The following is a 43,373-nucleotide window of genomic DNA, read 5'->3' on the forward strand; positions in this document are numbered from 1 at the left end:
TTGATAAAGTATCGCGTCATCGTAGAAGTTCGTTGGTTACAAGCATTAGCGAGCAGCGACGCCATCACCGAAGTACCAGCTTTCAGCGATGAAGCAAATGCACTTCTAGATAGCATTGTTGAAAACTTCAGCGAAGCAGATGCTGCACGTGTCAAAGAGATTGAACGCACCACCAACCACGACGTTAAAGCTGTAGAATACCTTCTTAAAGAAAAAGTAGCGGATAATGCCGAGCTACATGCTGTTAATGAGTTTATTCATTTTGCCTGTACCTCTGAGGACATCAACAACCTGTCACACGGTTTGATGCTTACAGAAGCCCGCGACAACGTGCTACTGCCTTATTGCGATGAGTTACTCGCTGCGATTAAAGAAAAAGCTGTAGAATACAAATCTATCCCAATGATGACTCGTACTCACGGCCAACCGGCTTCGCCATCAACCATGGGCAAAGAGTTTGCAAATGTTTATGTTCGCCTTCAGCGCCAACGCCAGCAGATCGCAAATGTACAGTTACTAGGTAAAATTAATGGTGCAGTTGGCAACTATAATGCGCATTTAAGTGCATACCCAGATTACGACTGGCATGCTCACAGCGAACGGTTTGTCTCAAGTTTAGGCCTGACGTGGAACCCGTTCACTACTCAAATCGAACCGCATGATTACATTGCTGAACTGTTTGATGCTATCGCTCGCTTCAACACCATATTAATCGACTTTGATCGTGACGTTTGGGGTTATATTGCGCTCAATCATTTCAAGCAAAAAACGATTGCAGGCGAAATTGGTTCATCAACAATGCCACACAAAGTTAACCCTATCGACTTTGAAAACTCCGAAGGTAACCTTGGCATTGCTAACGCTATTTTCGCTCACCTAGCACAAAAGCTGCCTGTATCACGCTGGCAACGTGACCTGACGGACTCTACAGTATTACGTAATTTAGGCGTTGGTATGGGTTATGCGCTGATAGCCTACCAAGCAACGCTTAAAGGTGTTAGTAAGTTAGAAGTAAATGCAGAGCGTTTACTGGCAGAGCTTGATGACAACTGGGAGCTTTTAGCTGAGCCTATCCAAACAGTGATGCGTAAGTACGGTATTGAAAAACCATATGAAAAGCTAAAGGATCTTACTCGCGGTAAGCGTGTCAACCAAGAAATCATGGCTGATTTTATTGATAACCTAGCGTTGCCTGATGAAGTAAAATCACAGATGAAAGAAATGACGCCAGCGAACTACATCGGTCGTGCTGAAGCGTTTATTGATGAACTAAACTAAGTGTAAAATCACTCTGTTTTAACACCAGTTCAGCACTATTTAGTCTCAAATGTAGATTTAATCCGCTGTGAATTGGTATAAGATAAGCGAAAGAGTCTGCCTCTTTCGCTTTTTTTATCTCAGGGATCCCCTCATGTATCAACTGCAAATAAATGATCTAACATTCGGCCAATTTCTTGAGCAATATTGGCAAAAAAAACCACTATTGATCAAACAAGGTTTTCAGAATTTTATCGATCCAATTGCCCCGGAAGAACTTGCCGGCCTCGCAACAGAAGACTGTATAGAGTCGCGTATCGTTACTAACCACCAAGACAAATGGGAAGCGTACCACGGTCCATTCGAACAGTTTGAGTTACTAACTGACAGTAACAGTACACTGCTTGTTCAAGCAGTTGATCATTGGCATCCACAAGCCGCGGAATTAGTAGAAGCATTTAGATTTATTCCAAATTGGCGAATAGATGATTTAATGATCAGCTATTCCACACCAGGAGGCGGCGTAGGACCGCATTTAGACCAATATGATGTCTTTATTATTCAAGGACAAGGAAAACGCCATTGGCGAGTTGGCCTTCGTGACGATAGTTTAAAACAGTTCGCTCAAAACAAAAGCCTACTTCAAGTTGAACAGTTCAATGCAGTCATAGATGCGGTACTCGAACCTGGGGATATTTTATACATACCACCAGCTTGTCCCCATGAGGGCTATGCTGTCGAAAACGCCTTAAATTACTCTGTCGGTTTTAGAGCCCCAGATCAAAAAGACTTACTTTCTAGCTTCGCGGATCACATTATTGATATGGAAGCAGGCAAGAAAAGATTCAGTGATCCTGATCTATCCCCCCGAGCATCCATAGGTGAAGTAGCAGCCTCAGACAAACAGCAGATCCACACTATGCTTCACGATTTAATGAAAGACGATAAACTTTATAGTAGTTGGCTTGGAAAAACGCTAAGCGAGCCAAAGCATGAAATGGACTTAGCCCCCCTCGATCCACCACTGGAGTTACAAGATCTTGATGAAATCGCAATAGAAAACCCGATAATTTATCGCGCAGGTGGCGTGCGAGCAATTTATCAAATCTGTGAGACACATGTTTTGCTTAGCGTAAATGGTGAAAACTACACGTTGAGCCATCATTGTTTAGAGGCAATTAAACAATTGACCGATCATACGACGATAGACTTTAAGGCAATAATTCCTGCTTTAGATAGCTTGGAATTTAAACAAACGTTAACTAAACTGTTTAATGATGGGACGTACTTCGTTGAAGACAGTGATCCAGAAGAAACTGACGACGACGATAGCTGGGAGTAACGCCTGTTAGAACAAGATAGTCGCGTTCACAATAACAATAACATACTGCAAGTCTCTGCACTTATAGAGGCTTGTCTGCTCTAACTTGTCATGAACAGGGAATGCAGGTGTAATCTGTATATCGAGGGCAGTATGAGTTATAGAATTAGTCGAGTAAATTGGCAGGCCAAAAAGTTGAGCTCAAAGCAATACGAGAGCGGGTATTTGTTTGCGAGCTTCATATCCCAAAAGACGTAGAGTTTGACCAACAAGATATTACCGCCGAGCATTTAATTATCATTGATGACCACGATGGTGCCGTCGGCACTGGGCGGTTATGTCAGGACGGTTTGCTTAGTCGGATCGCCATATTCAAATCACACCGTAACAGAGAGGCCTACTCTTCCCTTATTAGTGGGCTCGTTGATATCGCAAAAGATAAGGGGCTGGAAAATATTTATATCCAGTGCATTCTAGATGAAGTACCGGAATTCTTACAATCTGGGTTTTCAGAGCACGGGCACGTTTTTATGGAAGCAGGCATTCCAAGACAGCGCTTGAAATGCCCTATCCAAGCTTTAAAAACAGAGCCGTTTACTATGCTTCACTAGCCCAGAGCTCTTCTTTAGCAAATAAGTCGTATAAACCATGCGCTCGGTTAATCAATAAATTTGCAAATTGAGCTTGGGTCTTTTCTACCGGCTTAGTGGCCATAATTTCATCGGCTTTGAGCTGCCAATGAAATGAGAAAGAGCGCAGCGCATCCCTTGGTGTTGCAGCTGCTGAGGACTCAATATGATCAGTGGGTAGGTTTCCGGTAATGACCCAGTACCGTTTTCCATTTTGGCCCTTTATTTTCCAAAGTGCCACTAAAGGTTCTATATAGCGGCATTCTTTTTCTATGATACTTTCAGGCAATATTCCTTTGTCTGCAAGGTGCTTCTGCGCAGCCTGCACACAGCTACGTTGCCATTGAATAGACCTTTCACGCTGTTGCTCCGGCGTCAGCGCTTCTTGTTGTGGTTGATTTTGTTCTTCACTCATTACTTGCCCTTGTTATTCTTATTCGGTAAACCGCAAGGCTACTCTACAGTAGCACCGGTAGATTTAATTCAAACGCGTTGTTCTACGCCTACGAAGTACCCCGATACTAAGCTTTTGCAGACACAACAGCAATGACAACTTATAAAATTAAGGCACAGATGATTATTTTCTATGCTGTAAGTTTCGAGAAAGTTTACTGGCTTACTCTAGCTGCAATGAAAAAACATGAACTTCAAGGAATATCATTATGGCTAGAAAACTACTTAACCTCGTCACCACTATGTCTATTATTTGTAGCACACAAGCATTAGCAGACGCGCCACCAGAATCACTGCAACTAAAATGGGGAATTGGTGCAGCAATTATTTCTCAAGACCAAGGCTACGTTGGCATAGGTAATGAAACTGAGTTTGTCCCAGCTGTTGCCATCCAGTATGGCAACTTTAGCTTACTTGGACCAAGAGCGAATTATAAGGTCTACCAAACTGAGCAGTTTGAGATCAGCCTTTCTGCACACCTCAGGCTAGACGGCTTTGAGGCAAACGATAGTGATTACTTTATCGGTATGGAAGACAGAGACATGAGCTTCGATGCTGGTTTTGAGATGGAGTACGATACCAGTTTTGGTGAGTTTGGCTTTGAATTTATGCACGATGTCAGTAGCACACACAAAGGTTATGAAGCCAGTGTGAGTTATGGCGTGCCATTTAGATTTGAAGATGGTCGCGTCTTCCCCTACATCGCCGCAAACTTTCAAAGTGAGGATCTGGTTGATTATTACTACGGCGTTCAAGCCACTGAAGCACTGACCAATAGAGCCTTTTATCTTGGTGATTCAAGTACTGCTTTTGAAGTCGGCATACAAAGCGACTGGTTTTTGGGCAAGCATCATATGATTAAAGCTGACATAAGTTACACCAGCTATGGCAGCGAGATCAAAGACTCACCGCTTGTAGACGCTTCAGGCAGCGCACAAATTATTCTTGGATATGTCTATGTTTTTTAAATTCATTTTTTTGTTATTCACTACAGCCCTGCTGGGCTGTAGTGTTGAGCCAAAAGAAGAAGTGGCTGAATACATAGTAAAACCAGAGGTCTTCGAAGCTGTAGAGCTGGTTGAGACGGTTCCTACTAAACGCTTTTACAGCACAATTACTGGGAGTGATGTTGTCGACGTCGCCTCACTCAGCACTGCGCGAATAAAGTCATTATCGGCTTTGCCGGCAACGAGTTGTCAAAGGCGAAGTGCTTGCTGCACTGTATTCGCCGACTTTGGAGACACAATTACGTGACAAGCAATCCCAGCTTGCGAGCGCTCAGCAAGCACAAGCACAAGCAGAGCGGGATTTTGAACGACTCAAAAAGCTATTGGCTAAAAAGCTCGTTTCAGACTCTGTTTTAGATATTGCAAGACTTGAACTCAATCAACAAGTTCAACAAGTTCGTTCAGCGAAAGTGCTGCTTGAAGAGGCAAGAAACATGTTAAATGAGCAGCAGATTGTAGCGCCAAGTGATGGCATCATAACGAACAACTATGCACGTGCAGGGGATGTTGTTGATGCTGGTCAGCCCATCTTCCAATTACAAACACTAGCAACATTAAAAGCTGAGTTTCTATTACCTGAGCAAGAATATATTGATTTAGCTATCAATCAAACCGTTACTATCTATGTGCCATCAATCAACAAAACGTTAACGGGCAAAGTAATCGAGAAAAGCCTGCCATCAATGACTGTGGGACGTTTATTTAAATTAACCGTGGATTTAAATCATCAAAGCCCTGAATTAGTTGGGTTACTTAGTCGCCTTGAACTTGCAATTACTCATGATCCCCTATTTCGCGTTCCAGCTTCTGCAATTCATTACGACCTCAACAAGCAAGCTTATGTTTTTGTTGCCCAGCCAGAGCTTGAACGGTTTTCTGTCAATGTACTTGGTAACGAAGGAGATAAAGTATTAGTGACCGCGCCAAGACTTGCAGGTCAAGACGTGCTAGTCACCTCCGCCGCCAAATTGGGGGTGAATTTAGCCATGCTAAGAGGCCAAGATAATGATAAAAAATAGACTGAGTTTATATGCTTCAACACGCTTAGTCCTTGGGCTATCACTACTCCTCGTTATTACAGGGTTATTCGGTTGGTTTAATGCAAAAAGCCAAGAAGATCCTAGCTTTCCTTATCGCAATGGTTTTATTCAGATAACTATCCCGGGTCAAAGTGCTACCCAATTAAATGATAGCATCGTCAAACCACTAGAACGCAGCCTCGCCAAAATTGAGCAAATTAATACAATTCAATCTAGGATCCGTTTCGGTAATGCCACTATTGACATAGAGCTTAACGAGCAAGAATATAACACTGATTTGATATGGCAGCGGATCAAAGAGGAAGTTGCGCCCTTTCGCACAGGGCTAAATGGCGGCTCAATTCAGGTTATGGACAGAGCACAAGATACGCAGGGGATCTTACTTGTCGTTCAGACCGGGAATGGGTTGGCTATGGATCGTAAAATAGCAGTAAAAATACGCGATGAATTACGCCAGCTTGCCGTCGTAAGGGAAGCGACATTAATTGGTGACCCAGGCATTGAACTGGCTATCGGTTATTCTCAGCACCGAATGTTAGCTCTGGGGCTCACACCGACAGCCATCGCACAGCAGCTAAGAGATGCCAATAAACAAAATAATCTTGGTGTGCTTTCTAACAATCTCAGTAACCTTGCATTGCTGTCCATTAACCACCTCAACCAAGACGAGAAAATTGCTGATGTACAGCTAACCACACCTGAAGGTGCGAAGGTGCCACTGGGTAGCATTGCAGATATCCATTACAGAGCGCAACCAACAGCAACTGAACAGTTTTGGAAAAATGGCGAACAGGTTATCGGCATCGCCCTTTCCTTACCGCCAAATCAAGTAAATATTGAAGCCGCTGGGAATACGATTAAACAAGCCGTGACTGACATCAATACACGATATGACAACACACCAGTGTCCATAGAGATTTTTCAGCCAGATTGGTCAGAGAAACGGCGTGACGGTTTAGTTAATTCGCTTATTCAAAGCTGTATTGGTATCGGTGTCATTCTTCTGCTATTTCTGTCGATACAAAGTGCGGTCATTATAAGCCTGACCGTACCTGCTATTGTCTTATCGTCTATTGCATTATTCACCACTTTTGACGGCGTTATCCACCAGATGACCATTGCCGGTCTGGTGCTGTCACTCGGTTTAATGGTCGATAACTGTATTATTATTGCTGAACGACTAAGCCATCATAGTAATAAAGGTGTAACGGTAGCAAAAGCAATAACACGCTCGGTCATTGAGTTAAGAAAACCGCTTGCGGCCGCAACCGCCACCACGATTGCTGCTTTTATCCCAATGTTGCTTGCCAAAGGCAGTGTTGCAGATTTTATCGCAACAATCCCTATATTGGTGATTATTTGTATCTCTTTGAGCTACCTTGCTGCACTAATACTCATACCCATCTTGTTTGCTCATATTCATGTTTCAAATACTAGACTTGAAAAATGGCAGCGCCACTTCGCAGACGCTCTGTCAAAGCTCGGGTATCATTTATCCGCTCTTGTGCTAAAAAAGCCTGTGATAACGCTCACCCTAGCTGCAGTGCTTGTCACCGCACTACTTTCGTTGCCAAGCGCTAATGGTCAATTTTTTCCAAGCGCGAACCGTAATCAAATATATATCGATGTGCAATTACCGCTCTCTAGTCATATCGACACCACAACTCAAACCGCAAATGAGGTGGCTGATTTTGCCAGTCGCAATAAACACGTCACCGATGTCATGGTTTTTAGTGGCTTTTCAGGTCCAAGGTTTTACTATAACCTCGCACAAAAGCCTGGCGAAACTCATATTGCTCGCGTAGTGGTAACACTTACAGAGGACGTAAATCCGGTTGAATTTTCGCAATCACTAAATAGTGTGCTAATACAGCAATTTCCCGAAGTACTGATCAAAGCCCAAGAATTAGGACAAGGGCCACCAATTGAAAGCCCAATTGAGCTAAGGCTCACAGGCAATGATCAAACCGCCCTATTCAATGCCGCAGAAGCCATGTTTTTAGAACTTCGCCAGCATCCAGAAGTCGTTTCTCCATACAGAAATTATAGTTTCGGTGCGCCCGCTATCAACTTAGACATAGACCAACTCGCTTTGTCTGCTTTTGGGTTACGTCACGAAGAAATAGCTGATTATATCGCTTGGAGAAGCTCAGGGCTGCGGGTAACCACGCTTGATTATAATTTTGAACCTGTAGAGCTTGTTCTCTTTGACCCGAGCTCAACCCAAAGCAGTGTTGATATGGTAAATACACAGGTACTATTGCCCCAATATGCCACCACAGCACTTTCTGGACTGGTATCGGCAAATATTGTCAATGCACCTCCTTTTATTGAACGACGCAATGGTGAATTTATCATGTCAATAAAGGCGGATGTACTACCTAGCAGTGATGAAGAAAATATATTACAGACGTTACAGCCAACGCTGGAAGGTATAGCCAAACAACACCTTGTAAAGCTTAGCTTTGGCGGCGAACTAGAAGAGTCAGAAGAAGCCAATGGCGCGTTACTACAAACCCTTCCTTTTGGCATCGCACTCTTGTTTGCCGCATTGATGGTGCAGTTTAATTCTTATCGCCTAACCGCCTTGGTTATGCTGACCATACCGCTTGGTATTATTGGTGCACCGGCGATGCTCGCAATTACCGGGATCCCCTTCGGCTTTATGTCAATCTTAGGCGTACTCGCACTCATGGGAATTGTGGTAAATACTGCTATTTTATTGATCGAAAATGCGCTCAACCACTTACAACAAGGTTGTACACTAGAAGAGGCAATTTGCTTATCGGTACAAAACCGTATTCGTCCTGTTATAGTGACCACATTAACCACAATAATCGGCATGTTGCCGTTAACATCAAGCGCCAGCCCATTATGGCCACCATTGGCTTGGGCTGTGATTGGTGGTTTGTTGACCTCAACTCTATTGAGCATGCTGGTATTACCTGTATTACTCAAGCTGATACTTGCAGGCAAGCGTTTCCAGCAAAGCCAGAACATAACACAAAAAAGGAGCTTACAAACGAATGAGAGTGCTAATTACTGAGGATAACCAGCAGCTTGCTGAATTTATTCAACAAGCTATCGCCCAAGATGGCCATGCTGCTGATATTGCCATAACCGCAGCACAAAATACGCAATTGATGCAAAGTTGGCAGTATGACGCTCTCGTTTTAGACCTTGGTTTGCCCGATAAAGACGGGTTAGAGGTCATTCGCGAGATCCGCAAACAACAAAATACGCTACCCATACTTATTCTCACAGCGCGCGGAAGTGTAGATGACCGCATTAAAGGTCTTGATTTGGGGGCTGATGATTATCTCAACAAGCCCTTTGCCATTGATGAGCTAAAAGCAAGGTTAAGAGCACTACTGCGTCGCCCAAGTAGTTACACCGCAAATCTGCTCACCCATAATAATGTGTCGCTCGATACCAAAGCAAGAAGGGTTACCGTCTGTGGTGAAAACTTAACAATGGGAAAAACTGAAGTGGCCATCTTGGAATATCTGCTCCGAAATGCAGGGTTAACGGTGGGTAAAGATGCCTTATATGATGCAATATACGCCATGGGATTTGAAGTAACAGATAATGCAATTCAAGTCGCGGTTCATCGGATCCGTAAAAAATTAGAGTCATCTAATGCACAAACGACCATTAATACCCTACGTGGCATAGGATATATTTTGACATGAAACCGATTTCTTTGGCCAAAAAAATCTATCTGCATTTCTTTATTATCGGTTCCAGCGTATTTAGTTTAATTGGAATAAGTTTGTACTTATTTTCAACTAATTACGCTAACTTAGCCGTAAAAGAAAGTATGTTTGGGATGAGTGAAGATATTCAAGAGCAGCTATCATTTAACAGCAACCGTGAGCTAGTCTATAAATCTGATAATGTTGCAGAAAAGTGGGGATATGACGCTTTATATAACAATTTGGTTTTCAGGGTAACCCATGGCGAAACGAACGAGACACTGCTTCAATCGACGTCCAACATCACTAGTTCTGCGGCACTTCAAGCTTTAATGGACAACCAAGATATTCCTGTTGGCTACTCTCATTTAAAGGGCATAGACCGTTACCGTATAGAAACAGAAATAGATAACGTACCTGTTAATATCTACCTAGGTAGAAACGATCTGCTTGGTGAGCTTGCAAACGAAGCGGTTATGCCTGCACTTAGCCAAGTGTCTATCTTTATTATCATTGCCGCATTTTTTGTATTTATGCTAGTGGGATACCTTTCGATCCGCTCGATTGTGAAACCAGTAAAAAGTGTTGCGGCACAATTGGCACGAGTAAGACCCGAGCAACTTAACTTCCGCCTGAGCGAGCAAGGTTTACCCGTTGAAATTGTACCTATTGTGCATTCGCTAAACCAAGCAATTGCACGGGTCGAAACTGGGTTTGATGAACAGAAGCGTTTTGTTGCAAATGCCGCCCATGAATTAAAAACGCCGCTTGCTATTTTAAACACGAGAGTGGAGTTGGCAAAACTGGATAAAAACACCCATGCTGGCATTTTAGCTGATGTTAGCTATATGACTCGGGTGGTACAACAACTACTTGACTTATCGCGTGCCCAGAGTCTCGACGCTTATGCAAAGCAACCACTTAGTATCACCCCTCTGGCAAAAGAAGCTTGTATGATGCTGGCTCCTTTATCTGTTACGTTGAACAAACAATTAGAATTAGAGATAGACGAAAATGGTGAGATGTTTGCAGGCGATCAGTCTTCTATTCACATCATGATCAAAAATCTTATCGAGAATGCGTTACGCCATAGCGCAGAAGGTGCACTAATAAAAGTACATGCGTCGGGAAACAGTATTTCGGTGATGGACAGCGGGCCTGGAATTGACATTCAAAACTACGAAAAGATCTTTGAACGTTTTTGGCGCAAAGAGCAATCATCAATGACCGGAAGCGGCCTTGGCCTTGCCATCGTAAAAGAAGTGGTAGATTTACATCATGCCACTTTAGACGTTACCTGCAAGAACACACTTGGTGGTGCAACATTCAGTGTCACCTTCTCAACACTAAACTCGTAACTAACCTGAGGCTTAGATAAAAAACAGCTAACCCATTTTTTAATATCACATTAAATTATACCCTTATCTAGCTAGACAGTTTTGGGAATAACACCGCTTCCGCGTCCTACTCTCGCTACGGTGTCTGCATCCTGTAAGCAAGGTGAATTTACGCAGTTAGCGCTAAAACTGCCTGCTAGAAAGGCATTAATTACGAAGATTAGGTAGTAGTTTTTAACGGGCCATACAAGTATCAACCAATGTCTGACGTAAAAACTGGTTAACTTGCATTTGCACTTTTTTATTGAAACTATAGTGCCCGCCATCCATTGCAATATGTTCAAATGGATAAGAAAATTTGGCTGTTTGTAGACTCGACTCTATATGCTGTGACATTTGATAAGATGGCCAGATCTCGTCATGTTTTGCCGACACCAGTAATATTGGTCCATTGATTTTTTCTACAGGGATCTTTGCCGCTGCAACTGCTTCTGCACTCGCCTCACTCAGTGCTTGATTAAAAGCTGGAGTAAACTCTCCTGTGATATTGCCTTTTTGCATTTTCCATGAGAGTAAGGGCGCATCAATATAATCAAGTGGTGTCCCATTTAGCGACCAACTTGAGCGAGACGAAAGTGTTTTAACTGCATTCCAGCTAACATGGCTGGGCATTACTGAAACAACATGATTAATTTCATTAAAGTGTGCGCCTAACAATAGTGCAAGTTCAGCCCCCTTGGAGAAACCATAAACTGCGACACATTTTTCATCTATCATGGGATCTTTCGTCAGCGTGATTATTCGATCAGCAATTTTATTCAGCGATAATTCTGCCGCACTGCTTGGCGTGTTTTGAGTACCGTAATATCCCATTGCGGCAACAGATACACCAATGTCATTAAAACCATCAAGAAAAGGTCGCCAATGGGGAGCTGAGAGTGTATTTCCCCCTTCACTTCCCCCCAGTACAACGACCAAAGGCCGAGGTTGACCCTCTTGTATAAACTGCTTCCTCACATCGGGCTGCGCGTCATTTGAACAAGCCGCAAGTAACCCTACCAAAGCCAATGGCATAATAAATTTCATCATGTTAATTCCTAACTATTTAATTGATCAGTTTTTGTTTGAGTATTTTTGCGCCGTTTCGGCTCGTGATAACTTGCTGGTTGCTACCACGTAATTTCACCAAATAACCCCCCGTGACCCAACGTTCAAACGAGGCGATGGCTTCTTGATTAATAACGGTGTCGCGGTGGACTCTTAAAAATTGCGCGGGTAATTGAGCTTGTAACTCATCCAATGAACCATCTAACGGAAAGTGTTGATCGGCGCAATAAGCGTAGGCTTGACCAAACTCAAGCTTGATGACATCAATACGGTTAGTGTCAATCAATACGATTTTCCCTGCCACTTTACTCGGTAATTTTATGTCTACAGGTGTGCTCGCGATAGCATCTACTTTGGATAACGCTAATGAAAGTCGCTCGTTATTATATGGTTTGAGTAAATAATCAACTGCACCAAGTGTGAAAGCATCAACAGCAAACTTGCTATGTGCTGTGGTAAAAATTATTGCCCCCATAAAACCCGTGGCCTTAAGTTTTAAGGCCAAAGCCATGCCATTGATACTTGGTAGGTTAATATCAACAAATAGCAAATCGATATTGCCATTGTTGCCGCTATTTAAGAATGCGATTGGATCCCTGTATGTGCCAACGACTTTATGTGTAGATACTAGTGATAGCTGCATAAGCAATTTTTCTATTGCGGGTTGCTCATCTTCAATGATGACGATATTTAACATACTTGCCCGTTCCTTTTTAATCTAAAGCGTACAACGGCACCAGCGGATCTTTCTTCGTTGCTTAGTTCCAACTCTGAACTTGCTTCTAGGCGAAGTCGAGATCGAGTAATTGAGAGCCCTAAGCCGGCTTTCTCTGGCTGTGCCAAGAGTGCGCCACTAAACCCTACACCATTGTCCCTCACCTCATAAAGTACCTCATCGCCTTCAGCTGCAATCAACACTTTGATATTCAGTGGATTTACCTTTGCATGCTTTATGGCATTTTCTAAAATAGGTTGTAGGAGCATTGCCGGCATTTCCTCGTTAATTAAGGACTCATCGACTTCAAATGTAATCGAAAGGTTTTCACCAAACCGGCAAGTTTCAATTTCAACCCATTGATTTAAGTTCACTAATTCATCGGCTATCGTTACCCTTTTTGCATCTTCTTCCGTTACCACAGAATGCTTTAATGAATAACGTAATACAGCAGCCAGGTTATGAATAAGCGTACCAGCAGTCTCGGGATGATGTTTTAAAAACGCAGAAATCGTATTGAGACTATTAAACATAAAATGTGGATTTAATTGGCTGTGTAGTAGTCTGATCTCGGCGAGCTGCCGAAGTTGCTTTTCTTGTTTTAAATGACGTTGAGATAGATAAAACGTAGTCGCAACAAAAATACCCGCAGACCAAGGTAGTGCAATCGCTGCGGCTTCGAACAAGGTAAAAGTTTGAGTATTTATCAAAAGGCTTCTAAGTACACCCCACGACATGCAACCAAGCACCATAAAGCAATAAAAAATCGTATATTGCAGTGGCCAGTTAGAGAGCTTGAAGCGCTGAACACCGAGATAACTTAACACCATTGGCAGCCAGTAAAGACAAATCACGGCGAGAATCGATGATAGTAAAATATTCACCGAAAGGTGCATTCCTCTTTGCACCCAGTCAGTTAAACTAATAGCAAGGCTGATAGCCGCGATGCTCGCGAGCATCACGAACTGCTCTTTTGGCCGTAAAATAAGATCTACCATAATCAATACAAGTTGCTACCTATATTTTTATAGTACTCAACTGAAGTGAAAAAGCATGTAGATTATTGCTAAATGGTCATTTTTTAATGCTGATTGGTTGATTGTTTAATTATTGAACGCGTTTGAATAGGTTGAGCCTCAAAAATAGCGCCTTTTTATCGGTGCGAATACATTTCCACGTAAGCTCGACTAACTCTAAATAAGACTTGAGTTCAAAAAATACTGAAACTAATGACACCCACCGCTTATAATAGTGGGTGTCGGCATTGTTTACGTGTTATGCGCAATTTACTCTATTGTATAAACGACATAAACTGTTGCTGTAGCTCTCATTTTTCCGATTTCGAACACGCTTGACTTTGGCGGTACTCTATATCTTACTTGACCAGAACCATATGATTGCCCGTAGATACTTTGGTTAGGATACAAATTATAGGTTTCCTCTTGTCGAGTTTTAAACTCAGAGACAGAATAAATACCTTTTAGTCTTTTACCCTGAATTTCAGCAATTTCTTGAGCTTTTAATTTTGCATCTTTGACAGCTAACATTAAAACACTTTTCTTAACCGCGCGTTCATCATTCATTTCAACGCTTGAAGTTATTTTTGATGTTATATCAGCAGAAATTAACGCATCATTTAATAATGGGTATTTAGCTAAGCTTTTTAAAACTATATCTATACCTCGACTAACTCTTGTTCCATTATCAACTTTATTACCGTTTTCCGTTTCTATAGCAGGAAAAACTTGGATTGGCGTTGCTGTAATTTCGTTGGCTTCGATACCTAACTTTTTCGTTGCTTCGAAGATTTTCAATGACTTTTCATCTATTTCTAACTTTGCAAGATTCGCATCTAAGTTTGTAGAAACAATAGAGATCGATATTTTAATTTGATCGGGAGTAATCTCTTTTTCTGCATACCCTTCAACATATATATGAGGTTCATTGGGAATTACCGAAGCAAAAGAAGAAACTGAAAATATTGACAGGAGTATAAAGATAGTTTTCATGGATAACCTTTTATCAGATAACTGCGAAGTCTAATTTGCGTATAACGCCTGATTAAGAAGCAAGAAATTGTTGGTTATAATTTGCGACGAAGGAGCACAAGTCAAGTGTTTTACGTACCTTGAGTAAATTGTTAGGTATACATTACTCAGCGTACTCAGATAAATACAGTTTAATGAAACTAGTGACCCCCACCACTAATAACAATGTGTGTCTGCATTGCTTTTTGACAAGTTTGTGTGCGGGGAATAACATACAAGCTTATCATCTGGATTGTAACACCGATCTATTTCGCCATCATTATCACTGTCATGTGGGTGTGTATACTCTGGGTTAGAGTCTGGCGGACACTGATTTACTTGCTCGCTAAATTCAGAGACAGCCCCGTAATTGTGTACGCCTGACACAGGCGGATTAATATGCGCTTTTCTCCATGTCGTCGTATAATTTACGACAAACTTTTTAGTTTTATCACCTGTACCAACAAAGTAGCCACCGGAATTTGTTGTTACAACATATAAATTGGTATAGGCTTTGTCATGCTCTGATAAAAACCAATTTGAACAGATACTTAAGTCTACTTTTGCTGGCGTAGTATTCCCACCGTAAAACTTTCCAAATATAACGCACCAATACGAAAGTACTTCAACCGTTTCTGGTTCAACCCACTGAGCATCATCTGGATAACCTATCGGTTGTTCATTTGCCGAAAGATCAAAAAAAGCGAAGATTAATAGAAAAGAAACAAATAAGCGCATATCAACTTCCTATGTCGAAATAAATTATAAACAGCACCAAATCTAAAAGACATTCAACATATAATCAATACTGACGCTCACTTTGTAAACTAGGCTCGTTCAAACTGTGAAACTAATGACACCCACCGCTTATAATAGTGGGTGTCGGAATTGTTTACGCTTAATCAAATTTGGCAGTTGCATAAGTGCCATACTTGGCCGTGTAACAGCAACTTCATATTTTAAACCTAATTGTGATAACAGCCGCTCGTCCAACTCGTATTTAGACAAAAACGCGTTAGAGCTTAAGGTCTAACACACTCAATATAGACTAGAATAGGTATCTTAAACCCTTAAACCCTGATGATGTGCCACCAACGGTGGTTGACATTTTATGGCTTCTGATTCAATTGCCAATCAATATAATTTTGTGGCGCTAGATCAATTTCGATTACATATTCTGCAACAAAGGTAATCTCTGCGCCAAACCCTAACTATACTCTTTCTTCGTTCAGTTCAATGCAATAAGGTTAAAATCCGAGTATAATTATAAACTTATCGAAAAAACTTCAGATATAATTAAATTAGAAAAAATAATTCAGGGAAGGCCAATAAGAGCTAAATGCAGTGTTAGATCTTGAGGCCATCCGCGACAAACTTACTGCCCAATGATCCCATTATTAAACCTGAACCTTTATTGATTATTAACTGAAACCGCAAATAACGAGTTTGCGCTTTTGAACTTGATAGCACCACAGCAACTCCAAAGTACCACGAAAAATTTAAGACGAACACACCGACAACCAATATTAATGTTGTGTAATCTGGCACTCTAGCAGGAAGCATCGCTGCAAACACACTACTAAAAACTATTGCAGTTTTTGGATTGCTTAACTGTGTTGCTAACCCTAAAGTTACAGCTTTAATATGAGCAGGGTTGCTAGATACTTCAGACTCAACATAACAGGCTTTATTTTTGCCTACTCGCCACATCTGTAATCCTAGATAACAGAGATATAAACCACCAAGAATTTTGAATGCCACGTAAAGCTGAGGCACTGATTGAAAAAGTGTTATGAGCCCGATTGATGCTATTAATGCAAATGTACTAGCGCCCAATGCTAAGCCGCTGGCGATACAAATGGCTTCAATTCGAGACTTTGCCATAGCAGTTTGCGCAACTAAAATAAACGATGGCCCGGGTGTCATTGCTCCAATGAGTAATAGACTAGCTATAGGGAATAGGAATAAATATTGCTCCGACATTAATATACATCTCCTTTTTGAATGATGTAGTGGATCCTAATACCGCCAAAATATAGACGAGGAAATTATTCAGGTACACACCAAAAAATATTTATCTACTTGATAGTAATACTCATTAGATATTGTGGGAAAAGTGAAGGCATCCAACTGATTTCCTGATTCCCCTTAAGCTACTTTAGTGATTATAACTCAGGCTTTTTATAATATCTGCTACTACATCTAGGACACAATCAAATGAACAGCGGTAACTTGCTTTACCATAAGAGTCAGTCTCTCCAACGAAAATCGATATTTTCGATTTATCTAACATGTCAAAGTCGTTGTAGTCGTTACCTATTGCCAAAGTGTTCTCGAACTCGACGCCTAGTTTATCAAGAGCTTTAGCCTTGTTCGTTTTAATGGGTGTTAAGTCAAAAAAGTTGTCATAAGTATGGGTATGAAGGCTACATTCCAGATTATTAGACAAAACAAACTGTTCGATATCTTTTTTTACTTGTGAGCAGAGAATTAAGAGCTTGGTAACACCATTCGTAATGATATCTTCCTCCGACACTCTAAAATCTGATAGTGATTCAATATAACCGTGGAACTCATGCTTCTTTTGTGAAAATGCATACTTCCATTCACCATCAATAATATAGGGAGCCGATTTAGCTTTTAAAAGATCGAGTATCGGTCCAATTGCTTCATAGGGAAATTGGTTTGAAAAAATCATATCCCCGTGTTTCCATGCTTGTCCACCATTACAACCGATAAATGTAGCACCTCTCAACTCTTCTGGTACTAACGGCAGCATATCTCTAATTGGCCTGGCTGATGCAAAAAACAAATTATAACCCGATGTAAGCCTTTCTATATCTTTAGCCTTTTGGCTATCTAATGGCTTACCGTGCTTAACGATGGTTCCGTCCAAGTCGAAAACAATATTTAGATTCTCATTACCCATGCGAGTGACCTTTATAAATTAAAAATATGTACGAGAGTAAAAATTTAGCTATTTATTTTGTTAGCTAGTCCTTAACTTTAACGACTACCCATGGTAATTTTGGTGGTTTAAGCTCACCTTATGGAGGTTTTGGCTCAAATGGCAAATATCAAGTTAACTCGTTTTTCACCAAACCGTTCGATCCGAGTTCATCACTTAAAAAATAGTTCTCCAATGTTTGAACTCCATGCTCATGACAGTTATGAATTAATAATGCTGACTAATTGTAAAGGAAAGCGCTATATCGGTGATTCAGTATCTAGAACAGAGGGAAGTGAGCTACTTCTCATTCCACCATATGTGCGACATACATGGGATTGTGAAAGTAAAGCTCAAGATATCGTAGTAGTGTTATTTGGAAATGAGCTACTCGACACCTCCATCCCAGAGCTTCAACCTACTATGCATTGGCTAAAGACTATTAATCAGGTGGTTGCTTTATCGCTCGATACAAAATGTAAAGAATCTCTATATAAAACACCTATGTTAGAAATGAAGCGATCTAATTCAGTCGAACAAGTAACCAAAGTGATTAGTATTCTGAACTCCCTACGCACCAGTTGTGATAAAACTGAGTCGTATATAACAGCCACTCCACAAACCTGGATACCTAGACTTATAGAGTATATTAGTGCTGATGAAGTTCGTTCTTTTACTGATTGTGCCTCGATACTAAATGTGAGTGAGTCATCTTTGAAGAGATTGTTAAAGAAAGAATTAGATACTAACTTTACCGAATTGTATCGGCATATCAGAATTAAGAAAGCTCAGAGGTTATTGGCGAGAACATCCATTCCGATTTCGATTATTGCGGAGCAAAGTAATTTCAACTCCATTCGCTCATTTAATGAAGCGTTTAAGATATATAGCTCGTTGACACCTAAACAGTTTAGAATTGAGTACCAATGGCGTTTAAACTGGTAGCTACCTATTTTCCATTTATCGCACGACTAAATGATACATTTTCTGTTCTGGCTCACTTGTATAAATAAACCAAATATAAATAAACCAAAGACACCCACCACTAATAACAGTAGGTATCTGTATTGTTTTTTGGCAAGTTTGTGCGTCAATAGCTAGCCTCTTGCAAACAATTTTAGCGCGGTTGTATGTGATAACAGTGACTAAAGAACAAGTTACTATCTTGATCTCAAGTTAATTTAATAGCCAACCTCCATACTCAAGGCCGCCAGTGCATTGTTGTTGCGCCACTAAAGCCAACTAACCACTGAAGATAAGAAAAGTCGTCGTGGTGGGAAGCAACAAACCCCGTTCTTAAATACAGTTGTTTTGCTTTTGGATTGCTATCAATGACATCGAGCCGTAACGTCTTGAAACCATTTTCGCGCGTGTAATTTTGCACTGCATGCAGTAAAGCCGTGCCGATCCCCTTACCTCTCGCTTGCTTGGATACCGCAATTCCATCCATTACCAACTCATGTTGTGCAGGTGCTCTATCAAATAAAGAAAAAATAGCAGCCGCTTTTATTGCGCCGAAAAAACCAAGCTCCTCTTTTAACACAGCAAAGTCTATGTTTGAGGTAAAACCTTTTTTCGCATCTTGAAAGCCTGCGATACCCAGCAAGTTTTCACCTTCAAAAGCCCCAAAAGCGTACTCTGTCACAAAGCTCTTGGCGATGATTGCAACCAGTTTATCCCTGTCTGCAACAGCTGCCTTGAACTTGCGACCAAACGCTTCAATATATAGCTCTGCCGCGGCCTGCACATGTCTACTATGCCACCCTCTCACTATTTTTAATTCCATACTTTTTATTCATGCGTTACAAAGCTTTATATTAAATTTAAAACATTAGGATTAATAAGTTTAAGTTTGTAAAAAATAGTATAACGCAGTTTATGAGCCACCACGTTCAGAGCACAGTTTTACGCCCTAGCATCGTCATTAAATTGTCTGAGCTTAGCAGTGAGTGTACGCCATACTTTCTCTAGTGGGCCTTGGGTAAAGAAACGTCCGTATATCATATTTAGCACAATTTGACACAACACCATCAGGATCCACAGGACTAATAGCTCACTACGACTATAGGTATTATAAAGGTCAAAGCCATAGAATATGATCACCAGTACAATCGATTGCAGAATATAGTTACTCAGCGCAAATCTTCCGACTAAATTTATTGGCGTGAGCCACCGCAACTTGCAGAGGAAACGATTATAAAGCAAAGATAAAACAACAATGTAAGCTAGCGCCTGAAGTTCTCTATTTAACACAACCAACATTTGCTTTGAATAGGATAGTATTGGTATATGAGGGTGTAATAACCAGTGAAAATAGCGTTGCTGAGAGGCATATATTGACACTACCACTAACCCAATAAAGGCAGCTACCACGAGCGGGCTTAGCTTTTTGGCGCTAAAGAATCCACTTTGAAACAACAGCGCTCCTATCAACATCATCATCAATGTTGACCAAAAGATACTGGAATAAAATAGCTTACCTTTATGAACTTGCGGTGTACTGAAATTATCAAGCCAATGTGCTTGCAGTGTTGGCTGGTGTTCAAGTTCACTATGCCTTGGGAGCTTTTGTTTGACTCTATTTTCCCAGCGCGAAATACTTCTATGCTGCTTGCTTGAACGCTGCGCCTTTTCAACGCTTTGTGCTACTACATATGCTTGATACTGTGCGTTAGTTCGCTCTGCTTTGGCATAACCAAAAAGCAATATAAAGCTAATACAAACGACAATACTGAATTTTATCACCGCTGAACCAAGCAAAATTATCATTAACGCCACAATACCAATCACAGCATAGTGATAAAGGATATCTCCACTCCAAATAAAATAAGCATGCGTACAGCCAATAATAAACAATACCAGTAATCGTGAGGCGCTGAGTGTTATTGCAGATTGTAGCGGCTGTTTTTGAATTATCATTGTCAATCCGACACCAAACAAGGCAGCCAATAAACCATAAAATTTACCTTGAGCAACAAAATAAACCCAATACCGCACCTTACTGTCAAGTTCCGTCATAAAGCCATACTGATAGCTGCCCCAAGGGTTTGGATAAGCAAAGCTTTCTATATTTATCAGTAAAATGCACAGAATAGCTATGCCACGAAGAAAGTCTAAACTATTGATCCTTGTCGTCATTTTATTATTCACCGACTTGTACCTGTTCAACATTATCTATTTGACTAGCAATACGAGAGTCCTTGCCATTAAGCGGGTCGGAAACCTGTGCCACATATGCAATAAAGCGCTTGAGCTGTTTACCTTCCAACTTGATATATTTTGGCTGTTTGAGAGTAAGCGGATTAATTGCCTTGCCGTCTTTGTGCACCTCATAATGTAAGTGACGTGCTTGTGAAAGACCGGTATTTCCCAAGTAGCCAATCACCTCACCTTGCTTTACTTTAGCCCCGGCTTTAATCCCTTTGGCAAACCCTTTTAAGTGAGCATAAAGCGTTTGATAACCGTTACCATGTGCCAAAATAATGCGATTGCCAAAGCTGCCTCCCCAGTTGGCCTTGATCACCTCTCCTGATCCAGCTGCCATAATAGGCGTGCCAATCGGCGCACCAAAATCTATGCCTTTGTGCATACGTGTATAGCCAAGCACGGGATGGTGACGTTTACCAAAACTGGAAGATAACCTTGCTCCATTGAGTGGTGTTTTCATCAAAAAGCTCTGTGCGAGTCTGCCGTCTTCATGGTAAAAAGCAGACATTCCTGACTCATCAGAAAATTGATAAAGTCGATACTCTTCTTTTCCTGATAGCAGCGCAACATGCTGCAGCTGCGTGGCTATGTCGCTTTTCTCTGCAAGCCTAGAGGTTAATAGCAACGATTTTTGCTGATAAACAAAGTCAATTTGATCACCTGCATATATTTCTCGCTGGAAATCAACCAGATGTGACAGCGCAATAATACCCTGATTGATAATATCGTTAGGGACTCCTGCTTTGCTTGCATCAACAAAAAAGCTGGATTCAACTATTGTTGAGAGTCGTTTGGTACGCGTAACAGTTTCAAGATTCTCAAGTGATGCCTGCCACCCATCTTTAGCTCTTTTTATCTCTATTAGCTTTGCAAAATCGAGCTCAAAACGAATAAGTTCAACCTGACCCTCGCGCAATGCAACTTCAATTACCTGTCCAGCCTTGAGCTTGGTTAAAGAGGTCCAAGTCGCGACTGACTGTTCAACTAGCCAACTATCTCGGTCACTAAATGCGAATGGCGCAAGCAAAGTAGTTAAGCTCTCACCTGACTTGAGCTTGAGAAGCAACCACTGCTTGTCATTTTTGTTGTCGCTCGTCGCTTCTGATGAGGTAGTGCTTAAATTGGGGGTATGTAATTCACCGACGCTAGTTGTAACGGTAGGAACTGCTACTCTTTTACTAGGCTGCACTGACAGGCTTTCATTTGATGAATTAGGTTGCTTTGAGCAGCCGGATACCGCCAACAGAATGATGGCTAATAAGTATTTTTTTAGCATATTAAATTTCCAACCGCTTTAGGGGATCAATGCGAGTATTCTGATGAAGTATTTCCAAATGTAAGTGCGGTCCGGTTACTCTGCCAGTTTCACCAATAGTGCCTATCATTTCACCTTTTAACACCTTTTCACCTACCGCTACGTCTATACTATCTAAATGCGCATATAAACTTTGATAACCGTTATCATGCTGGATCAATACAACTTTTCCATAATTCTTCGCCAGCGTGGTATTGTCAGCAACCGTTACAATACCGGCTGCAACCGTCATCACTGAGTCGCCAGTACTTCCTGCAAAATCAACACCTTGGTGTGCTTTATTGTGACGAAAGCTAGAAATATGACCAAAGTGTGATGTTATCATTGGATTTTCTACCGGCAATTGCCACATTGTGTTGCTTGATACTGTTACTCTCGCCCATTGCAGGTTGCCATAGGCCAATACAGAACAAGACAAGATAAAGAAAGCGAACAAAGGCCAATTATTAGGCTTGCTCTGAGGTTTTAAAATAATGGTAAAACGCTTTTTATAATCATCAAGCGTGAGTGAATTTGATGCAAAGCTGGCAGCAATATCTACTGGCGTCTGCAACTTCACACGCTTTAGCGAGTTAATCAAAGCCCGGCTGTATACCAGCGGTTCAATCTGATACCGAGCAATCGTCAACTCATCACATCGATATTCCATCGCTCGAATAAAGCTTTGCTCCATCTTGGCAATAAATGGATTAAACCACGCTATCACACAGCACAAGCGCCACACCATAACCGCAATATGATCGCCTTTATTGACGTGTGTTAGCTCATGAAATATCAACGCTTCTTGTTCATCCTTAGGTAAATCTTCAAACTCCATTGGTAAATATATCTTTGGTTTTAACAAGCCAAACACAAACGGTGAGCAGGTGATTGGTAACTGATACAACGCTTGGGAATAAGACTCAACTCTTGATGCGCTGAGACAAAGGTATTTGATACGTTTGTACTGTGTGAGCAGCACCCCTAAATGGAAAATCAGCCCCACACAATAAACAATCGCTAAAGTCGTGAATAATACTTCTAACCAAGGCAGTGTGACTCGTACGTTTCTTGTCATTGCAATTAACGGCTCGGCATATTGTTGTAAATTGTCATGTAGTAGCACTGACGGTATCGCTTCTTGTTGCTCAAGAAATTCAAAAGGCAAAAAAGGTACAAACGTGACGGCAAGCAATCCCCACCATAGCCTTTTGCTCTGGAAGTAATATGCACAAAGAGATACCCCTACCACATAACTCAATCCAGTTAAGGCAACCCACAACAATACAGAAAGTAATATTAATTCCATTTCTGAAGCCTACTCTGGATCGCGCTTGTCATTATTTGCCAATGAATTTAGCATCGCTTCCAATTCGTCGAGCTCATCAGCTTCAATTAGGTTGCTGTCAGAAAACATAGCAACAGGAAGTGGTGCGTCGAGCTCCATCACTTGCTTTGCAAATTCTTGCGCATACAAAGCAAGCGTTGGTACTTTGGCTAAGGTTGCGGTATAAATTTTTTTGTTACCTTGTTTTTGCTCCGCAAGGTAGCCCTTCTCACACATTCTTTCCAGTGTCTTTCTTGTCGATGAATAGCTCCAGTTTAGCTTTGACTCTATTTCAGCATGAATTTCCTTGCCGGTTCTTGGTGCTTGACGCCATAAAATTTTCAAAATTACCAACTCGGTAGCATTTGGTTTCACGCTCCCTCCTATGTAGTGCGACATTTGTCACAGAATACCAAAACAGAAAGTGCGACACAAGTCGCACTTTCTGTTTTGGTATTCTGTATTTATTATTTTTATAAGCAAAAGTAGATGTAACCCATTGATAGAATTTACAAATGAAAAACCCCGAGCTTTGAACTCGGGGTTTAAGTTGGATAATGACTTATCTCTACAAATAGGTGTGGTTATTTCTAGTCACACACTTTTGCTGAATAATGACATTTTATTTACGCAAAGAAACTGAGCTTTTGCGACGAAGTAATGCAAATGGTAATGCTAATAGCGATAACCAACCAAGAGAGCCCGAAGAACTCGATGGCGCTTCAACTGGCTTATCAACCACAGCAGGAGGGGTTGGCTCAGCCACATCAGCAACATTAATTGTCACTTTAGTCGGCGCTAGCATAAGTGTACTCTCACCAGCCGCTTTTGCCGTGTACGTGAAACTATCAACGCCAAAGAAGTCTGCCTCAGGCTTGTAGACTACTTTACCTTCTTTGATTTCGACGGTGCCATTTGCAGGAGCATCAACAACTGCAAGTGTTGCTGGGTCAAAGCCGCCTTCAGGGTTAGCGAAAGACACACTTTGCACTGCACGTTGATTTTCACCGCCTCGAGCAGTCAAGGTAACAGGGATAAGATCAATGTGCTGAGCATTATCGTTAGCTAAGACATCAATGGCTTCAGATGTTGTGTCTTCGTCCATTTCAACCATATCTGCAACACCAGCTTTAATCTGTGCATTGTCCGCAAGTTTAACCTTTACACCAAGGTTTACAGAGCCACCATTTGCATAATCATATGCAATCAGTTGTCCTGCCGCTGGCGCTGTACCTTCACCATTGTAGTATGTTTGTAGGCCAACTAACCCATTCGAGTTTTCAATACCAACGGTCGCTTTACTTGGCATTTTTGGCACTTTAACGTAGTTAAAGAAGTGTTCCTCATCACCATTTAGACGGATCCACGATTGGAATGTAAACTTATCGCCAGAGTTATCTTGATATAACTGTGCATCAGCCCACTCAGTAACAAAGTAAGTTGTTACATTATCTGCATCATCGGTAAAGGATAATAATGCAACGTACACTGCTCCGCCTTCGGTTTCACTTGGGCCTTGCAAGTCAAAGTCAGCCCAAAGTGGTGCAATTAAGCCATTTTGACCATTTGCTGATGGGATAGCTTCGTTTGTGCCTGTGCCACTTGCAGAGCCGTCGCCTGCAACGATAAGACCGTTAGTTGTTACAGTAATATAGTTATACTCTTTGCCCGCTAACTTAAATGTATAACCATCGCCGATTGCGCCTAAGTTAAATTTGAAATCAGCATCATCACATGTATCTTCACACCCTGGACGATACTCATCTCGAGCTTTAAGATCGATTGCCAAACCATTTTGAATTGCGCTGCTGATTGATGCCTTACCTAGGCTACCTGTCCATGCGATATGACGAGTAGGCATATCTGCACCAGCTAAAATTTGAGTACCGCTTTGCACATCGACGGTAAAGCTATCTTCAACTAGTTCAAGAGAGCTAGGTAATACTGAGTTGATTGCAACTTGACCTTCAATAGTTTCGTTCATGTAACCAACATTTACGTCAAATGCAGCTGTGTTTGACGCTCCAGAAGTAGAAACTGCCAGACCAGGTAGTGACGTCGACGCTGCAAATGCAGCTAATGGAACATGACCAACGCGCTCACCAGCTTCATTGTAAGCTTCTAGTCGACCGAACTGCCATGCCTCAAATTCAGCACCTGTAATATTCAGTGTGATTGACGTGGCTTTTGCGTCGCCCTCTTCACCATAGGCTGCAAGCTCTACTGATGAGTTGATATCACCCACTGTGACACCGTCTCCAATCGCGACACCTTTAAAGTGCAGTTTCATGGCTTCGTCAGTCATATTACGAATCGTAACACTGTAATCACAGCTATCAACACACAGCGTTTCTGATAAGCCCATTTCAGAGAAAGTAACTTTAGCATCGAATGCCTTATCAAGATCTACACGTCCTGCACCCACATCAAAGCCATCAGCAGGCGTTACTTCATCTTCTTTTTTCAAGCCATCTGTTACACTGGTATTCGTCAGTGCAGACTTAATTTCTTGAGGCGTCCACTGCGGGTATTGCTGCTTCAATAGTGCGGCAGCACCTGCAATATGAGGGCCCGCCATAGATGTGCCAGAAAGTTCTGCAAAGCTTGCCATTCCGTCTACATCCAAGTGAGCTGACAAGATGTTAGTACCTGGAGCCGCCACATTTGGCTTAAAGATGGACGGATCGCCATTTGGCCCTCTTGAAGATGACTCACGCATCGAGTCGCGCGCAGCTTCACTGATTGCGGTACGATTGACGCCATCAACAGCTAGTTGACCAGCAAAACCATCAGCTGAGATTGCAGTAATAATGGCTTCACCATCATCTTGACTGACCATAAACGCAGGAGTTGCCTCGCCTGCTGTGTCCATAATAAATGGAGTACCTACGCGGTTATTATATATTAACACCGCTTTAGCGCCGGCATCCGTTGCATTTTTTACTTTAACTGAGAAGTTACATCCACCGCGAGAAACCACCGCGAAAGCGTCGGTAAAAGACCCAGCAGGGAAAGGTTCACAGCCTTCAACGTTGTCAGGCGAGACAGTTTTAGCTGCGACAGGCTTTGCCGAGATAGCCGTGTTATGCGGCGTATCTGAACTGCTTACATGTAAGATATTCTCACCACCATCCAATGCCATACCAGTGGTGAAGATACGACCATGATTGGTGTTAGCTACTGACAATACTGACGCTAAGTTTGCAGGGCCACCGATAGTATTAGCACCGGCACCGCCATTACCCGCTGAAACAACAGCGACCACGCCCGCTTCTTGGATATTTTCAAATACTTCTGCATACGCACTGTTCGTTGGGTCAGAGCCATAGCCACCACCCCAAGAGTTGTTGATCACGTCTGCGCCATCTTCAAGCGCATGCTCTAGCGCCTCGATCAACATGATGTTCGAACCGCCACCTTCGTACAAGGCTTTGTAACTCATTAAATACGCGCCAGGTGCAACACCACTTAGCTCTAAGTTATAACCGTTGTAATCTGCTGTTACTGCCGAGCCTACTGCGGTGCCTGCTACGTGCGTGCCATGGCCGTCTTTATCAAGCGGGCTAAATGTTTGAAAATCAGGTTGTGAAAATGTAGGTGTTGAATAACGAGCAACAATCAGCTTGTTATTACAAAATGATGAATCTACAGTTCGACAGTAGTCATCTGATGGCAATGCACCTGTTGGTGCTTCCATACCAGCATCATCAAACATTGGGTTAGTCGGCACAATACCAGAGTCGATAACTGCAACTCGAATCCCCTTACCTACGCTACGGTCTCCACCAAGCTTCTCCCACACTACAGGGGCATTGATAAGAGAGAGTGAGGCGTCCATTTGCGCCTGGTAGCGTTCTTCTTTAAACACTCGCGTGACGCCAGGTAACGCCTGTAGTTGCTCGTAAATGTCTTTGTCTGACTTCACCACAACAGCATTCATTGTCGCATCAAAATGACGGTCTACTTTTGCGCCTGGTATTGATTGAGCGAGCTTATTTGCAAATACATTACGCTCTTTTGCAAGCACTTGTCTTTGTGATTTCACGGCCTGAGACTGCATCATAAGACCGTTGCCATTGCGCTCAGCGTCAACCGCACCTTGCGTCTTGACTAACGCGTTACTTTCTAGGCGAACAATATAGTAATGTTTGCTCAATGCTTTAAGGGGGTTTGTTGGTTTAGCGTGACTGCTTTGTGTATGCTCGAACCCATTGATCCCATTCGGAATTTCTGAATTTAGGTTGACGCTCGCTTGTACACTTGTCATCGCCAACGCGCCACATACGGACGCCGCAACCATTGACAGTTTTATTTTATTTGACATTTTTTCCCCTGATTTTTTCTTATGGTAATATCGTTGCAATGAATGCAAAGGAGAAATCAATATAATGTAAACCTTTAACAGTTATCAACTGTTCAACCCTTAACTATTTTACATTCACTGTTGACAAATACAAAACAAGTCATAACTTATTATTATATAAGGAAAAGTAGTGAATTAATATTCGTAAACGAACGTAAACAAGCAATCAAAGTGTCATCTAATACTGTTTTACTTTCACCTTTTTGTTAATTTATTAGCCTATTTCGAATGAGGTTACACCAAACACTTTCTCCAGTGGCAGCTCTGGAAATTGCCCTGTGTACATTCGTGCAGTTTCAAATACAGCCGACAATCGGAATTTTTGAGCCAGCGCAATTGCCGCAGCATTGACTTCGGGTACATCTAAATAGATAGGTGAAGATTGTGGTACTTGAGATTTAAGCGCTAAAAACATTTGTTCAGCCAATTCTGGCGACTCTGCATACAACGGTGCAATTTTATAGCCAGTATGGCAAGGACGAATAACGCCGCACGCAAATAGCTTTCCCGCCTCGTAAATACCACATGCATAACTGTTTGGCTGATGGATCCAAGCTTGCAAAAACTCCGTTCTGGGCGCAGGGAAAAACTTTTCTTCATAGGCTTTAAGTACGTCAAATGAGATATCTTTTAATGAAACAAGGTTTGTAAGGTGTGGCTTATCTCCTCCTATGCCCTCATAACGTATATTGCGATAAGCTAATTTAAACCCAGACTTTTCATAATTTTCTTGTTGCGCAACAACACCATCTAGGCCAATATTGCAGCTTTTTAGATATTGCATTGCGGCATGCCACATTTTTATGCCATAGCCACGACCACGATATTCAGGCTTGACGATATAAAAGCCTAAAAATCCAAAACCGCCATCATATTTAACCACAGAAATCGTCGCAATAGGCTCATCACCTAAGTACCCCATCAAAAAACCATTTGGATCTGCGTGAAAATAGCAATACGCGTCGTTTACTCCAGGGTTCCAGCCCTCTTGCTGCGCCCACTGCACTGCCGTCTCGAGCTCTGCCAAACTCATATTTTTAATCTTAAAAGTCCCCGCCCCCATGATATTTCTCCTATCACGTCAATGTTGTTCTAATACTGACAAATCTTTAGAGAACTTTGAACTAAACATCAATGACTTGTCAAATATAACGTCAAATTCTAAGTAGAACCCTAATCTATTGATTTAAATACAAAAAACACTTATCTTCTGCACTAAATCTACGCTTAGTTTAATCAAACCATAAAAAGGAGTTGCTTTATGGCACTACATATCAAAGACTCAGCAGTCACTTACTCACCTACCCGTATTACAAAAGACAGCCATTTTTATACGCCATTTCCCAGTAATGAACAGGTTACCTTTAACGAAAAACAACTATTGCCACTTGGGTTGCTTTCAACTACGAAGCTTGCCCAAGATGATAAAGATAACATACTGATTGCAATGCCAATTTCGATGGCAATATTTGATGGTGACGTTCCCTATATAGTTTATTCATTAACTGACCATGGTTGGCAAGTAGACGCTAGCTACTTGGAGAGTCTCAGTGATGACTTTGAAAGCTATGGTGAATATTATCAAAAAGCCGCTAGTTTCTATAAAAAACACGCTTTTCTGAATATGTCACTGAATGAGGCTGAAGATGGTGAACCGTTATTTGAATTTGGTGGACAACCTGAGCTAGGTTGCAACTGGGATGCCTACTTGTGGGATGATGAGAGTGATGATGAGACTCGCTATTTTGACGCCATAGATGAAGAGAGTGGCGATAATTACGACCACTATGCTACCCGCGAAATTGGCTTTTTCGACCAACAAAGTGGTGTTGACTTTAGCTATCTTGGCACCTTCAGCTTTTCAATATATGTCGACGGTGGCGGAGAGGGTATTGTTTTTTATAGCGCCAAACATAAAAAAGTATTAATCATTGCCGAGTTCTCCTAGCTAACCTGCGGTGATGTTTAATTATATATTTTTTCAATTATAAGATTTATACATGGTGATAATGTCTGATTTCAGATAATAGTTAGCATTCAAAAGAGCGCTAACTTAATACTCACCATTTTTCTTTCAGTTGACGTGCTAGGCAGTGAATTAAACACAGCTAGCACTACAATTGTTCATTAGAAAAACTTCATTATCCGAGGCTCAAGTTTGTCATCGCCCACCTCCCCGTTACTGCATCACAAGAAAAGCCTCAGAAACAACATAAGTAGTATTTTTATCTTTTATATAAACCCAGTTTCTAGAAGCTTCCATATCTAAATATACATGGTCACCAACACCATAGTCTCTTAAAGCAGTGATTGGTGTAAAAGACTGTCGTAATAGCTGACTATTGTGGGCGATTATTGTAGGTATATCTCGGCCCATTTCGATACCAATAAGTTCAAAAATATAGGTGACCACAAGGGCAAACCTCTCATACATACTGTCAAATATTCCGGGCGTTAGTTCATCTATCAACCTAAATAACCAAGGTAGTTGTACATCAACGTCTACACTTGGCTTATACTGTACGAAGTTAGGTATCCCTGTGAAGCGTTGGTCAAACACATTATATGTTCCTTTCACACTGATATTTTTATAGCTTAGTTTTACATAAACATTTATAGGCAAACCGAGTTGATATTTTCGTAAATGTCCCACCGTTTCGATATCAAAGCCGGTTATAAACACAGGGACATCCCCATGGGCGTTAACAATTCCATCAATGAATAAACGCATCGGACTTTGAACTTTCGATTTAATATTGCGCACACGCGTGTCTGATTCTGCCGCAATCTCGTTTATTGCATCAGTGGATATTTCGCTAAAGTTATGTTCTACAACCTGGAAATGCTGATCAACTTCAGCACCCAGTTGTGCTCTTAACTCGTCAGGGAAAGTACTCTGTGTTGTTAATCCGCGAACATAGCACTCATTTTCATGTATTACCATTGGTACATTGACTCCCTCCATATTGTCGTTATGAGGTAATCCGTACGAATGACCGGCGACATAACGGCATGAATCTGACTTGTCTTGCCATCGTCTGTCTATAGTGGGAAGTGAGGGGAAGCTGTTTTGTGTGAAAGCAGCAGGTGTGCTGAGAGTGTGACTTTCAGCCGATACCAAAAGTGGAATACTAAGTGAAACACTCAACAATAGCATTGATAGTATATTTTTCATCATTATCCTTGATTTGCATTATGTAAAAACCAAGAATATAGAGTATGCTTTTAAATGATAGTATAAAGTTACAAATGTAACTTTATTGCTCAAGAAGTTATTATAACTCGGAAGGAACAGGAAATTTTGCTCTCACATTTTCAATTAAACGTTTTCGAGAGCTCTGTTCACGCTCATGGGGGGCAAATTGCGTACTTGCGTCATCCAACAGGTTAACAGCTTGATGCAGCTTCACTAATTCTGTTTTGCTGAGGTCATGCTCTAAAGCGAGATATTCATTAATGATGATAATGGCCGCTTCTTTGTTGGCAATATCTTCGGGCAGCCCCGTTTTAGTACAAAGTCCATAAATACCATCGAGAAAATACTGCCATTCGCTACTAAGATGGCTATCAATATTCCCGTTAAGCTTCGTATTTTTCGTTGTAACCCCCTGTGTTTTTAGCCTATTAATTTGCCTCTTATAACGGTGACTAAAGACATCAAATGCCTGTGCTTCATCTCTTAATTGTGAGACCACCCCAAGCCATACCAAAGCGCCTTGTGGATAAAACTCGAGGTTACTATTATCACAGTGCGCACCAAAGAAAGAATCGCATTTCAAGTTTAAGGCTAATCTATAAGCGGCTTTTGGCATCAACCGCTTTTCAATTAATTCATTTAACTCAGTTTGTGATAGCCGCGATTCGCGAAGTAAGTGTTCCTTTGTAATGAAATAGGTTTGTAGATAATGAATTAATTCCATTTACCTTTCCTCTACACTGTCGAGTTTAACTTTTGCGGTGAGTGCTGTTGCTATGATTATAAAACCGAGTAAATTGATATTAACTGAAATGTGCTCTAGGTTTAATTGAACAGTTAATAATAACCCTGATGTAAACTGAATTAAGGTATCTTCAACTTTAATGCCTATTGTCATTAGCCCCCCCAGTATCAGCGCCCACATCAATGCCTTATATTGCTGTTGATAAAGCTTAAACGACACCATTATACATATAATACTAGTTGCAAAATCAAATACTAAGATGGGAGTAGGATGAATAAAAACCCCCAAGACTGCGAACAATGATCCGCTTAGCCCGGCTATCGCTAACAGGTAAAGAGTAATTTTTGAACTAGTGTTATGCTGAGGAAATATCATTTTAATTATGTAGAGTTGGGATTTGTTAATCTTTACGGTTTAATTCTTGTTCTCCTAAAAGGGTTTATCAGCACTCAATCTCTCAACTTATATAGACAAAACTAGGTGCTAGAATACAATACCCCTTTAAGCAAACCCAAGGGGTAGCAGTATAACCACTCCCCCAATGAGTAAGAAGTATTATTTTACTTTATTTACCATTTCTTCAATATATTTAATGGCAATAAATGGATCTGTCTCATCAAATAGGTGAGAAGCATATTTCATGGTAACAGCGGTGACATTATCACCAATTTCTTGCAGTTTTATCTGGGAATCTTTTGACGTTTGCATGTAAACATCAACATCAGCATAACTCATACCGGTAGAGCGGATAGTCACATGAGGGATCCCACGCGACAGTATCGTAACTGGCATTTTCCGGTTGATTTTATACATCTCTGTATGGGCAGAAGCTTCTTCCAAGTCTTCTAATGAATGAGTATCTCGCTCCCAGTTGACGATCCAATCCATGATCTTCCATGCTTCTTTGGACATCTTACTTTTCATATTGTGATACCAAGACTCATGAGCGATATCAATAAGTACCATCCCTTTCACTTTTTCAGGGTTTCGGTTGGCATAGGCTCTTGCAACAAAACCACCAAATGAGTGAGGCACAAGTACCAAATTATCCATTTTAGTGGCTTGAGTAAATGCCTCAAGCTCTTGTGTAAGCTCCAACATAGTCCGTACTCGAGGCTTTGCAAAAGTGCTTTTTCCGGTGCCTGCTCTATCATAAAAACATAAGCGATAGCCTTTTGGATTTATGTTATGAATGGTGTTTTTGTAGGTTTCATGAGCATCAAGGCCCATTCCAGCAAGTAAAAGTGCCGTTGTTTCGCCCTCTCCTTTGCAAGCATAGGCAAGTTTGTTGCCGTTTATTTCCACATATTGATAATTGTGCTCATGAGCTGATTGGTTAGCGCTGGCCACTGAACTACAAGCGACGAGCCCCAGTACTGCTGATGTTATTATTTTCATTGTCCTTTCTCATTTATTGTTTATTCCAAAAACATACTAAGCAATTCCCTTAATGAATTCAATAAAGTTTCAGAAACTTCTGAAACTTTATTATATCAAAGTGTAAACTAAGTATGCGACGTAGCCTATAAATAAGATGCCTCCCTCTTTGCGACTGAGTATTAACCCAGAAATGAGTAATGGCGTACAAAGTATCGTTGCAACGATCATGACTGAAATATCAACACTCAGCATACGGCTTGTCACTTCTAAAGGGGTTGCGCTGATAAGTCCTGTCACGCCAAGTACACCCAATGAATTGAATAAATTACTACCAATGACATTGCCTACCGCAATATCAGCATGCCCTTTTATACTCGCCATGACTGAGGTAACCACTTCTGGTAGCGACGTGCCAATAGCAATAATGGTTAAGCCAATCATGACTTCATCCACTGCTAAAGCACGGGCAAGTTGCACCGCGTTCTCAGCCATCAATTGTCCGCCAAATATCAACAAGCTAAGCCCTACGATAAATAGCAGTATGCTAACTGCGCGCTCACGCCAACGGTTTGGTTGTTGTGACGGCGTCGGTTCATTATTCTTATTACTAAACATGCGGCCTTGTATAAACAAATAAGCGACATAAAATAACAAAAGCGAGCACAATAATGCTGCGTCTAACTGACTGAGCCTGCCATCCCAGACTAATGCAGTGACAATAAAACTGGCGATCACTAGCATTGGAATGTCTCTTTTCACTAATTCTTGTGAAACCACCAGTGGTGCAATCAGGGCAGATACTCCGAGTATAAAAAGAATATTAAAGGTATTGCTGCCTAACACATTAGCAAAAGCGAGACTGCCTTGCCCCGTAACAGCTGACTGAATGCTAACAGTAAGCTCAGGAGCACTGGTACCAAATGACACTATTGTTAACCCAATCAATACGCTTGGAACATTAAAACTTGCAGCTAGCTTAGGGGCACCCGCGACTAAACTGAGGGTAAGATTTGTCACTCTTGACGAGCAAAATAACTCATTAGACTGGGACTCTCTATTTGTGTCTAATGCGCGAAAATTAATTAACCTGAACACGGTATAAAAAGTTGATTAATCAACCAAAAATATCCATGTTCAAAAGCGTAATAACACGCTAGCCAGATGTTATTTCTTAATACAAGGCAAATTTGTGCGTCAATAGCCAGTCTATTGCAAACAAATTTAACGCAGTAGTAAGGGATAGCAGCTGCTAGAGAACAGGTTTTTATGCGAGTTCAGGTTAATTAGACCTTTCACTCAGTGAGTAGCCGCCAATGATAGCGCACTGCAGGCTGAACTCTAACTTATGTTAAGGAACTTGAATGACCAAATTTATCTCTTCTGAGCAAGCACGTGAATGCTACAAAGTGCGCCACTGGAGCCAAGGCTTCTTTGGTATTAATGATCAGGGAGAGGTTACTGCGATGCCGAACCAACAGCAACCACAGCACGCCGTAACTCTGACAAACATTGCACAACAAATTAAATCTGAGGGTTATACCCTACCTGCGCTAGTGCGTTTTCCACAAATTCTAGAACAGCGTGTACATAATATTGTTGGTGCGTTTAATCAGGCGATTACTGATTACAGCTACCCAGAAGATTATTTATTGGTTTACCCAATTAAAGTAAACCAACAAAAAGAAGTCATTGAGGGGCTTATTGCAAGCCAAGCGGCAAGTGATAAAAAACAGCTAGGCTTAGAAGCTGGCAGTAAAGCTGAGTTACTTACTGTATTGGCGCTCAGTGAAAAAACCAGCGCAGTGATCGTGTGTAACGGCTACAAAGACAGAGAATATGTCCGTCTTGCGCTTATCGGTGAAAAATTAGGTCACCAAGTTTATATCGTTTTAGAAAAGCGTTCTGAGCTCGATATCGTGATGGCAGAAGCCAAAGCACTAAACGTGAAACCACACTTAGGCTTACGCGTACGTTTGGCATCGCAAGGTAAAGGTAAATGGCAAGCAAGCGGCGGCGAAAGGTCCAAATTTGGTCTGTCTGCATCGCAAGTTCTTACGGTTGTTAACCAATTAAAGCAAGCTGACATGCTAGACGCGCTGCAACTGGTGCACTTTCACTTAGGCTCGCAAATGGCCAACATTCGTGACGTGCGCGTTGGTGTGGGTGAAGCCGCTAGATTCTACTGCGAGTTACGCCGTTTAGGTGCAAACCTGTTGAATTTAGACGTAGGTGGCGGGCTTGCAGTGGATTACGATGGAACTCGCAGCCAGTCCCCCAACTCGATGAACTACAGCTTAGCTGAATATGCAAACAACATCGTTTACACCATAGGCGATACCTGTAAGCAATACAATCAGCCAATGCCAAAAATTATCTCTGAGTCGGGTCGTGCGTTAACTGCCCATCATGCGGTATTAATCACCGATGTGATTGGCACCGAAAGCTACCAAGTAGAAGAGATAACTGCACCAATGAGTGAAGCTCCAAGACTGCTACACAATATGTGGACGTCTTGGCAGGCACTCAACGAGCAGAGTGATGACCGTGCGTTGATTGAAATTTTTCATGATACGCAAGGCGACTTGGCAGAAGTACACAGCCAATTTGCGATGGGCCTATTAAGTCTTGAGCAAAGAGCTTGGGCGGAGCAAGTAAATCTGCGTGTATGTTATGAGCTAAACAAGCGTATGGACAACAAAAACCGTTTCCATCGCCCAATTATTGACGAACTCAGCGCTAAGCTTGCGGATAAATTCTTTGTGAATTTCTCGCTATTTCAATCTTTGCCAGACGCTTGGGGGATTGAACAGGTATTCCCTGTATTGCCACTTAGCGGGTTAACAGAGGCACCAAAACGCCGCGCGGTTTTGCTGGATATTACCTGTGATTCTGACGGTACGGTGGAGCATTATGTGGATGGCCAAGGTATTGAAGCAACATTGCCTGTACCTGAGTTTTGCAAAGATAAACCCTATTTATTGGGATTTTTCTTGGTGGGTGCATACCAAGAGATTTTAGGTGACATGCACAACCTATTTGGCGACACCCACACTGTTGTAGCCACATTAGACGATCAGGGCGAATTATCGCTGGGTAATATCGATGCAGGCGACACGGTTGCCGATATGATGCGTTATGTACACCTTGATGTTGAACAATTTAAGCGTAACTTTGCCAACCTTGTTGAAAGCAAACTACCGCTTGAAGAGCAAGCAACCTGCCTAGCAGAGCTTAAAACCGGCCTTGACGGCTATACTTATTTGGAAGATTTTTAACCCATGAGCCATTTATTCGATCACACCGATCATTCTCTGTACTCCAACGGCATGACGTTTTTACGTCAGCCAATGGTACGCAATATCACAGATATTGATGCAGACGTTGTGGTACTTGGCTTGCCATTTGATTTGGCAACCTCTGGACGCCCAGGCGCACGCTTGGGTCCAGATGCGATCCGTCGCGCATCCGTGCATTTGGCTTGGGAAAGTAAAAAATATCCTTGGTCATTTGCATTGTGGGACAAAATAAAACTACAAGACGCTGGCGATTTCACATATCCAGTTGGCGATCCTGAATATTTCACTGCGCAACTCGAGCTAGCTGCTCTGCAAATTTTGCAGCAAGGCAAAACGCTATTAAGCCTAGGTGGCGATCACTTTGTGACCCTGCCATTGCTGCGTGCTCATCAGCAAATTCACGGCAAAATGGCACTCGTACATTTTGATGCGCACACAGACACGTACAGCCAAGGTTCACGCTATGACCACGGTATTATGTTCTATCATGCTCCAATTGAGGGCTTAATAAGCCCAGAGCATTCAATGCAAATTGGCATTAGAACCGAGTACACAGAGCAAGGCCACGAGTTTGGCGTGATTGATGCGATGGCAGCAAATGACTTAAGCGCTGAAGAAATAGCAGCGCAAATCAAAACACGCGTCGGCGACTTGCCGGTGTATTTAAGCTTTGATATCGACTGCCTAGACCCAGCATTCGCACCCGGCACAGGCACACCAGTATGCGGCGGTCTAACCAGCGACAAAGTCCTGAAGATTTTACGCGCACTGCAAGGATTAAATATGATAGGCATGGATGTAGTAGAAGTCTCTCCTTCCTACGACCAAAGCGAGCTCACCGCAATCGCCGCCGCCACCATTGCGCACGAACTACTGCATTTGTGGGCAGTAAAGCATAAATAATCGGATGCAGATTTAGATTAAGCCACCCTAACAAGGTGGCTTTTTTGTTTAGGGTTTATACCCTGTTTTACTTATAAATTATGCCAGTTATCTTATACCAATTTGCTTAATTAAGTGGTCTATTTTGAGGCGAGAAAATCTTGTCGATAACAGCGCTATTGCTTCATGCTAGCACCAAGATACCTGCATATACTCTATAATGACGCATGCGACGCCGTTTGCACTTGAGGTGTTCGTCTCATTATCTATGTAGGTAGGGCAAAAATAATGCTATTTGGTTTTTCTAAATAAGAAGTTTCGAACGCAGTTAGGATCAGATTTACGCCTTCAAATGGTGCAAGTATTAAGGCTAATTGGCATGGTAACTAGCAACTGTGTAGTGTGCCCCACTAGCCTTTATTTCTTACCATTTTATCTACGGTTACGGCAACAGAGTTATAAGTGGTTTCAAATGTTTCAGTAACCACAAAGCCAACACTTTTATACACTTCTTTAGCAACACAGTTTGAAGCGACAACGTATAGACTTGCTTCTTGCGAAGTAAGAGAAAGTAAGTACTTCAGTAAGTCTTTGCCAATTCCTTTTCCTCGATGATCCGGATGTACAAATAGTGCCCTGATTTCTGTATGACAGATAGCGCAAAATGCTGCTATCGACCCCAGTTCATAAACAAATATTTGAGATTCGAATAGCTGCTCATTCCGTGGTATATCTTCTGACAACGGTAGTAAAGTAAACTCAGCAGCTTCCTGTGCCAGCTCATCTAATTTGGATAGATTGTAAATCTCTTCTATCGACTGAAAGTCGTCTTCTGTATATGTCCTTATCGTCAATGTTCACTCCTAGTGGCTAAGTACATGATATGTAGCAGAGTCGCAGGCTAGATAAGAATTTGCAAGCTAGAATATAACCTACACTTGAGGCTTTATTACTTACTTTCAGCATTTCACCAAAAAACTTTATACTAAACAGATAGGTATGAGCACTAAATACTTTATTAAGCGTTAGGTCTGAACTTTTTTGTCATGCCTTGACTCGCGGGGGAAACCAACTTGTAACCGAGTTTCTTATAAAACTCAGGTTCATCAGCGATCATCGATACGTAAGAGCCTTCTAACACAACGGACGATAAATAGTCATCTATATATTCCATGACTTTACGACCAAGCCCTTGACCTTGATAGGCAGGATCAACCGCAACATCTACAACCTCGAAGTTACAAGCGCCATCCCCTACCACTCGCCCCATGGCAATTAAGTTATCGTGATCTCGCACAGTAATAATGTAGAGACTATTTGGCAATGCGATTTCTGCTGCTTTTATAGACTTGGGAGAAAGACCTGCTTTTATTCGCATTTCACAAAATTCGTGTGGACTGGGAGCTTGAGATTGATACGTTATTGTCATTATTTTCACCTTTGTTATTCTCAATGGTAAGCTTATACAACAAAACTGTATAAATAAACAGGTATTTACACGTTTTAAATTTCAGCCAATAAGTCACAGTAAATAAATTTGCTCTTTATTTTTAGCATTCACTCGAACTGCTTTAACCACCCTTTTAGTAATTCATTCAATAATACTCGCTGTTCGGGCTCCAATTCCTGTACTAATTGAGCTTGTAGCGCGATATGCGGCTCAATCAGCTTTTCAATCAAGCTTAGTCCTTCAGCTGTCAACTCAACAGTCACACTGCGGCGATCTTCCTTACAATGTTCTCGTTTAATCAGTCCTTTTGCCGCCAGCTTATCTAAGCGATTAGTCATAGCGCCAGAGGTCAGTAGCATGGTTTTAAATAACTCTGATGGAGTTAAGCGAAAAGGCTCGCCACTGCGACGTAGGGTAGCTAGTACATCAAATTCACCTAGGTTTAAACCGTATCGCTTGTGTAGTTTTTCTACTTCGGCTTCCATATGTTTAGCGATGCGCACCAAGCGACCCATTATCGCCATTGGTGTTGTCTCTAAGTGTGGTTTTTCACGAGCCCACTGCTCTTGTACTCTGTCAATTGCGTCCATCAATAATTGCCTCAACAACAAACTTTGTAAATAAATATCTTAACATAAAGATACTTTACAAAAAGTGTTTTTAGTAATACCTTAGCGAGAAGTATCTCAATATAAAGATAATTAACGTGAATATACTTCTCGCAATGATCCCTGCATTTTTATGGGGAACTACGTATGCGGTAACACAATACACACTTGCAGACTGGCCTCCTCTCTTACTGGGTGCTATTAGGGCACTTCCCGCTGGACTGATTTTGTTGGCTATAAAGCCCAGTACACCAAAAAAAGAAGACTGGCCGATACTGTTCGGTCTCGGTGCAATTAATATCGCCATTTTCTTTGGCATGATCTTTATAATGGCGCTAACACTCCCATCAGCCATATCTAGTGTTGGCATGGTATCTGTCCCCGTGTTCGCTATGTTTTATCATTGGCTTGTTCACAAGCAGCGGCCGGGGTTAGCACAAGGGTTATGCGGGGCTGCACTCATCTTTCTGGCTTGGTTGCTTTTTGATCCAAGCTCTCTTAGCTTAAACCCGCTTGGCTTAGGGGCAATGCTTGCAGCAATAACCTGTATTGTGATTGGCAGCGCCATTACTAAATCTCTTGGCGGCCGTATGCATTGGTGGACTGTGCTAACTTGGCAATTGATTATTGGTGGCACGATGCTAACACTTGCCGCTGCGTTTCAAGGTATTATCGCTCCAACTAGCTATATTGCAGCTTTTGATAGCTTTTCTGTGGTCAATTTCGTCGGTATTGTGTGGGTAGTCGTACTTAATACGGCACTTGGCTACAGCTTGTATGTATGGGCTTTGCAACGAATGTCGGTAGTAGAGTTTGCTTTTGGTGGTATTGCCAACCCGCTCGCTGGCATTTTAACGGGTATGATACTGCTGGGTGAAGCGTTCTCGCTATTTCAATATATGTTAATGTTCGGCATGATCATGATGCCTCTTCTTCCTGCATTGCTAACTGCAAGGGTACGAGGCAAAGCATTAACCGCAAGCTAGCAAACCATCACTGTGTTTGAGCAATAATGGCTCAAACACTTACCACTGAAGGTGCCATGTTGTAAACAAGGTTAAAGCCATAGGCGATACACGTATAGCGCCTCGTCACCACTCGTTTTTGTCTGATCCGTGACAGAACCAATAAGCTGGCCTCCCGCTTTTGTAATGATCCGTTGGCTGGCGGTATTAGAGGCTAAACACTGAAACTCTATCGACTTAATATCTGATACTGCACGTAGCTTGGCTATCACCTGTGTCAACACTTGACCAATAATGCCATGACCGCGCGCGTGCGCTCCAAGCCAATATCCGACCTCTGCATTTTGCGCTTTAGGGTCAACATATTTTATGCCAAAGACGCCACAAAACTGTTGCTTGAACTCAATTGCCGACCACAGTCCACCCACCGAATTATTTATTCTCGTTTCAATATACCGTCTAGCATCAGATTCTACTTGAATATCGTTTACCCATGGCAGTACAGCCTCTAAGCTCGTGCGACTGTCTTGCACACAGCAAAAGAGCATTTTTGCATGCTCAACAGATAAACTCTGAAGCTTTATATCCGAGCTAATATCCAACTCCACCTTGGTGTGCTCCAATTGTTCCCATTTTATGTAAAACTTAATTGATCGCTAGATAATTTACAATATCTGAATTTGTAAAATAGAAGTGTCACTTTTTTATATTCAGCTATTTTGTAATACAGGTAAATTGATAGTAAAACAGCTCCCAACTCCTTCTTCACTCTGCACGGTGAGTTTTCCCCCATGCTCTTTGATGATGTCATAACTTACTGATAGCCCCAGCCCAGTGCCTTTGCCAATTGGCTTAGTCGTAAAGAATGGATCAAATATTTTATCGATACTTTGTGGTGAAATTCCCACACCATTGTCTTGTATTCGAATGATAACTTGGTCATTCTCCATACTTGTCGAAATACTCACTTCCCCATGTCCATCAAGTGCTTGAGAAGCATTAATCAATAAATTGGTTAGTACTTGTATCAGCTTGCCCATGTTTGCCTGTACAGGGGGGAGCTGACTCAGTTTAGTCGACACATTAGCCTGATATTTTAACTCACTCGCGACCAAATTTAAGGTCGTTTTTATGCAAGCGTTCACATCACATGGCTGTAAATCTAGACTATCTGCACGCGAAAATTGTTTGAGATCTTTGACAATTGTTGACACTCGCTGTAAGCCCGACTCAGTCTCTTCAATTAGTGCTTTGCTGTCGCTGTTTAGAAATTCAAAATCCTTGCGGTCAATAAACTCCGCCATGTTTTGCACTGAACCTGTATTTTTCGCCTCCATTGCATGCTCTGCAAGTGTCACATAGTCACTATGGTAGCCCTTCATTACATCCATATTGCTGGTAACAAAGCCAAGTGGATTATTAATTTCATGAGCTACCCCTGCGGCTAACACTCCGATAGATGCCATTTTCTCTGAATGTATAAGTTGTTGCTGAGCTGTTTCTAATTCTTGGTTTATTTTTTCAAGCTGTTGGTTTTTGTGGTGCAGCTTTTGCGTTCTTTGCGCAACTAAACGTTCTAAATCTTTGTTTAATTGTATCAGTTCACGCTGATACTGTTGGCGCTGCTGGTGTTCTTCGGTTAGTGTGTGGTAGAGTTCGTCAAAGGCAGCAGATAACTCTTGTAATTCATCCCGGCTTTGAATTGGTTGCCATTTGAAATCAAATACTTCATCTTTTACGCTTTTAGTTATCTTTTTCGCCTGGCTTTTTAGTCGATATAAATTGGTAGTCAAGTACACTCCCAATATATATGAAAAAATAGCAACCAGTGCCATCTCAAATAATGCAATCGAAATTGTCCAACGCTTTACTTCCGACATGGCACGGTTAATCGCGCCGATATCGATTCCGATATGTATCGTCGCAAAATGTGTCCCACCTTCCGTAATGCTGGTATGCACATCAAAAATGCCGTCACTTACTTCCTCAACCAAGCTATCAGGCTCAGATAAACGCGTTTTAAACTCACTAGAGCCAGCATAAGATAATAGATTTGATTTAACATCAACAACTTTGACATAAAGAATGTCAGGATTAGTAAGTAACTCGGCTGTAAAAGCATCTAATGTGGCCAAATCATAGGAGAGCACGGCATCTTTAGTCGCGCTGGCAAATAATCTAGAAGTGGTGGTTGCCCGCTTATTCATTGCATCGTTTGCAGACACCATCATAAAGTCAATAACAACGAGTATTAATGCACTGAGCAGTACCGCTTCAATTATCGCAGTACCTATCATTGTTTTTAGCCTCAGCGAGTACCTCATATATTATTCTTTCCCTACTAATATATCTATATTAAGCGCTTCAACATCCTGCCAATGTGCATTGGATGCGGGCATGATGGCTGTAAAGTTAACGGCCGCAAGTAGTGCTCGCCCTCGTTCACTGTTTGCCAGTGACGTAAGTGCATGCGTGAGCCTAGCTTTGGCTTCTTGCGGCATATCTTGTTTTACCGCAAACGCATGGGGAGTGTAACCTGGTGTAGTCCACAAAATATCCAGTTGAGATTTTATCTCAGGGTCGGTATTTTCTAATGTTCGGATCACGCCACCTCCGGCTTTAACAAAGCCTCTGGCGACATTAAGATACACGGAGTCATGAGACGAAACATAACGAGGGGTAAAACTAATCCCCTGTTTCATCAACTCACTCCTTGGCAAAATACTCGCCGCAAATGCCGCTGGCGCAGGGAAAGCTAGAACGTGGTCATGTAACTGTGACAAGGTATTAATACCTGAGCCTTTCTTCACCACGATAATCCCTTTTATTTGTTTGTTTTTTTGTCTCGCTATAGCCTCATACCCCGCTTGTTTGTTAAACACGATAAAATGATATGGATTCATATAAGCGACATCATACTCTTGATTTAGCAACCGAGATTCAAAAGTGGGAATATCTTTTGCCGTTTTGAAGATGTACTTATCACCGGTTTTGTCGTTAATATAATTTAAAACGGGCTGCCAGTTTTTAACTAGCTTATTTGCTGACTGCTGAGGTACAAATGCAAAAGTATACTCGGCTGATAAAGCCGATAACGAAAAAAGCAATCCTATAATTAGAAAAAA

The 43,373-nt window shown here is 41.7% G+C and carries 39 protein-coding genes and 1 pseudogene (1 of these 40 only partly in view); 14 read left to right on the forward strand and 26 right to left on the reverse strand.

Annotated elements, in window-relative coordinates; genetic code table 11:
- The 3 genes and pseudogenes from purB to D9603_RS03960 all read left to right on the forward strand — a co-directional run.
- Positions 1 to 1,278, forward strand: the 3' portion of a protein-coding gene (gene purB / locus D9603_RS03950) for an adenylosuccinate lyase (RefSeq protein ID WP_128730280.1). 93 nt of this gene lie to the left of the window's left edge; 1,278 of the gene's 1,371 nt are visible here — the last part of the coding sequence; its start codon lies beyond the left edge, outside the window; its stop codon occupies positions 1,276 to 1,278.
- A 133-nt stretch (positions 1,279 to 1,411) separates the two neighbouring features.
- A complete protein-coding gene (locus tag D9603_RS03955) occupies positions 1,412 to 2,599 on the forward strand; it encodes a cupin domain-containing protein (RefSeq protein WP_128730281.1) in 1,188 nt (395 codons plus the stop codon).
- 132 nt (positions 2,600 to 2,731) lie between these two features.
- A pseudogene (locus D9603_RS03960) lies at positions 2,732 to 3,189 on the forward strand (GNAT family N-acyltransferase).
- Here D9603_RS03960 and D9603_RS03965 read toward each other — a convergent pair.
- Complete coding sequence (locus D9603_RS03965; RefSeq protein WP_125254129.1) at positions 3,176 to 3,622, reverse strand: DUF4826 family protein; 447 nt, start codon at positions 3,620 to 3,622, stop codon at positions 3,176 to 3,178. The pseudogene D9603_RS03960 and the gene D9603_RS03965 overlap by 14 nt on opposite strands.
- A gap of 247 nt (positions 3,623 to 3,869) precedes the next feature.
- Here D9603_RS03965 and D9603_RS03970 point away from each other — a divergent pair, with 247 nt between their 5' ends.
- The 6 genes from D9603_RS03970 to D9603_RS03995 are packed head-to-tail and all read left to right on the forward strand — an operon-like array spanning position 3,870 to position 10,760.
- Positions 3,870 to 4,628: a MipA/OmpV family protein gene (locus D9603_RS03970; RefSeq protein ID WP_128730283.1), complete on the forward strand. Its 759-nt coding sequence runs from the start codon at positions 3,870 to 3,872 to the stop codon at positions 4,626 to 4,628.
- Positions 4,618 to 4,914, forward strand: a complete 297-nt coding sequence (locus D9603_RS03975; RefSeq protein WP_128730285.1) for a hypothetical protein — start codon at positions 4,618 to 4,620, stop codon at positions 4,912 to 4,914. Before D9603_RS03970 ends, D9603_RS03975 begins: the two co-directional genes overlap by 11 nt.
- Positions 4,868 to 5,686: an efflux RND transporter periplasmic adaptor subunit gene (locus tag D9603_RS03980; RefSeq protein WP_128730287.1), complete on the forward strand. Its 819-nt coding sequence runs from the start codon at positions 4,868 to 4,870 to the stop codon at positions 5,684 to 5,686. Before D9603_RS03975 ends, D9603_RS03980 begins: the two co-directional genes overlap by 47 nt.
- A complete protein-coding gene (locus D9603_RS03985) occupies positions 5,673 to 8,753 on the forward strand; it encodes an efflux RND transporter permease subunit (protein ID WP_128730289.1) in 3,081 nt (1,026 codons plus the stop codon). The genes D9603_RS03980 and D9603_RS03985 overlap by 14 nt, the downstream gene beginning before the upstream one ends.
- Positions 8,734 to 9,399 (forward strand): response regulator, encoded by a 666-nt coding sequence (locus D9603_RS03990; protein WP_128730291.1) that lies wholly within the window; start codon positions 8,734 to 8,736, stop codon positions 9,397 to 9,399. Before D9603_RS03985 ends, D9603_RS03990 begins: the two co-directional genes overlap by 20 nt.
- The gene (locus D9603_RS03995; protein WP_128730293.1) at positions 9,396 to 10,760 is read left to right on the forward strand and encodes an ATP-binding protein; all 1,365 of its coding nucleotides are present in this window, start codon (positions 9,396 to 9,398) and stop codon (positions 10,758 to 10,760) included. The genes D9603_RS03990 and D9603_RS03995 overlap by 4 nt, the downstream gene beginning before the upstream one ends.
- A 213-nt stretch (positions 10,761 to 10,973) precedes the next feature.
- Here D9603_RS03995 and D9603_RS04000 read toward each other — a convergent pair whose 3' ends face one another.
- The 7 genes from D9603_RS04000 to D9603_RS04030 form a co-directional block, all read right to left on the reverse strand.
- A complete protein-coding gene (locus D9603_RS04000; protein WP_241651571.1) occupies positions 10,974 to 11,828 on the reverse strand; it encodes an acyl-CoA thioester hydrolase/BAAT C-terminal domain-containing protein in 855 nt (284 codons plus the stop codon).
- Positions 11,829 to 11,844: 16 nt separating this feature from the next.
- The gene (locus D9603_RS04005) at positions 11,845 to 12,543 is read right to left on the reverse strand and encodes a LytTR family DNA-binding domain-containing protein (RefSeq protein WP_128730295.1); all 699 of its coding nucleotides are present in this window, start codon (positions 12,541 to 12,543) and stop codon (positions 11,845 to 11,847) included.
- Positions 12,537 to 13,559, reverse strand: a complete 1,023-nt coding sequence (locus D9603_RS04010; protein ID WP_128730327.1) for a histidine kinase — start codon at positions 13,557 to 13,559, stop codon at positions 12,537 to 12,539. Before D9603_RS04010 ends, D9603_RS04005 begins: the two co-directional genes overlap by 7 nt.
- Before the next feature lie 288 nt (positions 13,560 to 13,847).
- Positions 13,848 to 14,570, reverse strand: coding sequence for an SIMPL domain-containing protein (locus D9603_RS04015; RefSeq protein ID WP_128730296.1), 723 nt, complete (start codon positions 14,568 to 14,570; stop codon positions 13,848 to 13,850).
- A 195-nt stretch (positions 14,571 to 14,765) separates the two neighbouring features.
- A complete protein-coding gene (locus tag D9603_RS04020; protein ID WP_128730298.1) occupies positions 14,766 to 15,326 on the reverse strand; it encodes a hypothetical protein in 561 nt (186 codons plus the stop codon).
- A gap of 609 nt (positions 15,327 to 15,935) precedes the next feature.
- A complete protein-coding gene (locus D9603_RS04025; RefSeq protein WP_128730300.1) occupies positions 15,936 to 16,571 on the reverse strand; it encodes a LysE family translocator in 636 nt (211 codons plus the stop codon).
- Between the two features lie 175 nt (positions 16,572 to 16,746).
- Positions 16,747 to 17,517, reverse strand: a complete 771-nt coding sequence (locus tag D9603_RS04030; protein ID WP_128730302.1) for an HAD-IIB family hydrolase — start codon at positions 17,515 to 17,517, stop codon at positions 16,747 to 16,749.
- A 138-nt stretch (positions 17,518 to 17,655) separates the two neighbouring features.
- Here D9603_RS04030 and D9603_RS04035 point away from each other — a divergent pair, with 138 nt between their 5' ends.
- Positions 17,656 to 18,480, forward strand: coding sequence for an AraC family transcriptional regulator (locus D9603_RS04035; protein WP_241651572.1), 825 nt, complete (start codon positions 17,656 to 17,658; stop codon positions 18,478 to 18,480).
- Between the two features lie 256 nt (positions 18,481 to 18,736).
- On the opposite strand, the gene D9603_RS04040 is transcribed toward D9603_RS04035, so the two are convergent.
- From D9603_RS04040 to D9603_RS04070, 7 genes are all read right to left on the reverse strand, one after another.
- Positions 18,737 to 19,321 (reverse strand): GNAT family N-acetyltransferase, encoded by a 585-nt coding sequence (locus tag D9603_RS04040; protein WP_128730304.1) that lies wholly within the window; start codon positions 19,319 to 19,321, stop codon positions 18,737 to 18,739.
- Positions 19,322 to 19,440: 119 nt separating this feature from the next.
- Positions 19,441 to 20,685, reverse strand: a complete 1,245-nt coding sequence (locus tag D9603_RS04045; RefSeq protein ID WP_241651573.1) for a DUF418 domain-containing protein — start codon at positions 20,683 to 20,685, stop codon at positions 19,441 to 19,443.
- Entirely contained in the window at positions 20,678 to 22,018 is a 1,341-nt protein-coding gene (locus tag D9603_RS04050; RefSeq protein ID WP_128730305.1) for a peptidoglycan DD-metalloendopeptidase family protein, read from the reverse strand. The genes D9603_RS04045 and D9603_RS04050 overlap by 8 nt, the downstream gene beginning before the upstream one ends.
- 1 nt (position 22,019) lies before the next feature.
- Entirely contained in the window at positions 22,020 to 23,345 is a 1,326-nt protein-coding gene (locus tag D9603_RS04055) for a M23/M56 family metallopeptidase (RefSeq protein WP_128730307.1), read from the reverse strand.
- A gap of 9 nt (positions 23,346 to 23,354) precedes the next feature.
- Positions 23,355 to 23,738, reverse strand: coding sequence for a BlaI/MecI/CopY family transcriptional regulator (locus D9603_RS04060; protein WP_125254117.1), 384 nt, complete (start codon positions 23,736 to 23,738; stop codon positions 23,355 to 23,357).
- A 247-nt stretch (positions 23,739 to 23,985) separates the two neighbouring features.
- Positions 23,986 to 27,687, reverse strand: a complete 3,702-nt coding sequence (locus D9603_RS04065; RefSeq protein ID WP_128730332.1) for a S8 family serine peptidase — start codon at positions 27,685 to 27,687, stop codon at positions 23,986 to 23,988.
- Positions 27,688 to 27,940: 253 nt separating this feature from the next.
- A complete protein-coding gene (locus D9603_RS04070; RefSeq protein ID WP_128730309.1) occupies positions 27,941 to 28,789 on the reverse strand; it encodes a GNAT family N-acetyltransferase in 849 nt (282 codons plus the stop codon).
- Positions 28,790 to 28,987: 198 nt separating this feature from the next.
- Between D9603_RS04070 and D9603_RS04075 the strand changes: the two genes are divergently transcribed.
- Positions 28,988 to 29,674, forward strand: coding sequence for a hypothetical protein (locus D9603_RS04075; protein ID WP_128730310.1), 687 nt, complete (start codon positions 28,988 to 28,990; stop codon positions 29,672 to 29,674).
- Positions 29,675 to 29,905: 231 nt separating this feature from the next.
- Here D9603_RS04075 and D9603_RS04080 read toward each other — a convergent pair whose 3' ends face one another.
- The 5 genes from D9603_RS04080 to D9603_RS04100 all read right to left on the reverse strand — a co-directional run bounded on the left by D9603_RS04080 (position 29,906) and on the right by D9603_RS04100 (position 34,142).
- Positions 29,906 to 30,901 (reverse strand): hypothetical protein, encoded by a 996-nt coding sequence (locus D9603_RS04080; RefSeq protein ID WP_128730312.1) that lies wholly within the window; start codon positions 30,899 to 30,901, stop codon positions 29,906 to 29,908.
- 100 nt (positions 30,902 to 31,001) lie between these two features.
- On the reverse strand, positions 31,002 to 31,646 hold the full coding sequence (locus D9603_RS04085) for a DUF6058 family natural product biosynthesis protein (RefSeq protein WP_128730314.1): 645 nt from the start codon (positions 31,644 to 31,646) through the stop codon (positions 31,002 to 31,004).
- Entirely contained in the window at positions 31,647 to 31,820 is a 174-nt protein-coding gene (locus D9603_RS22045; protein ID WP_241651574.1) for a hypothetical protein, read from the reverse strand.
- A gap of 402 nt (positions 31,821 to 32,222) precedes the next feature.
- On the reverse strand, positions 32,223 to 33,065 hold the full coding sequence (locus D9603_RS04095) for an alpha/beta hydrolase (RefSeq protein ID WP_128730317.1): 843 nt from the start codon (positions 33,063 to 33,065) through the stop codon (positions 32,223 to 32,225).
- A gap of 90 nt (positions 33,066 to 33,155) precedes the next feature.
- A complete protein-coding gene (locus D9603_RS04100) occupies positions 33,156 to 34,142 on the reverse strand; it encodes a calcium/sodium antiporter (protein ID WP_347232143.1) in 987 nt (328 codons plus the stop codon).
- Positions 34,143 to 34,408: 266 nt separating this feature from the next.
- Here D9603_RS04100 and speA point away from each other — a divergent pair, with 266 nt between their 5' ends.
- Together speA and speB are read left to right on the forward strand one after the other, a co-directional pair.
- Positions 34,409 to 36,322, forward strand: coding sequence for a biosynthetic arginine decarboxylase (speA, locus tag D9603_RS04105; RefSeq protein WP_128730319.1), 1,914 nt, complete (start codon positions 34,409 to 34,411; stop codon positions 36,320 to 36,322).
- Positions 36,323 to 36,325: 3 nt separating this feature from the next.
- Entirely contained in the window at positions 36,326 to 37,246 is a 921-nt protein-coding gene (gene speB / locus D9603_RS04110; RefSeq protein ID WP_128730320.1) for an agmatinase, read from the forward strand.
- Between the two features lie 389 nt (positions 37,247 to 37,635).
- Here the strand turns inward: speB and D9603_RS04115 are convergent, their stop codons facing one another.
- The 3 genes from D9603_RS04115 to D9603_RS04125 form a co-directional block, all read right to left on the reverse strand.
- Positions 37,636 to 38,079: a GNAT family N-acetyltransferase gene (locus D9603_RS04115; protein WP_125254107.1), complete on the reverse strand. Its 444-nt coding sequence runs from the start codon at positions 38,077 to 38,079 to the stop codon at positions 37,636 to 37,638.
- A 164-nt stretch (positions 38,080 to 38,243) separates the two neighbouring features.
- Positions 38,244 to 38,654, reverse strand: coding sequence for a GNAT family N-acetyltransferase (locus tag D9603_RS04120; RefSeq protein WP_125254106.1), 411 nt, complete (start codon positions 38,652 to 38,654; stop codon positions 38,244 to 38,246).
- A 128-nt stretch (positions 38,655 to 38,782) separates the two neighbouring features.
- Positions 38,783 to 39,265, reverse strand: a complete 483-nt coding sequence (locus D9603_RS04125) for a MarR family transcriptional regulator (RefSeq protein WP_125254105.1) — start codon at positions 39,263 to 39,265, stop codon at positions 38,783 to 38,785.
- A gap of 116 nt (positions 39,266 to 39,381) precedes the next feature.
- Here D9603_RS04125 and D9603_RS04130 point away from each other — a divergent pair, with 116 nt between their 5' ends.
- Positions 39,382 to 40,269, forward strand: a complete 888-nt coding sequence (locus tag D9603_RS04130; protein ID WP_176033591.1) for an EamA family transporter — start codon at positions 39,382 to 39,384, stop codon at positions 40,267 to 40,269.
- Positions 40,270 to 40,340: 71 nt separating this feature from the next.
- Here the strand turns inward: D9603_RS04130 and D9603_RS04135 are convergent, their stop codons facing one another.
- From D9603_RS04135 to D9603_RS04145, 3 genes are all read right to left on the reverse strand, one after another.
- On the reverse strand, positions 40,341 to 40,871 hold the full coding sequence (locus tag D9603_RS04135) for a GNAT family N-acetyltransferase (RefSeq protein ID WP_241651576.1): 531 nt from the start codon (positions 40,869 to 40,871) through the stop codon (positions 40,341 to 40,343).
- A gap of 87 nt (positions 40,872 to 40,958) precedes the next feature.
- Positions 40,959 to 42,572 (reverse strand): ATP-binding protein, encoded by a 1,614-nt coding sequence (locus D9603_RS04140; protein WP_241651577.1) that lies wholly within the window; start codon positions 42,570 to 42,572, stop codon positions 40,959 to 40,961.
- Positions 42,573 to 42,575: 3 nt separating this feature from the next.
- Positions 42,576 to 43,364 (reverse strand): phosphate/phosphite/phosphonate ABC transporter substrate-binding protein, encoded by a 789-nt coding sequence (locus tag D9603_RS04145; protein WP_128730341.1) that lies wholly within the window; start codon positions 43,362 to 43,364, stop codon positions 42,576 to 42,578.
- Between the last annotated feature and the right edge of the window lie 9 nt (positions 43,365 to 43,373).

It is taken from the genome of Pseudoalteromonas sp. PS5, from assembly GCF_004103255.1.
Classification (GTDB): Bacteria; Pseudomonadota; Gammaproteobacteria; order Enterobacterales; family Alteromonadaceae; genus Pseudoalteromonas; species Pseudoalteromonas peptidolytica.

Coding starts and splice junctions, on each gene's coding strand:
- D9603_RS03985 (WP_128730289.1), top strand. CDS start 5,673: ATGATAAAAAATAGACTGAGTTTATATGCTTCAACACGCTTAGTCCTT.
- D9603_RS04055 (WP_128730307.1), bottom strand. CDS start 23,345: ATGGAATTAATATTACTTTCTGTATTGTTGTGGGTTGCCTTAACTGGA.
- D9603_RS04085 (WP_128730314.1), bottom strand. CDS start 31,646: ATGGAATTAATTCATTATCTACAAACCTATTTCATTACAAAGGAACAC.
- D9603_RS04005 (WP_128730295.1), bottom strand. CDS start 12,543: ATGTTAAATATCGTCATCATTGAAGATGAGCAACCCGCAATAGAAAAA.
- D9603_RS04020 (WP_128730298.1), bottom strand. CDS start 15,326: ATGCGCTTATTTGTTTCTTTTCTATTAATCTTCGCTTTTTTTGATCTT.
- speA (WP_128730319.1), top strand. CDS start 34,409: ATGACCAAATTTATCTCTTCTGAGCAAGCACGTGAATGCTACAAAGTG.
- D9603_RS03975 (WP_128730285.1), top strand. CDS start 4,618: ATGTTTTTTAAATTCATTTTTTTGTTATTCACTACAGCCCTGCTGGGC.
- D9603_RS04040 (WP_128730304.1), bottom strand. CDS start 19,321: ATGGAATTAAAAATAGTGAGAGGGTGGCATAGTAGACATGTGCAGGCC.
- D9603_RS03990 (WP_128730291.1), top strand. CDS start 8,734: ATGAGAGTGCTAATTACTGAGGATAACCAGCAGCTTGCTGAATTTATT.
- D9603_RS04140 (WP_241651577.1), bottom strand. CDS start 42,572: ATGAGGTACTCGCTGAGGCTAAAAACAATGATAGGTACTGCGATAATT.
- D9603_RS03995 (WP_128730293.1), top strand. CDS start 9,396: ATGAAACCGATTTCTTTGGCCAAAAAAATCTATCTGCATTTCTTTATT.
- D9603_RS04075 (WP_128730310.1), top strand. CDS start 28,988: ATGGCACTACATATCAAAGACTCAGCAGTCACTTACTCACCTACCCGT.
- speB (WP_128730320.1), top strand. CDS start 36,326: ATGAGCCATTTATTCGATCACACCGATCATTCTCTGTACTCCAACGGC.
- D9603_RS04010 (WP_128730327.1), bottom strand. CDS start 13,559: ATGGTAGATCTTATTTTACGGCCAAAAGAGCAGTTCGTGATGCTCGCG.
- D9603_RS22045 (WP_241651574.1), bottom strand. CDS start 31,820: ATGACAATAGGCATTAAAGTTGAAGATACCTTAATTCAGTTTACATCA.
- D9603_RS04035 (WP_241651572.1), top strand. CDS start 17,656: ATGGCAAATATCAAGTTAACTCGTTTTTCACCAAACCGTTCGATCCGA.
- D9603_RS04050 (WP_128730305.1), bottom strand. CDS start 22,018: ATGCTAAAAAAATACTTATTAGCCATCATTCTGTTGGCGGTATCCGGC.
- D9603_RS04030 (WP_128730302.1), bottom strand. CDS start 17,517: ATGGGTAATGAGAATCTAAATATTGTTTTCGACTTGGACGGAACCATC.
- D9603_RS03955 (WP_128730281.1), top strand. CDS start 1,412: ATGTATCAACTGCAAATAAATGATCTAACATTCGGCCAATTTCTTGAG.
- D9603_RS04015 (WP_128730296.1), bottom strand. CDS start 14,570: ATGAAAACTATCTTTATACTCCTGTCAATATTTTCAGTTTCTTCTTTT.
- D9603_RS04065 (WP_128730332.1), bottom strand. CDS start 27,687: ATGTCAAATAAAATAAAACTGTCAATGGTTGCGGCGTCCGTATGTGGC.
- D9603_RS03970 (WP_128730283.1), top strand. CDS start 3,870: ATGGCTAGAAAACTACTTAACCTCGTCACCACTATGTCTATTATTTGT.
- D9603_RS04125 (WP_125254105.1), bottom strand. CDS start 39,265: ATGGACGCAATTGACAGAGTACAAGAGCAGTGGGCTCGTGAAAAACCA.
- D9603_RS04025 (WP_128730300.1), bottom strand. CDS start 16,571: ATGTCGGAGCAATATTTATTCCTATTCCCTATAGCTAGTCTATTACTC.
- D9603_RS04095 (WP_128730317.1), bottom strand. CDS start 33,065: ATGAAAATAATAACATCAGCAGTACTGGGGCTCGTCGCTTGTAGTTCA.
- D9603_RS04070 (WP_128730309.1), bottom strand. CDS start 28,789: ATGGGGGCGGGGACTTTTAAGATTAAAAATATGAGTTTGGCAGAGCTC.
- D9603_RS04120 (WP_125254106.1), bottom strand. CDS start 38,654: ATGACAATAACGTATCAATCTCAAGCTCCCAGTCCACACGAATTTTGT.
- D9603_RS04080 (WP_128730312.1), bottom strand. CDS start 30,901: ATGAAAAATATACTATCAATGCTATTGTTGAGTGTTTCACTTAGTATT.
- D9603_RS03965 (WP_125254129.1), bottom strand. CDS start 3,622: ATGAGTGAAGAACAAAATCAACCACAACAAGAAGCGCTGACGCCGGAG.
- D9603_RS04000 (WP_241651571.1), bottom strand. CDS start 11,828: ATGATGAAATTTATTATGCCATTGGCTTTGGTAGGGTTACTTGCGGCT.